Here is a 57,671-nt window from a genome sequence, read left to right as displayed (position 1 = left end):
GTGGGCTCGTTGCTGACGTGCTCGGAAATCCGACTGAAACCCTTCACTGAGACATACAGGAGTAAAACCATGGCTCTCAAGAGCAACGAGAAGCAGGTCGAATGCGGTGAGCTCACTGTAACTGTTCGCGAGCTGACCGTAAGCGAGGTTCGGGAATGGTTGCAGGCGATAAGCACCGAGAGCGAGGAAAACCATGAAACAGACCTCATCGATGGATTCCTTTTCAAGGAACTGACGCTCCGAGACCTCCGGCGAATGACCGATCTCTCCGATGACCAGGTTGAGGCATCGACCCCAAGCCAGCTCCGCGTTGTTCTCGAGGCATGCAAAGAGGTGAACCCGCATTTTTTCGAGTTGCGGACTCGGCTGATAGAGGTCGGGGAAAAGGCGGTGGCAATGGGGTTCACCGACTCGATCAGCTCTGTGTAGCTCTGATCCGCCAGGGTCACCACCAAGTGTGGGACTACCCGTGGTCTCTCTTCATGGCGGCACTGCGGCCGGCCGAGGATAACAATCATGGCTGATCAGACTATCGACATCGTCGTCAAGCTGAGTGCAGAGCAGTTCCGCCAGGGGCTGAGAACCATGCAGTCTCAGGTCGGCGGCGCCGCCAAGGCAATCAGCGCAGCAGGCAGCACCCAAGGGGCCGGGTTCACCCGCCACCTGAACGCCGCCGACGGCGCCGTGCGGAGCCTGACGAAGTCCGTCCTTCGGCTGGGGGCCGCCTACCTGTCGCTGCGCACTGCGTTGAGCTCAGTGACCGGCATCCTGCGGGTGGGCGGCGAGTTCGAGCGGCTGCGCACTCAGCTGGACGGGCTCATGGGCTCGGCGGCGGGCGGCGAGCGCGCGTTCGCCTGGGTGCGCGAGTTCACGGCGAACACTCCCTTCCAGTTGCAGGGCGTCACCGAGGCGTTCGTCAAGCTCAAGGCGTTCGGCCTCGACCCGATGGATGGGACGATGCAGGCGCTGACGGACCAGGCCGCCCGCGTTGGCGGGGGGCAGGAGAACCTGGAAGGTGTCATCATCGCAGTCGGCCAGGCCTGGGCGAAGCAGAAACTGCAGGGCGAGGAGATCCTGCAGCTGGTCGAACGCGGGGTACCCGTCTGGGATCTCCTGTCGAAGGCCACGGGGCGCACCACCCAGGAGCTGCAGAAGCTGAGCGAAGGCGGAGATCTCGGGCGGGACGCCATCCGACTGCTCATCGATGAGATGGGCAAGGCCACCGCGGGGTCCGCCCAGGCGCAGATGCAGACCTGGAATGGTCTGGTGTCGAACATGAAGGACACTTGGTCGGCCTTCCTGAACACCGTCGCACAGAGCGGTGCGCTGGACTACTTCAAGGGTCAGCTGCGCGAGCTGTTGGCCGCCACGCAGGAGATGGCCCGGACGGGCCAGCTCAAGGCGTGGGCGGAAGAAATAGGGCATTACATCATCGGCGCTGCAGAGGCCATCAAGGCAGCCGCCGGCGCACTCATCGGGCTCAAGGATGAGCTGATCGCAGTGGCGAAGCTGTGGGCCGGGTATAAGGCCATCGGCGTAGCGGTCGAGTTCGGCGCATGGGCCAAGGGCGCCGCGGCCGCGGCGGTCGGCGTGGGCAAGCTGTCCGCCGCGGTCGGCGTACTGAACGGGCTGCTGAAGGCTAGCGTGTTTGTCTTCGCAGCCGAGCAGCTGATCCGGCTTGGCCTCACCATCAAGGATTATTACTCGACGTTGGACGGCATTGAGGCGCGGAAGCAGAAGTACCTGCGCGCCCAGGAGGAGATTGCCGCCAGCCATGCAGAGCACGCCAATCTGGTGCGGGCGAGCAACGCAGAGCTGGAGAAGATGACTGCCGATGAGCTCCGCGACTACGCCAAGCGGGTGGCTGCCGCGCGCGACTACTACCGAGCAAAACGTGACATGCAGTCACGCCAGGAATACGACCCCAGCGACCCGGCCAAGGCCCCGTCACAGCTCGCCGTTTCCTACGCCAAGCAGGAGCGACTCTACCGTGAGCACCTGAACAACCTGCAGGGACTGCTGCGCGAGCGCACCGGGATGGAAGCGGACTTCAGCACAAAGCTGTCCGACGCCCGGAAGGCCGAGACCGCCGCCATCAAGAGCGAGCTGGCGAAACAAATTAAGGCCTACGAGGACGCCAACAGCAAGATCAAGAGCGCCCAGCAGCAGAGGAAGGATATCGAAAAGGAGTTCCAAGAGGCCCGCGACAGCATCGGCAAGTCAGAAAAAGCCCCCGAAGAGCTGACCACGCTGGACTTCGCCGGATTCATCACTGGCGCGCGGAACGCCCTCTCTGATGGCGACCTGGAGGGAGCCATCGCCAAGGCGCGCGAGGCGAAGGACCTGGTGATGCAGATGCAGCAGGGCGGGAACTACTCCGACCTGGTGCTGCGCGGGCTGATTGACCAGGCCGCCGCTGTCGCGAACGAGGCGGCGAAGGCACAGGAAGAGCAAGCGAAAGCTGAGGCCGGCGCCGCCCAGCAGCAGATCCAGCAGCTGCTCGCCGATGCCGAGTACCTTAAGCAGATCGAGATCGGCTTTGATGCGGAGGGCGCGCAGCAGTCTGCCGATGACCTCCGCGCGCAACTGCAGGCCAAACTGCAGGACAACCCATTGGTGCTTCCTGTCGTGACCATCTCCAACGAGAACGCCCAGTACGATAAGCGGGCCGGCGATCTACTCTCTGGGGCACCCGGGCGGGCGCGGGGAGGGCTCATCACCGGTCCGGGCACTGAGACATCAGACTCCATCCTCGCCCGCCTGAGCCGCAACGAGTGGGTCATCCAGGCGAAGGCCGTCCGGCACTATGGCAGCGACTTCATGCGGCGCCTGAACAGCCTGCAGCTGCCGCGCTTCGCGACCGGCGGTCCGGTCGTTCCAACGTTGCCGCGATTCGCCGCCGGCGGCGCAGTCGGTGGCGGAGACACCATCACACTCTCCCTGGGCGGCCAATCCTTCAGCCTATCCGGCGAGCCCGGCACGGCCGCGGGCCTCCGCCAGGCCGCCAGCTGGCAGGCGCGTAAAAGCGGGAAGCCGGTCTAGCCCCTTTGTCCATCTGCCTAGCTTTCAGCGTTCGGAGGAGACGAGATTCCGAGATCGCGATCCGTGAGAGGGGGCCTTACGCCCTCGATCACCTCGAGCATCAACCGCACCAAGGGCCCCTCCATCTCTGGAGCAACCCGCGCCAGCGTGAAGGCAATAGGACCGGCAACCCCTTCATACCTGTTGATGAGCTCACGAGTGATCATGCGGACAAGCCTACACCGTGATCCCGAAGGTTGAAGTGGTTGAATTGTCACCCAGCCCGTTACCCTGGGCATAAAAAAAGGGTCTACGGCAAGCCGTAAACCCTTGTTTTTATTGGTCGGGGCGAGAGGATTTGAACCTCCGACCACCTGAACCCCATTCAGGTGCGCTACCAGGCTGCGCTACGCCCCGTTCGGTAATTTCCGGCGCATCCTGCTGGTGCGCTGGAGGGCGGTATCATACCGGAAACGTCCCGGAATGGAAACGTTCCATACCGCCCATTACAGGTCAGCGGCGCAACCCCTCGAGCACCTCTTCCAGTTCCGTGCTCAACTGCCGGATCAGCTGCTTCACCTGGGAAGCCTCTTCCCGCGCCTCCTCTCCCGAGAGTCGCTGGCGGGCGCCGCCGATGGTGTAGCCCTGCTCGTAGAGCAGGCTGCGGATCTGGCGAATCATGAGCACATCCTGGCGCTGGTAGTAGCGCCGGTTGCCCCGGCGCTTCACCGGCTTCAGCTGCGGGAACTCCTGCTCCCAGTAGCGGAGCACGTGCGGCTTGACGCCGCACAGCTCGCTCACTTCACCGATGGTGAAGTAGCGCTTGCCCGGAAGGACAGGCAGCTCGTTGTTATTGCTCGTTTCCAGCATAGGCCTCGACCCTCGCCTTCAGTTTCTGGCCAGGCCGGAAAGTCACGACCCGACGGGCGCTGATGGGGATCTCCTCGCCGGTCTTGGGATTGCGCCCGGGGCGCTCGTTCTTGCTGCGCAGGTCGAAATTGCCGAAGCCCGAGAGCTTCACCTGTTCGCCTGCCTCCAGGGCGGTGCGGATCTCCTCGAAAAAGCTTTCCACCATCTCCTTGGCTTCACGTTTGTTGAGTCCCAGTTCCTCGAACAGCTTTTCAGCCAGATCGGCTTTCGTCAGCGCCATTATCACTCCCTAAGCGATGCATTAAGTTCGGTCTGCAACGCATTGACCACCCTTTTCAGGGCTTCGTTGATTTCAGCTTCATTAAGAGTGCGCGAAGGATCCCGGAAGGTCAAGCTGATGGCCAGACTTTTTCTACCGGGATCAATGCCTTCGCCACGATAAACGTCAAAAATCCTCACCTCTTCCTGAGATTCCCCCGCAGCCGCCCGAATACAGGCGACCAGTTGCTCCGCGGAAACCGTTTCGTCCAGCACCAGGGCCAGGTCGCGACGCACGGCGGGGAAGCGCGAGAGTTCGCGGAAGGCGGGCAGCCGCGCCCGCTCCAGCACCGCCAGGCGCAGCTCGAACAGGTAGACCGGGCCATCCAGGTCGAGGTCGCGCTCCACGGCGGGGTGCAGCAGACCCACCTGCCCCACCACCTCGTCACCGCGCAGGATCTCGGCCGCCTGTCCCGGATGCAGGGCCGGATGGGTCGAGCGCACGTAGCGGAAGGCCTCCGGCTCGCCGGTCAGGGCCAGCAGCGCCTCCACGTCGGCCTTGAGGTCGAAGAAGTCCACCTTGCGCCGCGGCAGGCTCCACTGCTCCGGGGCGGAAAGCCCGGCCGCCACGCCGCCGATCATGCGCTCCTGCTTCAGCTCGCCGTCCACGGGCACGAACCGCAGCCCGGTCTCGAACAGGCGCACCATCGGTTCCTGGCGGTTCTGGTTGTAGCGCAGCGCCTGTATGAGACCCGGCCACAGGCTGGTGCGCATGACCGCCAGGTCCGCGGAGATGGGATTGGCCAGCGCCAGGGGCTCCCGTCCCGGATCCAGCACCGCCTGCAGCTTCGGGTCGACGAAGCTGTAGGTCACCGCCTCCTGGTAACCGCGGGCGGTCAGCTCGCCCTGCATGCGCTCCAGCTCGATACGCGTCTCCGGCAGCTCGGGCATCAGCAGCTCGCCGGTGGGCCGGCGCACGGGCAGGCGGGCATAGCCGTGGATGCGGCCGATCTCCTCGATCAGGTCCACTTCCCGTTCCACGTCGAAACGGTAGGTGGGGACCTTGACCGTCCAGCCGGCGGCGGCGGCGCCCACCCGCATGCCCAGCCGCTCCAGGGTGTCACTCACCTCCGCGTCGGCTATGGTGGTGCCGAGGACCCGGGTGATGCGCTCCCGGCGCAGGCTCACCTCGCACCCGGCGGGCAGGTGGGCGTCGTCCCGCACCTCGACAACCGGCCCGGGCTCACCGCCGACGATATCCAGCAGCAGCCGGGTGGCGCGCTCCAGCGCCCGGGCCTGCAGCTGCGGATCCACCCCCCGCTCGAAGCGGTGGGAGGAGTCGGTGTGCAGGCCGTAGCGGCGGGCGCGTCCGGCCGTGGCCACCGGCTCGAAGTAGGCGCTCTCGAGGAAGACGTTCACCGTCTCCGCCTCCACGCCCGAACCCTCGCCGCCCATGACCCCGGCGATGGCCTGGGCATGGTCGCCGTCGGCGATCACCAGGGTCTCCGGTTCCAGCTCCAGCGCCTGGCCGTCGAGCAGCGTGATGGGCTCGCCGGGGCGCGCCATGCGCACCACGATGCCGCCCCGCAGGCGGTCGAGGTCGAAGGCGTGCATGGGCTGGCCCAGCTCCAGCAGCACGTAGTTGGTCACGTCCACCACCGGGCTGATGCTGCGCAACCCGCTGCGCCGCAACCGCTCCTGCAGCCACAGCGGCGAGCTCACGCCGGTGCGGATGTTGCGGATGACCCGCCCGGTGTAGCGCGGGCACTGGCTCCCCGCCTCGATCGCGACCGGGAAGGTGTCGGGGCAGGTCGCCGCCACCGGCTCCAGGGCCGGCGGCGTCACCGGCACGCGATTGAGTACGCCCACTTCGCGCGCCACGCCGGCCACGCTCAGGCAGTCGCCGCGGTTGGGGGTGAGGTCCACCTCGATGCAGTGATCGTCGAGTCCCAGCCAGGCGCGCAGATCCTTGCCCACGGGGGCGTCTGCGGGCAGGTCCCAGAGACCGCTGGCGTCCTCGTTCAGCCCCAGCTCGGCCGCTGAGCAGAGCATTCCGGCGGAGGGCTCGCCGCGCAGCTTGGCCTTCTTGATCCGGAAGCCGCCGGGCAGCTCCGCCCCCACCACGGCGGTGGGAGCGCGCATGCCGGTCCGCACGTTGGGGGCGCCGCAGACGATTCCGACCGGCGCCTCGCCGCCGACGTCCACCTGGCACACCCGCAGCTTGTCGGCGTTGGGGTGGGGCCTCACCTCCAGCACCTCGCCCACCACCACGCCGCTGAAGGCGGGCGCGGCGGGCTCCACGGCATCCACCTCGAGGCCGGCCATGGTGAGCTGCTCGGCCAGGGCCGGCGTGGCCACCGGCGGGTTGACCCATTCACGCAACCACTGTTCGCTGAGTCTCATGTCGCTTCAATCCATTCCGGCGGGAACGAGGACAGCGGCGTCGAAAGTACTCATAATACGCCTTAACTTCAACCTCTTTCCCTATGTTTATACTATTATTTCAGGCGAACTGACGCAGGAAGCGCAGGTCGTTCTCGAAGAACATGCGCAGGTCGTTCACGCCGTAGCGGAGCATGGCGAAGCGCTCCACGCCCAGCCCGAAGGCAAAGCCGGTGTACTGCTCGTTGTCCACCCCGACGAACTCGAACACCCGCGGATGGACCATGCCGCAACCGAGCACCTCCAGCCAGCCGCTCTGCTTGCACACCCGGCAGCCGGCGCCCGAGCAGTGCACGCACTGGATGTCCATCTCCGCCGAGGGTTCGGTGAAGGGGAAGTAGGAGGGCCGGAAGCGCACCTCCAGCTCGCGCTCGAAGAAGCGCATGGCGAAATCGTGGAGGATGCCCTTCAGGTCGGCGAAGCTGATGGACTCGTCCACCATCAGCCCCTCCACCTGGTGGAACATGGGGGTATGGGTCAGATCGGAGTCGCAGCGGTAGACCCGCCCCGGGGCGATGATGCGCAGGGGCGGCTTGCGCGACTCCATCACCCGCACCTGCACCGGCGAGGTGTGGGTGCGCAGCAGCCGGCCGTCGGGGAAGTAGAAGGTGTCGTGCATCGCCCGCGCGGGGTGGTGGGCCGGGATGTTGAGCGCCTCGAAGTTGTGGTAGTCATCCTCCACCTCGGGGCCCTCGGCCACCTCGAAACCCATCTCGGCGAAGATGCGCTCGATGCGCTGCAGGGTGCGGGTAACCGGGTGCAGGCCGCCGCGGGGCTGACCCCGGCCCGGCAGGGTGATGTCCACCGCCTCACCGGCCAGGCGGCGCTCGAGCCGCTCGGCCTCGAGGATGTCGCCGCGGGCCTTGATCAGACCCTGCAGGCGCTGCTTGGCCTCGTTGACCGCCTGTCCCGCGCGCGGACGCTCCTCGGGCGGCAACTGGCCCATGCCCTTGAGGTATTCGGTCAGGGCCCCCTTCTTGCCGAGGTAGCGGACGCGGACTCCGTCCAGTGCGGCCAGGTCGGCGGCGTCGGATACCGCCTGCTCCGCGTGCGCGAGGATTTCCGACAGCTCTTGCATTGGTTTGCTCCGCTTTCGCATGCCGGCCGGGGGCTGCGCCCGGCCGGTTTGAAACAAAGAAGGGGAAGGCACCTGCCTTCCCCTTCTCCGTTACAGGGCACCCGGATCACCGGGCGCCGGAAGGCTGTCAACCGGCCAGACTGGCCTTGGCCTTTTCGGCAATGGCGGCAAACGCCGCCTTTTCGAACACGGCCAGATCAGCCAGCACCTTGCGGTCGATCTCCACGGAGGCCAGCTTGAGGCCGTGGATCAGGCGGCTGTAGGACAGGCCGCACTCGCGGGCCGCGGCGTTGATGCGCGCGATCCACAGGGCGCGGAACTGGCGCTTGCGCTGACGGCGGTCGCGGTAGGCGTACTGACCGGCCTTGGTGACGGCCTGCTTGGCAACACGGTAGACGCGGCTGCGGGCACCGTAGTAACCCTTGGCCTGCTTGAGAACTTTCTTGTGGCGTGCACGTGCCTGCACGCCGCGCTTGACTCGGGGCATGGTCGCTTAAACCTCCGCTCGCTCAGCTGTAGGGCAACATGCGTTTGATCAGACCCACATCGGCCTCATGCACCATGGTGCTGTGGCGAAGGTGGCGCTTACGCTTGCTGCTCTTCTTGGTGAGGATGTGGCGCAGGTGCGACTGGCCGCGCTTGAAGCCGCCGGAGGCGGTCTTCTTGAAGCGCTTGGCCGCTCCGCGGTTGGACTTCATCTTGGGCATGACTACAACTCTCCGCATTCGAGTTTAGTAATGGTGACGCCGGCCCCATGGGCTGGCGTCATTTCTTTTTCGGGGCGATCACCATGACCATCTGCCGGCCTTCCATGCGCGGTCGCTGTTCCACCGCACCGAGCTCGATGAGGTCCTGCTCAACCCGGTTGAGCAGCTTGAGCCCGAGCTCCTGGTGGGCCATCTCCCGGCCACGGAAGCGCAGCGTGATCTTGGCCTTGTCCCCTTCGTTCAGGAAACGTACCAGGTTGCGAAGCTTCACCTGGTAATCCCCTTCTTCCGTCCCTGGACGGAACTTCACTTCCTTAATCTGGACCTGCTTCTGTTTCTTCTTGGCAACCTGTCGTTGCTTGTTCTTCTCGAACAAGAACTTGCCGTAATCCATGATGCGGCATACCGGAGGCTTGGCCGTCGGCGAGACCTCGACGAGGTCCAGCTCCGCCTCCTCCGCCATGCGCAGTGCCTCGCGAACGGGCAGCACGCCGAGCTGTTCACCTTCCGCGTCGATGACGCGGACCTCGGACGCCGTGATCTGGTCGTTTCGGCGTGTTTCCTTTTCTGCAGCGATCGGCTAATCCTCCAGTCCAGTTATACCCGGCGCGTCACTTCATCGGCGAGACGTTCGCTGAATGCCTCGAGTGAGAGGCTACCCAGGTCTTCGCCGGAACGTGTGCGCACTGCAACAGCCCGTTGCTCCATCTCGCGGTCGCCCACCACCAGCAGGTAGGGCACGCGTTGGAGCGTGTGTTCGCGGATTTTAAAGCCGATCTTCTCGTTTCTCAAGTCGGAAGCCACCCTGAATCCCTGTTTTTTCAGGAATTCTTCGACTTCCCGGGCATAATCGGCCTGTCTATCAGTAATATCCAGCACCACCGCCTGCACCGGGGCCAGCCAGGCGGGGAATTTCCCCTCGTAGTGTTCGATGAGAATTCCGAAGAAACGCTCGATGGATCCCAGCAGTGCGCGGTGGATCATGATCGGCCGGCGGCGCTGGCCGTCCTCGGCCACGTACTCGAGATCGAAGCGCTCGGGCAGGTTGAAATCGAGCTGCACGGTGGAGCACTGCCACTGGCGGCCGATGGTGTCCTCGATCTTGATATCGATCTTGGGTCCGTAGAAGGCGCCGCCGCCCTCGTCCACCGCATAGTCGAGCCCCTTGCGGGCGAGCGCGCCCTTCAGGCCGGCGGTGGCCTTGTCCCAGATCGCGTCCGAACCCACCGACTTGTCCGGGCGGGTGGAGAGGTTGACCTCGAACTGGGTGAAGCCGAAGTCGTTGAGCATCGACAGGGTGAGGTCGAGGATGGCCAGGATTTCGTCCTCGATCTGCTCCTCGCGGCAGAAGACGTGGGCGTCGTCCTGGGTGAAGCCGCGCACCCGCATCAGCCCGTGCAGCGCGCCGGACATCTCGTGCCGGTAGACGGTACCGAGCTCCGCCCAGCGGAACGGCAGCTCGCGGTAGGAGCGCAGCCGATCCTTGTAGATCAGGACGTGGAACGGGCAGTTCATGGGCTTGAGCTGGTAGAGCTGCTCGTCCTCCTCCATGGGCTTGTACATGGACTCGCGGTAGAAGTCCGTGTGCCCGGAGGTGTGCCAGAGGTCCTCCAGCGCGATGTGCGGGGTGAACAGCAGCTCGTAGCCCGAGCGCACATGGCGATCGCGCCAGTAGTCCTCGATGACCTTGCGGATGCGCGCGCCCTTGGGGTGCCAGAACACCAGGCCGCCGCCGGCGTCCTCCTGCAGGCTGAAGAGGTCCAGCTCGCGGCCGATGCGGCGGTGATCCCGCTTCTCGGCCTCCTCCAGCCGCCGGAGGTAGGCCTTGAGCGCCTTGCGGTCGCTCCAGGCGGTGCCGTAGATGCGCTGGAGCATCTCGTTGCGGGCATCCCCGCGCCAGTAGGCGCCGGCCACCTTGGTGAGCTTGAACGCCTTCAGCCGGCCGGTGCTGGGCACGTGGGGGCCGCGGCACAGGTCGACGAAGTCGCCCTGCCGGTAGAGGGAAAGCGCCTCCCCCGCCGGGATGTCGGCGATGATCCGCGCCTTGTACTCCTCCCCGATGCCGCGGAAGAAGTCGACGGCCTCGTCGCGGGGCATCACCGTGCGGGTGACGCTCAGGTCGGCCTCGGCCAGCTCCTGCATCCGCTTCTCGATGGCCTCGAGATCCTCGGGCGTGAAGCTGCGCCCGAAGGCGAAGTCATAGTAGAAGCCGTCCTCGATCACCGGCCCGATGGTCACCTGGGCGCCGGGGAACAGCTCCTTCACGGCCTGGGCCAGCAGGTGGGCGGTGGAGTGGCGGATAATCTCCAGCCCCTCGGGGTCGCGGTCGGTGACCAGGGCCACCTGGGCGTCGTTCTCCACCGGGGTCGAGAGATCCAGCAGGCGGCCGTCCACCTTGCCGGCCAGCGCGGCCTTGGCCAGGCCGGGACCGATGGACTGGGCGATTTCCAGGAGGGTGACCGGCTGGGGGTATTCGCGACGACTGCCGTCGGGGAGGGTAATCACGGGCATGTCGGTACTCCTTTTCAGTGGTGACCCATACGAGAGGCCACGTGCTAGTGTACTGCGCCACTCTTGGAGGTGCTTTCAGAGCCCCCCGAAAGTGCCAGGACAAGGCGCAGTGCGCAGGCAATGGTTGTTCCCTTGCCAAGCGCTGCAACGCCGTCATGGTGCTTTCGGGGGGCTCCCTGCGGGCGAGCCGCCGGCCGGCCATCTGCGGCGTTGCGCTTGCTTGAAAGGGGGCCTGCCATTCCTGCGCAAGCGCGCCTTGCATCTGACCGGCCGGCGACTCGCTGAATGGGCCTCCAAGAGCGGCGCAGTACACATAAGACGCCGTTACCATGCGGGCGCAGACGCCCCAAATAGAGAAGGCACCGCAGGCGCGGTGCCTTCGTATCTGGTAGGCGCGATTGGACTCGAACCAACGACCCCCACCATGTCAAGGTGGTGCTCTAACCAGCTGAGCTACGCGCCTGAAGAGCGGAGAAATATACAGAAGAGGCGCAGGCCGCGCAAGAGCCTTGGCACAGATCTTTTCCAGCGCCGCCGGCGCCGGGGCGGCAACGGGATGAATCGGCGCGCGCTTCGGGTACCATGGGCGCCGTTCCGGCAACGACACGGGAATGCCTGCCCATGAGATGGTTCTTCAGAATGTTCTTCCGGACGGTCCGGCTCATCCTCGGACCCTTCATGCTGCTGTGGGAGAAGCTCACCACGCCCCGCGGGGTGGTCCGCCCGGAGGCGGAGCAGCAGCGGGTGGAGGCCGAGGCGCGCGGCCTGGCCCTGTACCAGTTCCGTACCTGCCCCTTCTGCCTCAAGGTCCGCCGGGAGCTGCGGCGCCTGTCCCTGCCCGTCGAGCTGCGCGATGCCCAGCACGACCCGACCCACCGCCGGGCGCTCGGGGAAGGGGGCGGCCAGGTGAAGGTGCCCTGCCTGCGGATCACCGACGCCCAGGGCCGGGACACCTGGGTCTACGAGTCGGACGCCATCATCGACTACCTGCACCAGCGCTTCGGCCAGGTGGCCGAGTGAGGGCATCCGGCGCGGTGGCGCACCGGCGCCCTACCCCGCCGCCGCCAGATCCGTGACCCCCAGGGCCTGCTCCCGGATGTGGTGGATCCGGTCCCGCAGGCGGGCGGCCTCCTCGAACTCCAGGTTGCGGGCCCGCTCGTACATCTCCTGCTCCAGGCGCTTGAGGGTGCGGGCCAGCTCCTCCGGCCCCATGCGGCCGTACTCCGCCAGCTCCTCGGCCACCCGGGCGTACTCCCGCGGGGTGCCCACGCTGCCCGCGTGCACCTCCTCGATGATGTCCCGCACCGCCTTGCGGATGGTCTGGGGGGTGATGCCGTGGGCCTCGTTGTGGGCCACCTGCCGGGCGCGGCGGCGCTCGGTCTCGTCGATGGCCCGGCGCATGGAGCCGGTGATCCGGTCGGCGTAGAGAATGGCCTTGCCGTGCAGGTTGCGGGCCGCGCGGCCGATGGTCTGGATCAGCGACCGGTCCGAGCGCAGGAACCCCTCCTTGTCCGCATCGAGGATCGCCACCAGCGACACCTCGGGCATGTCCAGCCCCTCCCGCAGGAGGTTGATGCCCACCAGCACGTCGAACTTGCCCAGCCGCAGGTCGCGGATGATCTCCACCCGCTCCACCGTGTCGATGTCCGAGTGGAGGTAGCGCACCCGGATGTCGTGCTCGCCCAGGTAGTCGGTGAGGTCCTCGGCCATGCGCTTGGTCAGCGTGGTCACCAGCACCCGCTCGTCGGCGGCCACCCGCAGGCCGATCTCGGAGAGCAGGTCGTCCACCTGGGTGGTGGCGGGCCGCACCTCCACTTCCGGGTCCACCAGGCCCGTGGGCCGCACCACCTGCTCCACCACCTGGCCGGCATGGGCCTCCTCGTAGGGGCCGGGGGTGGCGGAAACAAAGATGGTCTGGGGCGCCAGGCGCTCGAACTCCTCGAACCGCAATGGCCGGTTGTCGAGCGCCGAGGGCAGCCGGAAGCCGTACTCCACCAGGTTCTCCTTGCGCGCCCGGTCGCCCCGGTACATGCCCCCGAGCTGGGGTATGGTCACGTGGGACTCGTCGATCACCAGCAGGGCCGCGTCGGGCAGGTAGTCGAACAGGCACGGCGGCGGGTCGCCGGGGTTGCGCCCGGTGAGATGGCGGGAGTAGTTCTCGATGCCGTTGCAGTAGCCCAGCTCCTGCATCATCTCCAGGTCGAAGCGGGTGCGCTGCTCCAGCCGCTGGGCCTCCACCAGCTTGCCGGCCTGGCGCAGCTGCTCGAGCCGCTCCGCCAGCTCCGCCTTGATGGCGTCGATGGCGTCGAGCACCGTCTGGCGGGTGGTGACATAGTGGGACTTGGGGTAGATGGTCAGCCGCTGCACCCGGCGCAGCACCTCGCCGGTGAGGGGGTCGAAGAAGCTCAGGCTCTCCACCTCGTCGTCGAACAGCTCGACGCGCACCGCCTCGGACTCCGACTCGGCCGGGTACACGTCGATCACATCCCCCCGCACCCGGTAGTTGGCCCGCCCCAGCTCCAGGTCGTTGCGGGTGTACTGCAGCTCCGCCAGCCGCCGCAGGATGTGGCGCTGATCCACCTGGTCCCCGGTCTTCAGGTGCAGCACCATGCCATGGTAGGCCGCCGGGTCGCCCAGGCCGTAGATGGCCGAGACGGTGGCGACGATTATGGTGTCTTCCCGCTCCAGCAGGGCCCGGGTGGCGGAGAGGCGCATCTGCTCGATCTGCTCGTTGATGGAGGCGTCCTTCTCGATATAGGTGTCGCTGGCGGGGACGTAGGCCTCGGGCTGGTAGTAGTCGTAGTAGGAGACGAAGTACTCCACCGCGTTGCGCGGGAAGAACTCCCGCATCTCCGCGTAGAGCTGGGCGGCCAGGGTCTTGTTGGGCGCCATGACCAGGGTGGGGCGCTGCAGCTGCTGGATGACGTTGGCGATGGTGAAGGTCTTGCCCGAGCCGGTCACGCCCAGCAGGGTCTGGTAGGCCAGCCCCTCCTCCAGCCCCTCCGCCAGGCGGACGATCGCCTCCGGCTGGTCGCCGGCGGGCCTGTAGTCGGAGGCGAGCTCGAACTTCTGTTCCATGGGGATTTTTCTGCCCTCTTGCATCCAGTATGATTGATTGTCTTGAAAAACCTGTTCGCGGATACCCCATTTCAAGGAGTCCCCACTTGGACGTGCAACTGTCGACCCGAGTTCAATCCATCAAGCCCTCCCCCACCCTGAGCATCACGGCCCGGGCCGCCGAGCTGCGCGCCGCGGGGAAGGACATCATCGGCCTGGGCGCCGGTGAGCCGGATTTCGACACCCCCGAGCACATCAAGGAGGCGGCCATCAAGGCCATCCGCGACGGCTTCACCAAGTATACCGCGGTGGACGGCACCGCCGGCCTCAAGCAGGCCGTCATCGCCAAGTTCGAGCGCGACAACGGCCTGAACTACGCGCCGAACCAGATCCTGGTCTCCAGCGGCGGCAAGCAGAGCTTCTACAACATGGCCCAGGCGCTGCTGAATCCCGGCGACCAGGCGATCATCCCCGCCCCTTACTGGGTCTCCTACCCGGACATGGTGCTGCTGGCCGGCGCCGAGCCCGTCATCATCCCGGCCGGTCTGGAGCAGGGCTTCAAGATCACCCCGGCGCAGCTGGAGGCGGCCATCACCCCCGCCACCCGCCTGTTCGTCATCAACAGCCCCTCCAACCCCACCGGCGCGGCCTACAGCCGCGGGGAGATGGCGGCGCTGGGCGAGGTGCTGCTGCGCCACCCCCAGGTACTGGTGGCCACCGACGACATGTACGAGCACATTCTCTGGACCGGCGCGCCGTTCGTGAACATTCTCAACGCCTGCCCCGAGCTCTACGACCGCACCATCGTCCTCAACGGCGTCTCCAAGGCCTACTCCATGACCGGCTGGCGCATCGGCTACGCCGGCGGGCCGGCCAAGCTGATCGGGGCGATGAAGAAGATCCAGTCCCAGAGCACCTCCAACCCCGCCTCCATCTCCCAGGCGGCGGCCCAGGCGGCGCTCGAGGGCGACCAGTCCTGCGTGGGCGTGATGGTCAAGGCCTTCAAGGAGCGGCACGATTTCGTGGTGGAGACCCTCAACGCCATCCCGGGCGTGCGCTGCCGCCCCTCCGACGGCACCTTCTACGCTTTCCCCAACGTGGAGGGGGTCATCGAGGGCCTGGACGGGGTGGAAGACGACCTGGAACTGGCCGAGCGGCTCATCACCGACGCCGGGGTCGCGATGGTGCCGGGAACGGCCTTCGGCGCCCCGGGCTGCATCCGCCTCTCCTTCGCCACCAGCATGGAGAAGCTGGACGCGGCGTTGGGCCGATTCCGGGACTTCGCGGCCCGCTGACGGCCGGCCTTCGGAGAGGTTGATCTCGGCGCGGAGTCTGATAATATACGCGGCCTCGACCGATTCCCCCGTAGATCAGTCGGTAGATCAGCGGACTGTTAATCCGTGTGTCGTTGGTTCGAGTCCAACCGGGGGAGCCAAATCCAAATCAGGTCCTGATCCAGGACCTCAGCACACAGCAGACACCCAAGATTGCCGGAGGTTGCGTCCACAACCTCCGGCTTCTTTTTTTGTAGGCGTCACTGCGCGCTTCGCGGTTTTCCGAGACAAGCAGACACCCGCTTACGTCACAAAAACAGCTACCATACCGCAGGTAATACTACAATCCCGGTATCCGCAATGCCAACAGGTGATTCCGTATCAGACTCCTGGAAGGTGGGATACCAAAGAGCGCATGCGGTCCACGTCGGGATGCACATATCCCATGGTGGTGCTGATGTTGGTATGGCCCAGCAGTTCCTGGAGGGTGCGGATGTCTCCCTGTGCAGCGAGCAGGGTCGCCATCGTATGGCGCAGCCGATGGGGCGTAATCCTCTCTCCCAACTCCTTCGACAGGCGATGGAAGAATCCACCCACCTGGTCCACCCGCATCCGTCGCCCCTTGTACTTGGGATAGAACAGGGTGACGTTGTAGATCTGATGGGCGGGTGAAGGCTTTCCCCCAATGCGTGCCTCGGTCCGCTCGTACAGCGTCATCAGATCTTCCAGCACTTCCGGTGCAAGCGGCACCATCCATTCGCGGTGTGTCTTGCAGGTCTCGGCGCGAATGCGCCAGACCCCGTTGACCATGTCAAAATCACCCCAGCGCAGTTCGACGATCTGCCGGCGGCGGACGCCGGTGTAGTAGAAGGCCCGGATCACCATCGCCCAGAACCAAGCCGGGCGTAACTTGCCCTCCTCCGGTTCAGCATCGGCTTGCGTGTTCAGCAGTTTCAGGGCCCGAATGAGGAGTTCCGAATCCACGGTCTTCTTGAGCCGGTGACCCGTGCGTGCCGGTGGAACCTCCTTGAACGGATTGGATGATGTCCAACCGCGATCGATCGCATAGTTCATGAGTGCCCGGAGATGGCGCCGGTACTTGTTCCAAGTCTCCGGGCGTGCACGTGCCAGAATGGCATTCCGCCACCCCAACACCACATCGCGCTCGATACCATTCAGCTCATAGATGCCGGTTTCCTTGACCCAGCGGCGTACCGCCTCTCGATAGGTGGTGACGGTTGCCGGCCTCAAGAGCCGATCTTCCAGGTAGACGTCGACGAGATCTTCAAGCGTGGTTTCCTTACGCTTCACTGCACACTTCCCCATGTAACGCTCCTTGTTGTTGTCGTCCGTGGACGCTTTTTGTGAGGAACCGCACAGTTTAGCGACATCCAGTAGAGCCTCCAGCGAGGATGGAAGGCCATTTTGACGTGGATCACCTTTCATCGGCGCCACCCCAGATCATCAGCAGAAGAGGGACCGAGAGCATCAGAGGTACTTCTTGAACCAGGCAGTGGCCACCCGGATCCCCAGGCCGAACAGCACCACGAAAGGCGGTATCTGCCAGCGGGGATCGAGCGCCACAGGTGGGACCAGGTAGCAGGCCCAGAGCAGGAACACGGCGCCCCAGAGGGCGAACTTGGCGCGGTGGTAAATGAAGCCGGATTCCCGTCCGCCACCGGTGCGACGCAGATACCAACCAATCAGCCCGTCCAGGAACCCGCCGAGGCCCGCCACGGCGAAGAGCGGCAGCGAGACGGCCAGCACCCCGAGCCGGAGCCCCAGCAGCTGCACGCTGTAGTAGGCCGTCTCGAAGAACATCCAGGTGCCCAGCACGAACCGGCGCCCCGCCTCGTTGGCCCCCTCCATCGGCGTCGGGTCCGCGGCCCGGCGCACCAGGTAGTCCAGGCCCGTCCAGACGAAGAGCACCTGGTAGGTGCCGGAGGCCACCGAGGCGATGACCTCGGCTGCGGGTCCCTCCACAAGGTCGGAAACCGTAGACCACTCGGCTGCCACCGCCGCCCGCAGAGGTGCTGTGCCGCGAGGCGCCTCCGGCCAGGGCCAGGCGACGTAGACCAAGTGCACCACCAGGGTCAGCACCATGAGCAGTCCGGTGAGGAGTGGCAGACGCCACCAGCCGGCGCGGCGGTCGTTCATGGCAAAGGCTCCACCGGGAGTTCCTCCATCCCGTTCCGGGCGCGCACCCAGGCGGCAATCGCCTCCATGTCCTTCGGCAGGAAGGGATCAGCCCCTGCCAGGGGGAGACGCAGCTTGTAGAGCCGCCCGCCCTCGATGAGGGCGAAGGCCTGCCCCTTGGGCAGGCTGACCAGGTCCGCGGGGGTCAGCATCTCCATCTCGGTCTCGGCCAGCCGGTCGGCGTTCTGGGAGACGAAGTCCACCGGGCTGTCGGGATCGTTGTTGTCGGTGGTGCGGGACTCCGCCACCTTGGTGAAGACCCGCACCATGGGCAGCTGGTCGGTGAGCAGCCGCGCGGTCTCCTCGTTGCGCACCCTCAGCATGACCAGGTTGTTGAAGTTGCCGAAGACCTGGCCCGCCTTGGCACGGTCCCCGATGCCGGCCTCCACGTCGGAGGCCGTCTGGGTGTAGGCGGTCACCTGGATGCCGGCGCCGCCGGCCTTGTTGACCATGGGGATGAACTCGTCACCGACGATCTCGTTGAACTCGTCCAGGTGCAGGTTGATGGTGGGCCGGCGCCCCGGGTCGCCGGGCAGGCCGTAGGCGTGGCCGTGCTTGTAGAGCCGCCCGGCGATGGAGGTGAGGTCCGCCAGCATGGCGTTGCCCACCGCGTGGGCCACCTCCACGTCGGAGAGGGCGTCCAGCCCCACGTAGACGATGCCACCCTCGCGGATGACCTTGTTCCAGTCGAGGATCGGCCGCTGCTCCTCGAGGTCGTCGTAGTCGGGCGCGATGAGCTCCCCCACCCGGCCGGAGGTGAGCTTCTCGATGAGAGGCAGGAGGCTCGCGGTCAGCTTGTCGAAGTAGGTTTTGTCGTACTCGAAGGTGCTCTTCAAGCCGTCGCAGACCGGGTCGTAGAGGTTGCGCTCCTTGTAGAAGGCCACCAGGGCGGCCGCATAGCGGTCGCGGCTCTTCAGCGCCGGCGGAAGGCGCTTGGGGAAGTTCTCGTCAGCCACCAGGCGGTCCACCGTCGGGCGCCAGTCCTCGGGGCCCTGGCGGTCCAGCCAGAGGGTGAAGTAATCCACCAGCAGCGGCTCGATGTGGGTGACGTAGCGTCCCAGGGTCTTCAGATCCGGCTTGCGCCCCAGCCCCACCACCGCCTGGGCCACCACGTTGGAGAAGCGCCAGGCGAACTCCTTGAATGCCGCCGAGTTGCCCTCGCTCGGTAGCGGCGCCGTGGTGCGGGTGGCCACCTCGGTGATGCGGGCGAACTCCCCGATGGGGTTGTAGCGCTCGCTGAGCTCGGCGAAGCCCAGGTGGAAGATGTGGAACCGCTCCAGCTTGCCGGCCCGCAGCGCCTCAGCGTACATCCGCCGCAGCAGGTCCAGGTCCCCCTTCGGGTCCATCATGATGACCACCTCGCCCCGCCGGATGTCCTGGCTCACCACCAGCTCGGCGAAGCGGGTCTTGCCCACCCGGGTGGTGCCGAGCACCAAGGTATGACCGGGCCGCTCCCCCAGGGGGAGCCAGACGTCCTCCTCGTCCTCGAGGCCAACACCGTGCAGGGCCGGGTCCCCGCCCACTGGTGGCAGGGGCCGGAGGGGATTCATTCGGGAGTCCAGGGCGGTGAGGCGGGCGAAGCCCCGGAGCCAGCGTCGCCGCTCCGCCGCTGCCTCGAGGGCGCGGGCCCACCGGTAGAGGGGACCGGGCTCGAGATACCGGCGGGCCTCCGGGTTGCGCACCTCCACCAGTCGCTGGCTGTGGCGCTGGTCCCAGCGGAAACCGCGGCCGAGGAATAGCCGGCTGGGAGAACAGGGAATCCGGCCGCCATCCAGCACGTAGCGCGGCAGCCGCCTCAGCTGCCGGCGGTAGGCTACCAGGCGCACCCCCTGTACACCCCGCCAGAGCCCCGTCACCACAAAGACGCCAGCCACCCCAGTAGCCACCCCCGGCATGAGGGGCGCGATGATTCCCGGCTGCCAGGCCAGGATCAGCCCCAGCCCCGTCAGGGTGGTGGCCGGCACGAACTCCACCACCGGGCGCAGCCGGTTGTCGAAGGGCCTACCCACCCTGGCCATCCTCCGGCATGACGAGGGAGACCACCGGATTGGGCGGTGGCAGCCGGACGCCGAGCACCCGCTCGGGGTCGGGAATCAGGATGGCTCTAATAAGGGAGCGTTTGCGCTCCTTCTCCACCCGGCAGGTCCAGATGTTAGTCCCGTCCGGCAGCTTGCGGTGATGCTTGAGCTTCTGGAGCCGTTTCTGGGCGCGGTCCCAGTGGACCGGGTCGAAGTCGCGGAAGATGCCAGGGGAGACCAGCGCCAGCCCCTCGGGCAGCACGTGGAGGCGGGCCTTCGGGGTGTTGATCTCCACCCTTCCAGAGGCGATGGCCTCCCGGAGCCAAGCCAGGAACCGCTGGCCGACATCGTTTGTATCGAAGGTTGGCGAGGGAGGCGCGGCCTGCCTGGCTGGTTGTGACGTCGTCTGTCCGCCCCGAGGAGCCTCTGCGGATGCGGCAGCTGGGCTGCGGGTCTCCTCGCGTAGGGGGGAGTCCACCCCCTCCGGGGGCTGGTCGAAGGGCAGCGGGAGGTCCTCAATGGGATCGGGATCCAGCCCAGAGAAGACCGGATCCACGGAAGCGTCGCCCACCGGCTCGGTCAGGCCCGCGCCCGGACTGCCTGACGCCACGTCTGGCGATTGTGCCCCGGGGTCAGGCTCCCCTGCCCCATCGCTCTCATTTGCACCGGACCCGGCCTGCTCCGATGATGCAACCCCGCCCTCATCAAGGGGGATGACCATGCCGTCCAGAGGGGCGGGCCGCCGGTCGGCATCGGGCCACAGGCGATCAGCCTCGAAGCGAAGACAGGTCAGCCGCTGACTCCAGTCGCCAACGCGGACCTCGCAGGTCCAGACCGCCCGGTCGCCGTTCGGCACCAGCAGCCCATGCTGCTGCAGTTCGTCCATCAAGCGGTCGTTGCGAGAGGGCACGCCCGGCTGCCCCTCCCGGAGCATCTGCTCCCGCAAGGCGTCCAGCACCCGTTTGGACACCAGCCACAGTGTGTCATCGGCCAGAAAGCCCGCGGCACCGGGACGGTTGAGGGATAGCGCCTCCTCGGCCAGAAGATGGCGCAATGCGGTCAGCAACCGCTCGGCCAACGGCCGGGCCCGGGCCGTCGGCATCCGCGTGCCCATCCCGCCGGAGAGGTCCCGTGCCACAGAAAGACCATCAGCCTTTAAGACGAGCACCCCGAGTGGGCCCGCCTCCTCGTACTCCCCCTGGATGGCCGCGAGCCAGGCATCCATCACCTCTGGCTCTGAAGTCAGCCAGTTGAGCCCTTCCACGGGCACCACATGCCGTGCCAGGAGCGGTGCGATACGCCCATGGCGCCGGTAGACGCGACCGCGGTTGAATTCGACACGATAGCTGAACCCTGGGGGCATGGGACCCGCAAGAGGCGCCCAGAGCCCCTGAGCCCGCCCCGCAGCGTCGAACAGGGCCACCCGCAGGTCAGACATCGGCTTGCCGATATCATGCATGAGCGCCGCCGTGACGCAGGCGTAGGTCCACACGTCCTGCAGTCGGGCCAACTCTTCGGCAGGTGCTCCGGAGGGCAGCAACGAGCTGCGGCGCAGCCTCAGCACCTCATGAGCCACCTCGAGGCCATGCCGGAGAAGGCCACCTGGTCCGGCATGGTGGTGTGCCTCGGAAGCAGGGAGCTGCTGGACCCAGGCGGCGAAAGACTCCACGAGAGGGCGATAGAGCGTGTCCCAGTGGGTATCCGGGACGCCGACGAGCGAGCGGATGGCTTCCGATAGCGTCCTCAGGGGCGCCAGGAGAGAGTCGGCATTGAGCACGACCAGCCACTCGCCCGTGGAGCGTGTCTTACGAAGAGGGGATTGCTGGAAGAGCCGCGCCAACATGGGCCTCGACTCTAGAGAGGGATGGTCGGCTGGGCTGACGAAATCCTTCCGTGATGGCGACAGGATTTAGGGCCACTAACTGCGTTCTATCTCACAGGATATTCTGCACCGCGGACTGCACTTAGAACCGAAATGCCTTGCCTTTTCGGGTCACATGATCAAACGAAAACACATGTTCTTTCGGGGCGTGCTCGCAGCGGCCCACGATCCGCCCCCAAAACTCGAGGCCCCCGGATCGCGTTGAGACAGCCCCGCCGCACAACGGGCAGGTGGCCGTATACCGAACTGCCTTAATGGCCTTCTGGGGATGGCGGGGAGGATACTGCAATTCTAGCAACCTATCATCGTTGATCGACTGCATCCACCAAGGCGCTAGGACAATTCGGGCACTGGCGACATTTAGAATCGGACCAATCGTGATATGGGTTACCCAGTACGTCCCCCCCAGAATGATCAGCGACCTCAGCACCACAGACATTTCCAGAGTCGCCATGTTGATAGAGAAACCCATCAGGAACACTGCGGCAGACAAGACGAGGAATAGAACAGGAATGCCTACCAAAGTAAGCATGACCCACTTGCGCCAGCCGGTCATCTCGTAGCCCTTCACAAACAGGCGAGCTGACAGACCAGCATCCTCGATGTCCTCACATATGTATCTTATTGATCTGTCATGGAATGGTGCAGATACATCAACTCCGGCCCAGGATTCAGGCTCTGAAACAGAGTCAATCGGCATCCAGTGGATCCGATAGCGAGAGGGCCGCCCAGAACCGCCACCCTCTGCCTTGTCTAGATGTGGAGCAAAGCCAAATCCACAATCCCCAAAGTGCTGAATTATCCCTTCTTTCTTGACTTCCCAAGTTGCCAGCAACTTGTTCCAGTACCGTCGGACGTCATCGGACATACGGTCCGTGTCATTATCACTAGACCACGCCCTACCCCGTAGCTGGGCGACGCTATGAACTATCTCTGGAGAGGTAAAGCCTTCCTCCGCATCTCCTGGGTTCTCCAATGACAGCCGGCAAATGGCCCGAAGCAGCACCACATCGAGGCGATCGTGCTCACGCCAACAGAGCGCTACTTCATCCATCTTTTCAAATAGTTGCGCGGCATCAAACCCCGATCGAACCCGGTTTGGAGCCTGTTCTGATGGCGCTCGCTGGGAAAAATGGCTCACCGGGTCACTCATTTCTAACGGAGGCTACTCAAATGGAAAGGCAAAGTCTGCTTCAATTGTTCGCCATCGACAAGTCTGGTCAAGTGCGCTTTGTGGACGAAGTCCCTCGAGGACACGCTTGTGAATGCTTTTGTCCGAGTTGTGGAGAGCCCGTACTTGCTCGCCAGGGTGAGGTGAGACAGTGGCACTTCGCCCATGTTTCTGGAACGGAGTGCGAGCGAGCGGCAGAAACCGCTCTCCATCTGGCGGCGAAACATCTTCTTCTGGAAGCCACTGGGATGAACGTGCCTGAAGATCGCGTCAATCAGACTATGACGCTTCCTGACGGCCGAGCCGGTACTGGAGAAGCGATACAACAGGCTGGGTGGATTGACTTCTTGCACGTCGACCTGGAGGCAACTCTGGGGCCAGTACGACCTGATGTCGTGGCCACCATAGGGGAAACAATGTTGCTGGTAGAGATTGCCGTGACACATTTTGTCGACGAGAAGAAGAGAACGCTCTTGAGCAAACTGGGTTTGCCCGCTATTGAGGTCAACCTAGCAGCCATTCAAGGTGACAAATGGGACCGGGAGTTTCTTCGGCAGGTCGTGGTCGAAGGCACTGATCACAAGACGTGGATCCATCCGCTCGACCGAAACCGACTGAACAGTGAAGCACAGAAGAAGGCACTTGAAGCGGCCTATGCGAGGCCCATCCCAGCTCCGCCAGCAGCATCCACGAAGCCGCCACGGATACGGTTCTGGGTCGGACGCCGTATGGTTGACGTGATTGAGCGACCGTTCGGTCTATCCGTGTGGTCTCCGTATGACCCTGTACTCAACGAGCGCATCAAATCCATCATACGGGCCCTTGGGGGCCGATGGCAGCCGAGATTCAAAAGTTGGCTGGTCCCAGTGGAGGCAAGATCCTATCTCCTAGATGAGTTGGGCCGCCTGTCTGGGCAGTCCCCGGAAACACACTAGAACGCGGTGTGAACAATAGAATTCCACTCTCTTGGCAGATGAAGGGATACACTGGATAGCCGTGCAGAAGGCCACCTGCCCCTACGTCAACCATTGCTTGCAGGCGGCGGGTGGCCAGTGAAACGAAAGCTAAATTCCCGGGAGCTCGGTGCCCCGATTCATGATCTCCACATACCCTGCATAGCTGAACAAGCGGTTCCGCCTCTGGGCGGTGAGCTCCCGCACGATACCGAGCCGCTCCAGGTGCGCCAGCGCCTTGTTGACCGTGGCCGCAGTGAGACCGGTCTTGTCCACCAGCCAGCCGGAGGTGGCTATCGGGTGCTCCATCAGAGCCCGATGAACCTTCAGCGTGGAGGCGGCAGCACGTCCAAGGCCGCTGATGCGGTCTCGATCCCGGCCGGACAAGTCGAGTAGCTGTTGTGCCGTCTCCACCGCCTGGGTGGCGGTCACGATAACCGCCTCGGCAAAGAAATCGAGCCAAGCCTCCCAGTTACCGGTCATCCGCACGGTGTTGAGCAGCTCGTAGTAGTACTGCCGGTGCGTCTTGAAGTAGAGGCTGAGATATAACATCGGCTCCCGCAGGACCTTCTGTTCGCATAGCAGCAAGGTGATCAGAAGGCGGCCAAGACGACCGTTACCATCAAGGAAGGGGTCGATCGTCTCGAACTGGACATGAGCCAAAGCCGCCTTCAACAGAATCGGCGTTGCCTCTGGCTCGTCGTGCAGGAACAACTCGAGCTGGCCCATACACTCCAGCACCACCTCGGGCGGGGGTGGCACAAAGGCCGCGTTGCCAGGGCGGGTTCCGCCTATCCAGTTCTGACTCCGACGGAACTCCCCTGGGGCCTGGTGACTGCCTCGCCCCTTGTTCAACAGCACACCATGGATCTCCCTGAACAACCGCAATGACAGGGGAAGTCCCTGGTCCAACAAATGCAATCCATGATTGAGTGCAGCAACGTAGTTGCTGACCTCCCGCACATCATCCAGTGGCGCACCGGGCTCCTGGTCCAGCTCGAACAGCAGGAGATCTGAAAGCGACGACTGCGTCCCCTCGATCATGGACGAAAGCACAGCTTCCTTGCGGACATACATGTAGAGAAACAGGGATGTGTCAGGCAGGAGGGTCGAGACACTGTCCAACCGCCCTAGAGCGAGTAGGGCCTGGTCGAACTTGCTGCGCAGGTCCGGCGTCCAGTCGATAGGGGGTTGTGGAGGCAAAGGCGCCGGCACAAAGGCCCGCACCTTTTCCCCCGCCACCGGGATGGTTACATAACGTCCCTGGAGCTTACGCTTCACCTGACCTGCCTCGTCCCTAAAATAGGGAGCGCCATTATTTTAACTTAATGCCTCATATTAAAATAACGTCAGCTGCAGCAAACAGCAAGAGAATTGTTCAGGCTAGAATTATCAAGGGTCGGCTGTGACACGGTGATATTCTCCCGGCCGTAGCACGGTGCAAGCCGCCGGAGCGCAATGCGAGGTTTCCGCCCGCGGGCGGATGGGAGGCCTCGCCAGCCGGCCCACTGTTCTTCTATCCCTGAGCCTGGCTCCAGCGGCAAGCAGCAGCCACCCAGTCATTGGCGAAGAATTGACCTTCGTGGTGGCGTTTACCCTCAACACATGATGTATTACGCTTGCACATGGTAATACTGAGGAGCGCGGTCCATGAGCGCCACACTGACCAGCAAGTGCCAGGTCACCATTCCCAAGAAGATTCGCGAGACCCTGGGGCTTGGTCCCGGCAGCCAGGTGGATTTCGACGTAGATGAGCAGGGCCGGATCATCATCCGCAAGTCGGGGCGAACAACGCCGCGTCGCCCGCCGGACCGGGATCGCTTCGAGCGTGCCCGAGGGCGGGCGACAGTAAAGTGGCGGACGGACGAGCTGATGCGCCTGCTGCGCGGGGATGACTGATTGCTCATCGTCGACACGAACGTGCTCATCGACGTGCTCGAGGACGATCCCGAGTGGGCGGACTGGTCGCTGCAGCGCCTACGCGAGCTGGCCAGGATCCACGAACTGGCCATCAACCCGGTCATCTACGCGGAGCTGTCGGTCGCCTTCGAATCCATCGAGGATCTGGAGAGCGTGGTGTCGGAGCTGCAGCTGAGGCTCCTGGAGATACCCCGCCCCGCCCTGTTTCTCGCGGGCAAGGCCTTCATGCGCTATCGCCGCGAGGGGGGCACGAAGACCAGCGTCTTGGCCGATTTCTTCATCGGTGCCCATGCGGCCGTGGCGGATTGTCAGATTCTGAGCCGTGACGCCCGACGCTACCGCTACCACTTCCCCACCGTGCAGGTTATCGAGCCGGACCCGCCAGCATGACCCTGGGCACTTACGGTTCCCCATGGACCGCTAGCCCCGGTGACCGAAGCCTCATCTTCAGGGAACAAATGAAATATATCATCTATTTGATTTTGACTCGAATGCCACCTCTTCCACACCGAGGGATAGAGAGTAATGGCCGAACTGACGATCCAACTGAGTGACCTCATGGCTAAGACCAAGGAACCTATCCACCAACCACCCTCGCCCTTTCCATCCAAACCCGATGCCCTGCATCAGGAAGGTCCCTGGTTGTGGATTCCACTATCCAAGAAATGGCGCGATATCACCAACAAACCCGAGGAAATCGTCCGCCAGAAATTCATTCGCACGTTAGTCGAACACTACGGCTACTCACTCGACCAGATGGAACAGGAAGTGCGCACCCAGCATGGCCACCGCAGCCCACGCGCCGACATCGTAATCTGGAAATCGCCAGATATGGTACACAAGGAACCTCCGGGGCTCGTTGTTGAATGCAAGGCCGAAACAATCGAGATTCAGGAAAAGGATTACTACCAGGCTGCATCCTACACCCTAGCCTCAGGCTGCGAGATCTTCATCGCTACCAATGCACGCCACACAGCAGTTTTCAAGCTCGTCAGTCGCACGCCGGGAGATTTTGTCGCCATCAACGAAATCCCTAAGGCCACAGACTGGGGTGACGACAAGCGCCTGAAGAAAGTCCTCGACAGTCTGCGCGCCTTCAATCGTAAGGAATTCCAAGACCTGTTGTTCGTCTGCCACAGCATCCTGCGCGACGTGCACAAGATGGACCCGGGCCGCGCTTTCGACACCATATCGAAAATACTCTTCATCAAGATGTATGTGGAGCGCTCCGGCCTGCACGGCACCTTCACCACCGAATACCTAGACCGGCGCGCCACCTCCCGCATGCCCAACGATCCACTGGTCCATGACGGCCTGTTCGAACTGACCAAGGATTACTATAAGGCTGACGATCTGTTCTCGGCCACGGACAGGCTAGACATCTCCGAAGAGACATTCCGCCGCATCGTCAAACAATTGGAACGCTTCGATCTCTCCAAGACCGGCGATGACATCAAGGGCCTTGCCTTTGAAAAATTCCTCGGAACCACCTTCCGGGGTGAATTGGGCCAGTTCTTCACCCCACGCCCCGTCGTGGACTTCATGGTCGACCTACTCGATCCCAAGGAAGGCGAGCTCATCTGCGACCCAGCCGCAGGCTCGGGCGGCTTCCTGATACGCGCCTTTGAACATGTACGCGCCCAGATCGTGGCTGACATACAGCGGCAGAAGGATGAGGAACGCGCCCGCATTGAAGCTCTGGGCCTACCCGAGGAGGAAGAAGAGCAGCGAATCGAGGAAGCCTTCGCGCGTCAGAACCAAGATCTGCTCCCAAGCGGGGACGACAACAAACCCATAGACACCCGAGTGGGCCGACTGGCCTGGCGATGCATCTACGGCACCGACGCCGAACCACGGGCCGCCCGCACCGCCAAGATGAATATGATCATGCATGGCGATGGCCATGGCGGCATCCACTATCACGACGGCCTGCTCGATATCAACGGCATCTTCAATGGTCGCTTCGATCTGGTGCTCACAAATCCGCCGTTCGGATCCAACGTCGGCAACGACCAGAAAGTGGGAGGCAGTGACGAAACCCGCGTACCCACCGACGAAATCTACATGAAACGCTGCCGCGAACGAGGCTACGGCCTAGCCTGGGAGGAAAGCCACAGCCGCCTGCTGCAAGCAGCAAAGGCCAAAACGCCCATCCTCGATCTGTTCGAGATCGGCAAGGCTAAGAACAACCGTCCCACCGAGCTGATCTTTGTCGAGCGCTGTCTGAACCTACTCAAGCCCGGCAGCCGCATGGGCATCGTTCTCCCTGATGGGAACCTCAACAACCCCTCGCTCTCCTGGCTGCGCCGTTGGGTCGAAGGCCGCGCCAAGCTAATGGCCGTGGTAAGCCTGCCGGAAGAGACCTTCCGCTCCAGCAATGCCACGGTCAAAGCGTCGCTTGTATTCCTGCGCAAATTCACCGAAGAGGACACCACGCGCTGGGAAGCAGCATGGGCACAGGCTCACACCGAACTAGATGCCAATTTCGATGCCCAACGCTTTGATGCGCATACCAGCTACGCCCCACGCGTCGTCACCGGAGACGACACCGCCGCCGAAAAGTTGCTGACCAAACTGGCCGCTCTTGGCCTGACCCGCGAACTGCCCGTCTGGACAAAGGGGGAACCACCCGCCTATCCCCGCACTTGCAAACCGACCGTGCAGGGCCGTCCCGTTTGGCAGGGTGAAGTGGCTCAAAAGAACAAAAAATTGGCCACCGAACTCAAGCGCAAAGCCAATGCCGCCCTGAAAGGGGTGGACAAACATATCGCCAGCCTCCTCTCCGAACTCAAGTCTAAATACCGCGCCATCGACGAGGCCCACACAGCTGCGCTGTGGGCACGGGTACGCGAACAGTTCGATTATCCCGTCTTTGTCGCTGCGCCCAGGGCCGTAGGAATCACCTCCACCGGTGAGACTGGCGAAGGGGTGCCCAACGATCTCCCCGAACTGCTCAAGTCCTTCAGCGACTTCGAGACTTGGCTTGAAAACGGCGCAAAGCCGGAGGAGCTGCCAAATTTTCCGGTGCCCTCCGCTGCGTGATCCGGCGGTGGAGGGAGATAGAACGCTGGTTCGAGAACGGGACTGTGGAAGTGCGGCTTAGCGGCTTTCCGCTGCTGCCGCTGAGTGAACTGCTCACTCCGAGACATGAGATAGTTCAGGCCGAAGGCACGCTAGGAGACTCGCAGCCTATCACTGTCAAGTTCTCCGGCGAGGTACTGCCACGGAAGCGTACCGAGCCATTCAAGGGGGCGATGTTTGCTGCCTATCCGGGCGACCTTGTATTTTCCAAGATCGATGCCCGCAATGGGGCCGTGGGACTAATCCCGGGCACCATTGCAAAGGCGGTGGTGACCAGCGAGTACCCGGTGTTCACCATCAATGCCGACAAACTGCGCCCGGAGTACCTTAACTACCTGTTGCGTGCCGAACATTTTAATGCCGAGCTGCAACACAAGGCGTCGGGCACCAGCGGCCGCAAACGTGTCACCCCCGACGGGTTCCTGAGTCTTGAGGTGCCCGTTCCCACGTTGGACGAACAAGACATACTCATCGACAGTTACGTCGCCGCCCTGAACCGCGCCGTGAGGATTGAGCAGGAGGCCGATGCCATCGAACGGGCGTGCTGGCAGGCGTTCGAACAGACGCTGGGCGTAGCCCCGCCTCAACCTCTCCCAGATCGGCCGGTCTTTGTGGCACGGTTCAAAGATGTAGAGCGATGGAGCCACGAGGGTATCCTGCGGTCCTCGATTGGTAATCCTGATCAACAACACTCGTGGACATTTGCTCGCCTTGGCGATCTGGTGGCCGATCTTCAGAATGGCTGGAGCCCAAAATGCCATAGCCACCCTGCTCATGAGGGCAAGTGGGGGGTTCTCAAGCTCGGCGCGGTGTCTTTTGGAACCTTCAACCCAGCCGAAAATAAGGAGCTACCTGCCAGCTTGAAACCTCGACCTGAATACGAGGTCAAGGCTGAGGACGTTTTGATCAGTCGCGCGAACGTGGCGCGCTACGTCGGCGCTTGCGCCTACGTCGAATCTACACCACCACACCTGATGCTCTGCGACAAGATTTTTCGGGTCCGCTTCCAGCCTGACAGCCAATTGCTGCCTCGCTTCTTGGCAGAAGTGATGAAGTTGCGGTCAGTGCGCGAGCACATAGAATCTCGGCTTACCGGCACATCTCCAACGATGAAAAATATCTCGAAACCTGCGCTCTTGGACATCCGTTTCCCGTTGCCTGACGTGAACACGCAGCAGCGCTTAGTAAACGAGATCTCAGCCTCAAGGGCGAGCGCATGCGACAAACGCACAGAAGCCGCCACCCTACGTCAATCCGCTTGGAACGCCTTCGAGACTGCTCTGTTCGAAGAGCCTAGACTGGGCACGCCCCCTCACCGGCCTCTGAATAAGCATGAGTGACACCAGTCACGAGCCTTCGAACTCTGCGCTACGAATCCATCTGACCCGCATGGATGGGCCCGTAGGACAGCCTCCGGCGCTGTCTTTAGGCTTATCGGAAAGCGGCGACATCCACTGACGTCAAGCGACGCAAGAAGTTGCCCCCCCTGGCGCTTGGCCTTGAGACGGTAGCTGTCGCCGCGGATGGTGAGCACGTGGCTGTGGTGCAGGAGGCGGTCGAGGATGGCGGTGGCCACCACCGGGTCGCCAAAGACTTCGCCCCACTCGCTCACGGCGCGGTTGCTGGTCACCAGCAGGCTGCCGCGCTCGTAGCGGCGGGAGACGAGCTGGAAGAACAGGTGCGCGGCCCCCGGCTCCAAGGGGAGGTAGCCGAGCTCATCGACAATCAGGAGCTTGGGCTTGGCGAAGTGGCGCAGCCGCTCCTCCAGTTCGCCCTGGGCGTGGGCTCGCACCAGCTGGGTGATGAGGGCGGTGGCGGTGGTGAACAGCACCGAGTAGCCTCCGCGCACGGCCTCGCGCCCCAAGGCGACGGCCAGATGGGTCTTGCCCACCCCGGGCGGACCGAGCAGCAGCAGGGCATCGCCGTTGGCGATCCAGCGCCCGCAGGCGAGTTCGCGCAGCTGCTGGGGGTCCACCCGGGGTGGGCTGCTGTCAGGTCGAACGCCTCCAACGCGCACAGGTTGGGGAAGCGGGCCCTTTTTGGGCAAGCCCCTTCCCGTTACACCCCCTTCTCTTCCGCTGGACCATCACCCCCTTTCCCTTCCTGCTTACCCTTTCGTCTGGGTCGACATTTTGATGTGAGTCAGCTGTCACACAACATGCGGAGGCTCCGTTCACGTGACATAGGTTATGATACGACCTATGTGACGTAGCTGAAGTGCACCGCAGACAAGGATGCGCGGTTGTCACGTAATCGGCTGTTTATGTGACGAGATATCGATGGAGGGAGCCATGTTCATCAGCTACATGCGGGTGTCAAAGGCCGACGAAATCCGGTGCTACACCTGCAGCACGATGTGCTCTTGGAGGCAGGAGTTAGGCGGGACCACCTCTACGAAGACCTCGCCCCGAGCCCGAGTGGGGATCGCCCGGGGCCTGCCGCGTGCATCAAAGCGCTAATGAAACATTGATCAAATCCCTGCTCCGGCAAAGATATGATCAGTGTTTCATTTTCAGCGGCGCCTGCTTCGCCCCGGCCATGGCAGTTCTCCTGTCAGCTCAGCCAGGCCGCCATCGTCTTCGACACGTACGCCGAAGCGGTTTACCTCCACCTCTGGCAAATCTTCACTGTCGAACCATAGCAAGGAGATAGTGGTATCGGTGCGCAGGTAATGCCTTGAAAGCTCCCAGAGGTCTAGGCCCTTTTCCCAGTTGTCGAACCAGACGTCCTGTGAAACTTCCCCCGTCTCAGTGGCGCTAATCCCTGAAGAGCGGATTCGGTGAGCCACTGAGCCTACTGGAATTACCGACCGGGGAGATATCCAGGCTCCTGCTTGCCGCAAGGCCGTGGAGCGTGCGGCATACCGCACCGCACCGCGCTCCATAGTGACGAAGGCGCACGGCATATCGCTGAGGCTGGCGAACCTTGACGCCGCTGCGGGGAATGATGTGCCGAACAAGTCGGCCATGTGTTGGATGAGCTCCAGGGAGGGCTCTTCTTTGGGAACAGCGGAGAGCCATTGCTGATAGGGCATCAGCAGTTCAGCGGCAAACGTATCGCAGGCGATCTCGTTCGGATGTCGCTTTGCATAGGACCATGACGGCACCTCGTCGTGACTTGATTCCAAGCCGAGCACGATATGAGCTATTTCGTGGCAAACAGTGAAGCGCTGACGCTCTTCGGTTTCCAGCGAATTCACAGTGATGATGTGCTTCCCGTTCGGCTTGGTAACGGTATAGCCAGACTCCCCCTTGCCAAGCTCATCCTTCTTGACCTTGGCGTTAGCCGCGGTCACATATTGAGACAGGTCTTCTCGGATGCTCGAGACATCGACTCTCGCGACAAACACGCGTGCTCTCTGCCTGATATCCGCCTCTTCCATGTTCAGTCGTCGTCGTCGTCGTCGAAGGCCTTTTTGATTCGGGCGATGAGCGTCGCGGGGTCAGGCCTTGCATTTCCCCGATGCCTGACTCCAGCTGCGGCCGAAAATACATCGATGCTGATCGAGGGATCTTGTAGCACGAATTCAACAAGGCTGGGATCAGCGCCAGCATGGTCAGCCAACCACATCACGAGTGCTGTATCCCTTTCTCCCGGCTTGAGAACCTTCAGCAGCTTCTCAACCAAGTCTTTGGATGGGTTTGTCTTCTCGCCTGTTTCGAGGCGGTGGATATAAGCATGATCGACTGACGATAGCTGGCCGATCTCACGTAGGGAAAGGGTTCTGCGTTCGCGTAGCGTCTTGAGGGCGACGCCTAGGCCTGTCTGCGGCATGAGTTCTGATCCTTGCGGTTGCGGGAAGAAGGGCCAAGCCCTCTGTCGCCTCTCCCCAGCCGGTTGATGTTCAAAGGCGCACGCCGCGCCCAGTTGCACCGGCGCACGTGCTCTGATACATTGTTGTCCAGACAGACAACAGATGTAGGTTTTACGCCTGCCCCTGGTTGGATTGGCCTAGCCTGCCTGTTGTCTGTGCGAGCAACGCATTGTGCTACAGTAGGTGGCCATTAACAACCCAGCTGGAGTGGCTGGGACTTCGATAGTTCCAATGTAGGAGAGCCATCATGGCAGGCAAGAATCAGCACGTTGTTCCGCATCAGGACGGTTGGGCCGTCAAGGGAGCCGGCAATCAGCGGGCGACCTCCGTGCACGACACGCAGCAACAGGCCATTGACGCAGCGAGGGATATCGCACGCAACCAGCAGTCCGAACTCGTCATCCATCGTCCGGATGGCCGTATCCGTGACAAGGACAGCCACGGCAACGACCCATTCCCGCCAAAGGGCTGAAGCACCATGACGGGCATCCCTACCTACCATGTGCTCGCCCTGTCAGGGGGTGGCTATCGCGGCCTGTACACCGCCACGGTTCTCGCCGAACTCGAAACCGTGCTGGGCCGTCCTATCGCTTCGCACTTTGATCTGATTTGCGGCGCATCAGCAGGAGGGATGCTGGCTTTGGGACTTGCTGCGGAAATTCCGGCCCACGAACTCAAGGCACTATTTGAAGAACAGGGCAGCCGCATATTTGGTTGCCGCAGCCTGCCGAGGCGGCTTCTGGGGTTCTGGCTGACCGCAAAGCATGACTCAACAGGGCTGCGAGAGGTACTGACCGAGCGCTTCCAAGGGACCACGATCGGCGACCTGAGGCATCGTGTTCTCGTGCCAGCAGTCAACTACTCCACAGGTCGCGGGCAATTCTTCAAGACACCGCACCATCCGTCCTTTGAACTGGATCACCGCATGAAGATCGTCGATGTGGCGTTGGCGACCGCAGCCGCGCCCGTCTACTTTCCTCTGGCGCGCAACGACCGGGGTGTCTTCGCGGACGGCGGGCTGGTGGGAAACGCCCCGGGCCTGTTCGGGTTGCACGAAGTCAAGACGTTCCTGGCGCCGAAACAGGATGCACTGGTTCGGGTCCTCGCCATCGGAACGATGACCATCGGTGCGACCGTTCGCGGCGGCGCCAGCCTCGACCGTGGATTCGGCAAGTGGCGCGGGGGACTCTTCGACCTCGTGATCTCCGCCCAGGAGTCGTCGGTGGACTACATGCTGCGGCAGGCGTTGGGCAACAACTACTTCCAAATCGACGACAAGGCGACGCCGGATCAAAGCAAGGACGTGAAGGCGCTGGATCGGGTTTCCATTGGCGCCACGAATACGCTGAAGGATCGCGGAAACCACGCGGCGCAGCGTGCGCTCGGTGATCCTCTTTTCCATCCGTTTCGAGCGCACCAGGCCGGCGCACCCATCTTCTATCACGGCCCCAACAAGAATGTTCCGGAGGCCACATGCTGAACTTGAGCCCGCTCTTCTTCACCACCCTTGATGACGAATCCTGCATGCACGACGAGCTAGATCTGGCGCCTGACCAACGCGTCTGGATCGCCAGCGCACGCACTGACGTCAGGGACTGCCTGCGCACAGGCATCCCCCGCGTGCTTAGGGCAAGCGGATATACGGAAGACGTGCCGCAGCCGCGCTTCTTCACACAAGGGTCGTGGGCATACAAGACGCTGAACTCCCCAGCACAACGCCCTCAGCAGGCTGATGTCGATGATGGCTGCTATCTGCCAATGAGTTTCGTCTCGCAGACGAGGCGTCCCAGCACTGCGGCGACGGTGTTCTTTGCCGCTGCGGAAAAAGCGTTGAAGCCGCTGGTCGAGGAAAAGCGGTGGAAGCTTGTCACCGACAAACCGACGTGTATCCGCATCGTCATTGCTGCGTATGCCCACATTGACATCCCGCTGTACGCGATCCCCGATCAAGAATTTGTCAATTTGGCGGAGGCCTCGATAAGGCGCTATGGGTATGACTCTCTGATGGACGCTGTGATCAAAGCGGAGCGGGATTCTTGGACGGCATTGCCTCGCGAGAAGGTTCTCCTAGCCCACCGGGAATGCAACTGGTTGCCATCCGACCCCAGGCCCGTGAAGGAATGGTTCCTAGGCGAGGTGGAAGCCAAGGGGGAGCAGTTCCGGCGTGTGGTTCGTTATCTGAAAGCCTTCCGCGATTGGAGGTGGTCCAGCGGAGGACCTGCATCGATCCTGTTGATGGCTGCCGCGGCCCCGCTCTTTGAGAAACGCGATAGGCGTGACGACCTCGCACTGCTGGATGTCGTCGCGGCACTACCAACCCGCTTGCGCGGAGGAGTGAGCAACCCCGTGGACGATTCCGAATCACTCACGGGGCGACTTGGCCAAGCGGGTGTCGAAGATGCAGCCAAGGCATTCGAAGAGTTTGAGAAGGTGCTTCGCGGAGCAACCGGCGCCGGCAGTACTTCACAGGCCTGCATCTGGATGCGAGGCGTGTTCGGCCCTCGCTTTCCGAACGAACCGGATCGGGTCAAGGTGGTGTCCGTTGCCGCCACCATTGCTGCGGCTCCCGCCACTGCTGGTCCTAGCGAACTTATCGGTCGAACGAAAGCTGGATGAGACGCACCGTAACAGCCGCAGACGTAATCGAGGCCTTCCAGCAGCAAGGCTTCGAGTTTGTTGGCAAGACCGATGACGGCTGGTTCAGGCTGCACGGGCGGTTGACCCCGCCCCAAACGGACAAGGGTTGTCCGTGCGAAGTCGTGCTCGATCCCACGTTCTTCGACTTCCCTCGCATTCGGCTGCTGGAACTCCCTCCTGATCTGCCCGCAGCTGTTCCTCATCTCGGCTCAGATGGGGAGCTTTGCTATCTCGCCAAGGGCACCGTCGTTTTGGACATCTACGATCCTGTCGGACAGTCACTGGCGTGCCTGCAACGTGCGGCCGTCGTGTTCGGGCAGATCATGCAAGGGAAGATGATTGAAGACCTCGCGGAAGAGTTCTTCGCCTATTGGCACGGTTGGTATTGTTTCGTGGACATGCAAGGCAAGGACTTAGGGCGACAGAACTGCATAGTCGCCCAGGCCAATGGATGCCCCTTGTGGTTCATCACCGACAACGAAGCTCGAACAACTGAGAAGCTGAAGTCGCTCGGCTACCAAGTCACTGACAGGACAGTGCTGACTTACCGGGTAAAGACTAGTGCTCAACCCCGCCCTTTGACCAGCCATTGGCCTCCTGAGACAGTCGGGGATATCTTGGCGTGGCAAGGCACCCTTGACCCGCGGTGCCGGCGTAAGATTCACGAGCGTATCAAGGAAGGGGAAAGGGAAAAAGCCAACGGAGTTCTGATCGTCATCGAATCTCCACTAATAACGTATGGTTTTGTGGCTCTCTATGACCGTCAGCGTCAGGCCAAAAAAAGTAAGCTCGCAAATCGCAGGGATTCGAGCTATGGGTTGAAGGCGATGCCCATCTCGGTGGTCAGGATTGATGATCCGTACCTTGCCCAGCGCAATATGCCTAGTTCAAAGACACTTGCAGGTAAGAATCTGGCCCTCGTGGGATGCGGCACGATCGGCGGATATCTGTCGGACATGCTGGTCAAGGCTGGGGCGGGGACATGCGGAGGAAGACTCACGTTGGTGGATTTCGACTGCCTTCTCCCGCAAAACATCGGGCGTCATCGCCTGGGGTTCCCGGACCTGCTGTCGAACAAAGCCGAGGCTATGGCGAAGGAGCTCAATCGCTTGGCACCAAGCGCCGAGATTCGTGCGCTGCCCGTGGATGTCAGGCAGGCCCAATTGGGAGAGCTGGACCTGCTCATAGATGCCACCGGAGAAGAATCCCTCGGGCATTGGCTGTGCGGCCACTATCCGCCTCCGATGCCCATGCTTTCGGTCTGGATCGAGGGGCCAGGAGCGGCTGTTCGTGCACTCCTGAGGACAAACGCATCGGGCGCGTGCTATCGATGTCTTTGGCACAGCAACAGAAGAGGCGGGCTTCGTTCTACCATTGATCCTCTTCCTACCATTTTGGCAGGTCATGGTTGCGAGGGCTTGTATGTGCCATTCCCCGCTGCGGTGTCGGTGAGCGCTGCCAGCCTGGGCGCTGAGATGGCCCTTGACTGGGTCAACGGCGTCTATTCCCCGGCGTTGCGAACTAGGTTAATCGACCGCGCCCAGCGGCTTGCCACACCCGATTGCGATCCGTTGCAGGATCGGGAATGTCCCTTGTGCAATTCATGAGTTCTTGGGCAGCCGACGATAAGAGAACGCTGCTGCATTTCTCGAAGCCCACGTTGGTGACTTTCTGTCAGCATGTTCAAGTCAGTGATTCCGACTGCGAAGCTGGCGGGCTTCTTCTCGGTTCGGTTCACGGAGCCCATATGCTCATTATGCAAGCGACGGTTCCCACGGCATGGGACAAACGGTTTCGCTATCTGTTCGAGCGGATGCCGTTTGGCCACGAAGCCATCGCACTGTCTCGATGGACGGCGAGTCAAGGAACCATCCGCTATTTGGGCGAATGGCATACCCATCCGGAAGACCATCCCCATCCTTCTAGTCTCGATAGATCGGAATGGAACCGTCTGTCGGCCAAACGTCAGGATAGGCGTCCAACACTCGCTGTCATTGTTGGGCGAAATGCCCTGTATATTGAGTTGGTGCCAAGTTTAGGCCAAGGACTAGTATTTTCACCTCTGGAATAGCGACACAACAAACCAATATCGTCCCAGCGTGCCGCCATCAGGCTCGCAGGCAACGCAGTCGCTGGGCATCCGGCACCTTCAATCGCTGACATCGATGGTTCATTTGGATCGGCTAGTTTGAGCCAGCTCATTTGAATCGGGATTGACCCTTTCGCACCCCACGCTCCATACTGGGCTTAGATAGGTATACCCAAAAGAACCCACATAAGGAGCACCATGAAGATCGCCCGCATCTATATGCGTGTGAGTTCGGCCGCCCAGGACCTCACCCGGCAGGAGGCCCTCATCGAGGAGGCCAAGACTGCGGGTTACTACGTGGCCGGCCTCTACCGGGAAAAGGCCTCCGGCGCTCGCGCAGACCGCCCGGAGCTGCTGCGGATGATTGCCGACCTGCAGCCGGGTGAGGTGGTCGTAGCCGAGAAGATGGACCGGATCAGCCGACTGCCTCTGGCCGAGGCCGAGCAGCTTGTCGAAACCATCAAGGCCAAGGGAGCCCGCCTGGCGGTGCCGGGTGTGGTGGACCTTTCGGAGCTGGTGGAGAACGCCACGGGCGTGGCGCGGGTGGTGCTCGAGTCGGTCCAGACTATGTTGCTGCGGCTGGCCCTGCAGATGGCCCGTGACGACTACGAGGACCGGCGCCGCCGGCAGCGCCAGGGAATCGACCTGGCAAAGGCCTCCGGCAAGTACACCGGCCGCCGGCCGGACACCGCCAAACACTCGCACATTGTCTCGCTACGCAGTGGCGGCGCCTCCATCGCCGCGACAGCCAAGGCTGCTCGGTGCAGCGAGAGTCAGGTGAAGCGGGTCTGGGCTCAGCATCTGCGCAAAAAGACAGCCCAGGCGGGATAGAATCCCAGCGCCCGCGACCGAGACCATGGCCGCCCAAGCGGACCTTGTGAGCACCAGAGATGAGCACACCGGACGACGAGCAATGCCGGGACGGATTCGCGGACTACGACGAGGCGTTCATCTGACCTGCCCCCACGATTAACCTCCCGCCTGATTGGCCCTTGACGGTTCGCAACCCTCACCTGTGATCGCTGCCTGGGAGAGCGATAGAGAAGTGCGAGCCCAACTTTCCTGGCGAGAATCTGTCACTCGATGCCGGGATCATCGGCGCCAGACATAACAGAGTACTGCCCTATCAATACCGGGCTTAGACAACAACCCGCCTAGTTCCAGTCATTCTTCCCACTTCAGCACGAGGCGCCCATCGACACGCCCCGGCTGCTCATGGCGCTCCATCGTAATCGAGATCGGCCGGACTCCGTAGCGCCTCTCCAGCGATGCCAGCAGTTCCAGCAGGTCGTTGAAGGGGGCCTTGCGCAGCCACACCCGGACCGTGTCATCCCCCTCGGGCTCGATGCGCTGCAGCGCCTCCCGCAGCGGACTCCCGCGCAGGGCGCCGTCCACCGCCGCGAGAAGCGAAACGCCGGCCGGCCGTTCGGGCTGCATCGTTGTCCCCTGCAGCCGTTTCGCTTCGGCCGCCGCCTGGCGCATCCAGGCAAGCTCCCCGCGCTTGGCCTCCACCTGAAGGCTGAGAGTGCGCACGCCCCCGTCGAGAGGCTCCCAGACCAGCGCGTAGAGGATGAAGCCGGCCACCACGGCCGCGGCGAGGAGCACGCCCGCCTGCTCGCGCGGGGCCAGCGCGGCCCACCACGCACGGATCATGCCCCCCTCCCGATGCGCAGACGGGCCTGCACCCGCTCCCCCTGGGCGCTCGCGGAGACCACCTCGGCCCGCAGTCCCGCGGCGGCCAGCCGCTGCCTGAGCGTGTCCACGGCCTGCAGCGCCGGCAGCTCGAGCAGCAGGTCCATCCGGCCGTCGTCGAAGGCCACCCGCTGCAGCCGGTAGCCTGAGCGGTCTCCCAGCGCATCCGCCGTGAGCTGCAGCAGGCCGAGGAAGCCGCCCTCCGGACGGGCGCCGCGAAGCCTCTCCAGCCGCTGGCTCATCTGGGTGCGGGCGTCCACCACCCGGGTGGCGTCGCTGAAGGTCTCCAGGTAGAGGGCGTCGATCTGCGCCTGCAGGGCCGCCCGCTCGGCGCGCAGCTGATGGAGCGCCGTTGCCTTGCCCGCCACCAGGAGGACGAGCCACAGGGCGGCCAGGGCCGCGGGCAGCCGCCACGGCCGCAGCCGGCGCCCGATCCGCTCCTGGCGCCCGAACGGCCCCTGGAGCAGGTCGAGCGGCGCCTTCGGTGCGCTGGCGCCCGGAGCCAGGAGCGGCAGCAGCTCCCCGGGCCCGAAGCGTTCGACCGGAATCCCCAGCGCCTCGAGCTCGGCCGCGAGCGCTGGCACCGCCGTCCCGCCCAGGACTATCCGCTCGGGCGCCGCGGCGGTCTCCTGGTGGAGTTCGGTCCGCAGCATGTGGACCAGGTTCGGGGTATCCACCACGTAACCGCTCTCGGGACCGGTCCGCACCAGTGTCCGCCCTCCCTCGCTCCACAGCGACCAGGCTCCCGGCTCCAGGGGCAGCGCCAGGCAGTCCGGCAGCAGGCGCTCGACGCGCAGACCGGCGGCGGCGAAGCGGGACAGCCACGCCTCCATCAGTTCCCGCCCGACGACCGCGGCGGGGAGGCTTCCGTCCGCCCCGGGCCGGCCGGGGGCGCAGTGGAGCGACTCCACGTCGTCGGCGAGCCGCTCCTCCAGGGCGTAGGGCAGCGCCGCCTCGCGCTGGCGCCGGGTGCGGGCGGCGAGCCGCACCCGGGTCACCCAGACCCGTTCGCCGGGAACCAGGACGGCCAGCCGCCGCCCCTGGGCCGCCGCGGCCAGCGCCTCGGGTGCGCCCCGGGCCACCGCCCCGTCGATGGCGCCCGCGGCGGACACCTCCACCCACTCCAGCCGTTCCGGGTCCGAATCCGGACACCGCGCCACCACCCACTTTCCGGCCATGCTATTCCGCTCCCATGCTCCGCCGCACCGTCCTGACCCGCTTCCCGGTCTCGTCCCGCTCGAGCAGGGCCTGGTGGCGGGTGAACGCGCCGCCGATGCGCACCTCCGCCGTGAGGAGGAAGTGGCGGCTCGCCACGGACAGCCCCGCCTCGTCCACCGTGCGCCCCGCCAGCGCCGCCTCGGCGAGGAACTCCGCCACGGTTTCGAAACCCGCCTCGCCCCGCGCCGCCACCAGGGCCTCGGCGTCCCCCGCCTCGATGCCCTCGGCGAGGCTCCGCAGCAGCTCCGGCGTGGCGCTGTTGACGTTGATCGCCGCGCGCCCGGGCAGGGCCGCCACGTGGGGCGCGAGCCGTTGGTAGGCCGCCCCGTCGATGCCCGCCACCAGGCGCAGCTCGCTGATGCTGGCCATCGGCCCGTTGGCGGCCCGGTAGGCCGGATCCCGGCCCAGGTAGACCTCGTCCTCCGCCCCGCCGGGAAAGCCCGGCACCCGGTCGGCGTCGAGCCAGTCCACGACCGCCGCCGCCACCCCCGGGTCGATATCGAGAATCCGCAGCAGCCGGGTGAAGCGCGCCACCGCCAGCGGGTCGGGCACCCCGGCCCCGGTCAGCAGGCCGTTGAGGTTGAACCGCCCGCCCAGGTCCTCGATGCGTCCGGCCACGCTCCCGCCCTCCACCGCCACCGGCGGCAGCGCCACCGCCCAGTCATCCCCGGGGACATCGGTCCGGTTCTGCCGCGCATCCCGGAGCAGCACCTGGCGTGCCCACGCCTCGGCGCCCAGCGCCGTGAGGTAGGCCTGGTCCGCCTGCAGGGTGTTGCCCGCCATCCGCGTGTTCAGCAGCTGGGTGGAGGCCATCCCCACCGCCGCCACCGTGGCCACCGCCACCAGGATGAGGGCGGTCACCAGGGCCACGCCCGCCTGTCCCGCGGCGAGGATCCCGCGCCCACGGACCCCGCCGGCCCCGGTCACGGCGCCTCCTCCGGGCCCGCCCCGGGCAGCCGGAAAAGGCGGGTGAAGCGCCCCCACGTCTCCAGCACCAGGGTGAGGCGCACCGCGCGGGGCAGCGCGGACGGATCCGGACCGCCGTCCCGGTCCCGGGGCGGCGGCCAGCGCCGCACCCAGTTCCCGTCCGCATCGAGGCACTCCACCTCCACCCCGCTCACCCCGGCCACCAGCTCCGTGGCCACCGGCTCGCTGTCCTGGGCGCGATCGAGCACCCGCCAGGCGAGGTGCCGGAGCCGCCCGTCGCGGAGCTCGAGCCCGACCCGCCGCAGGGTGCTGCGCGGCCGCCCGGCGGGATTGGTCCAGCCTCCGCGGGTCAGCTCCAGCAGCAGGGCGCCCTCGGCGCCGAGCCGGAAGGCGGGCAGAATGTCGCCGTAGGCGTCGCGCACCGGCCGCGGCGCCGCCTGCTCCAGATCCCGCTGCAGCAGGGCGAAGCTCTTGCGCAGGGCGTCCAGCCGCCGCGCCTGGTCCTCGGTCCGGTCCCGGACCTGGAGCACCTGGTAGACGCCCGCGTAGGCCACGGTGGCCAGCACCGCGAAGACCGCCAGCGCCACCAGCAGCTCCAGGAGCGTGAAGCCGGCGACCGGCCGGGCGCGGCTCATTGCGTCCCTCCCGGCCGGCCGAGATAGGCCGTCAGGCTGCCCACCGGCTCCGCCCCGCCATCCGGCCCCACCGCCACCTCGAGCCGGCGCACGGTGGGGTCGGGCGTGTCGCTCACCCGCATCCGCCAGCGCCACAGCGCCCCGCCCATGGGGCTCACCCCCTCCTGCTCGCCCGGCGCGGGCCACGCCGCCGCCAGCTCGGCCTCCGCCACCACGTTCAGGGCCACCCAGTGGGCCAGGGTGCGATCGCGCAGGTGGACGGCCGCCGCCGCCTGGTCCCCGGCCGCCTTCACCAGCGCCGCCATGGCCACGGCGATGACCGCCAGCGCCACCAGCACCTCCAGCAGGGTGAAGCCCCGCCCCCGCGGCCCGGGCAACCGCCGCCGACTCACGCTCCTGTGTCCTCCGCCGCCAGGGACACCCGGCCGAGGGCGTCCCCGCTCACCCGCCAGCCGCCTGCGGAGGCATCCAGGCGCAGGCTGAAGGGGGTCTGCTCGCCGCTGCCGTAGAGCTCGATGCGGGCCTGCTCCTCCCCGCTCCCGCCCCCCTCCACCGAGAGCGCCACCGCCAGCCCCTCGGGCCAGGCACGGGGCCGGAGCAGCCGGTCGCCCCCGATCGCCTCCCACCCGTTCTCGCCGAAGCGCTCGAACCGGTAGCCCTCGCGGTCGACGCGCACCGCCAGGGGCGCGGGGCCCACCACCGCCTCCTGCCGCGCGAGCTCCAGCAGCGCGGCGAACCGCTCCGCCTCCGCCCGCGCATCCACCGCGCCGCCCGGCAGGCCGAGGCCCGGAACCACCAGGCCCGCCAGCACCCCCACGATCAGCAGCACCACCAGCAGCTCCAGCAGGGTGAAGCCCGCCGGGTGAGGGCGCGGAGCGGTGGCGCCGCCCCGCCCGGGACGCGGGCTACTCCAGGGTCCAGTTGGCGATGTCGGCATTCTCGCCCTCCCCGCCCGGCTGGCCGTCGGCGCCCAGGGTATAGAGGTCGAAGTCCCCGTGGCTGCCGGGATTGAGGTAGAGGTAGGGGTTGCCCCAGGGATCGCTGGGCAGGCGCCGGACATACCCCCCAGCCTTCCAGTTGCGCGGCTCCGGCGTGCCGCCCGGGCGCTCCACCAGCGCCTCCAGCCCCTGGTCGGTGGTGGGGTAGACGTAGTTGTCCAGCTTGTAGAGGCCGAGCGCACTCTCCAGCGCCCGGATGTCCTGGCGGGCCTTCACCTGCCGGGCCTCGGCCGGCCGGTCCATGATCCGCGGCACCACCAGGGCGGCCAGGATGCCCAGGATCACCACCACCACCATCACCTCGATGAGGGTGAAGCCGGCCGCCCGGCGCCGCGTCGCGTCTCGCCTTCCGTTCATCATGTTCGACAGGTTCCAGTCCGGGGGGCGCTGGCCGGGAATCGGCACGGGTCGCCGGCTCAGCGCACCAGTTGGTTGAGCTCGAAGATGGGCAGCAGGATGGCCACCACGATGGCCAGCACCACCCCGCCCATGGCCAGGATCAACAACGGCTCCAGCAGCCCCAGCAGCGCCGCGACGAGGGTGTCGCTCTCCCGCTCCTGGTACTGCGCCGCCCGCTCCAGCAGGGCGTCGAGCTGCCCCCCGCCCTCGCCGCTGGCCACCAGGTGGATGAGCATGGGCGGGAACAGCCGGCTGCGGCCGAGGGCGCGGTGGATGCTCTCGCCCTCGCGCACCCGGGCCGCCGCCTCCGCCACCGCCGCGCGCAGGGGCGCCCGCCCCATCACCGGGCCCGCCACCGCCAGGGCCTCCACCGCGCTCACCCCGCTGCGGGTGAGGATGCTCAGGGTGCGGGCGAAGCGCCCGGCGTTCAGCCCCCGCACCAGCCGGCCCACGAAGGGCAGGCGCAGGATCACCCCGTCCCAGCGGCGGCGCAGGGCCGGACGCCGCAGCAGGAAGAGCGCCAGCCCCCAGAGGGCGAGCAGCCCGCCGCCGAGCAGGGCGCCGTGGGCCTGCAGGAACCCGCTCGCCGCGATGAGCGCCCGGGTCAGCCAGGGCAGTTGCTGGTGGATGTGCTCGAACACCTGCACCACCTCCGGCACTACATAGGTGAGCAGCCCCGCCACGATGAGCACCGCCACCCCGGTGAGCAGCGCCGGGTAGACCAGCGCCAGCGTCACCTTCTGGCGCTGCTGCTGGCGCAGCTCCAGGTAGTCCGCCAGCCCCTCCAGCACCCCGTCCAGGCGCCCGGCCTGCTCGCCGGCCTCCACCGTCACCCGGTAGAGCTCGGGGAAGACGTGGGGAAAGGCGCCCAGGCCCGCCGCCAGGCTGTGGCCCTCCAGCACCCGGGCCCGCACCCCCAGGACCACGCGCCGGACCCGCGGCCGCCCGCTCTGCTCGGCCACCGCCGTCAGCGCCTCGGCCAGCGGCGTCCCGGCGCGCACCAGGGTGGCGAGCTGGCGGGTGAGCAGCGCCACCTCGGTGGCGCCGAGCCCGCGCCGCAGCAGGCCGGCCCGGCCGGCGCGCAGGCGCACCTCGCGGCGCTCCACCGCCTCCACCGCCAGCGGCGTCAGCCCCTGCTCCCGCAGCCGCTGGCGCACCTGGCGCGGGGTCTCCCCCTCCAGGGTGCCGCGCCGCTGCCGCCCGCGCCCGTCCAGCGCCGTGTACTCGAAGGCCCCCATCGGCGCTAGCTCCTCCCGGCGCTCATGGGCCGCTGCGGGAGACCCGCAGCACCTCCTCCACGCTGGTCTCCCCCGCCAGCACCCGCCGCCAGCCGTCGGCCTCGATGGCGGGCCCGCGGCTGCGGGCATGGGCCTCCAGCCGGTGCTCCCCCGCCCCGTCGTGGATCAGGGTCCGGAGGGCCGCGTCCACCTCCACCAGCTCGTAGATGCCGGTGCGCCCCAGGTAGCCGCTGCCCCGGCAACGGGGGCAGCCGCCGGGCGCGAAGAGCGTGGGCGGCCGGGCCGGGTCGAGCCCCATCCGTTCGCACTCGGCGCGGCCGGCGGCGTAGGGAGCGCGGCATTCGGGACAGAGCAGCCGCACCAGCCGCTGGGCCAGCACGCCGACGAGGCTCGAGGCGAGCAGGAACGGCTCCACCCCCATGTCCCGCAGCCGGGTGACCGCGCCCACCGCGGTGTTGGTGTGGAGGGTGGAGAAGACCAGGTGGCCGGTGAGGCTCGCCTGCACGGCGATCCCGGCGGTCTCCAGATCGCGGATCTCCCCCACCATCACCACGTCCGGGTCCTGGCGCAGGATGGCCCGCAGCCCCCGCGCGAAGGTCATCTCCACCTTGGGGTTCACCTGGGTCTGGCCGATGCCGTCCAGGTCGTACTCGATGGGGTCCTCCACGGTGAGGATGTTGCGTCGCCGGTCGTTGAGGCGGGCCAGCGCCGCGTAGAGGGTGGTGGTCTTGCCCGATCCGGTGGGGCCGGTGACCAGGAGGATGCCGTGGGGCAGCCCGATGAGGCGGCTCATCGCCTCCAGGGTCCCGGGCGCCATGCCCAGGTGCAGCAGGTCGAGGCGCCCCGCCTGCTTGTCGAGCAGGCGCAGCACCACCCGCTCGCCGCGGCTGGAGGGGATGGTGGAGACGCGCACGTCCACCGGCCGGCCGCCGATGCGCAGCGAGATGCGCCCGTCCTGGGGCAGGCGCTTCTCGGCGATGTCGAGCCGCGCCATCACCTTCACCCGCGAGGCCACCAGCGGGGCCAGCGCCGGCGGCGGGCTGAGCACCTCCCGCAGCACCCCGTCCACCCGGAAGCGCACCACCAGCCGGTTTTCGAAGGGCTCGATGTGGATGTCCGAGGCGTTCTCCCGCACCGCCTCGGTGAGCAGCGCGTTGAGCAGCCGGATGATGGGCGCGTCGTCCTCGCTCTCGAGCAGGTCGGCCGGCTCCGGCAGGGACTGGGCGACGGCCTGCAGGTCGAGCGACTCGCCGTAGGCCTCCATCTCCTCCAGCCCGCCGCCGGCGCCCTGCTGGTAGAGCGCCGCCAGCCGCTCCTCGAACACCTCGGGCGCCACCGTCTCCAGCCGGATCGGGCGCCCGAGATGGCGGCGCAGCTCGATCAGCGCGCCGGCGGCCGCGTCGGGGCGGCAGAGCACCCGGACGCCCGTCCCCTCCGGCGCCGGCCCGTCCGCCACCAGCACCCCGTAGCGGCGGGCGAAGCCGTAGGGGAGCGCCGGCATCGCCCCGGCGCCCCCGCTCCGGCCGCTCCCGGGCTCCAGGCTCACGAGTTGGGCCCGACCGGGAACTGGTAGGTGGGGCGGCTCAGGAGGTCCCGCTCCTCGGGCAGCACCGGGATCGCCTCCCGGGGCAGCATGGGCACCCCCTCCTCGCGCAGCTGCAGCTGCCGGGCGCGGATGTGGTTGTACTTGCCCCCGGAGATGCGGCTCTCCATCGCCCCGTCGCGCAGGATGACCGGGTGCAGGAAAACCATCAGGTTCTTCTTCACCAGCGTGGTCTTGTCGTAGCGGAACAGCCCGCCCAGCAGCGGGATGTCCCCCAGCCCCGGCACCTTCTGGCGGCTGCCCTGCAGGCTCTCGTCCATCAGCCCGCCCAGCACCAGCAGCCGGCCGTCCTCCACCATCACGCTGGTGCGGATGGCGCGCTTGTTGGTGATGACGTCCGCCGCCCCGATGCTGCTGGCCGCCAGGCTGGAGACCTCCTGCTCGATCTCCAGGCGGATGCTGTCGCCCTCGTTGATCTGCGGCTTGATGCGCAGGGTCAGCCCCACGTCCTTGCGCTCGATGGTCTGGAACGGGTTGGTGGGCGTGCTGCCGGAGTCGCCGATGCTGGTGTAGGAGCCGGTGAGGAAGGGCACGTTCTGGCCCACCACGATCTCCGCCTCTTCGTTGTCCAGGGTGACCAGGCTCGGGGTGGAGAGGATGTTGGTGGCCGCGTCACCCGAGAGCGCCCGGATGAGGGCGGCGAAGTTGAGCGAGCCGCTGTTGAAGCGGCCGAAGCCGAGGGCGAGGCCGTCGCCCAGGCTGGGCACGTTGCCCGCCTCGATGCTGGCGCCGAGCTGGACGATGCCCGAGCCCGAGCCGCCGAAGTTGATCACCCCCACCGGCCCCTCGCCCCCCGGGGTGCCGTCCAGGATCCACTGGATGCCCAGCTCCTTGGCCGTGTCGGTGGAGACCTCGGCGATGACCGCCTCCACCAGCACCTGGGCCCGGCGGACGTCGAGCTGGCGGATGATCCCCTGCAGGGCGGCCAGCACCTCCTGGGGCGCGGTGATGACCAGGGCGTTGGTGTTCGCGTCCGCCTCGATGCTCACCCGGCTCCGGCCGGGCGGCCCCGCCGGCGCCGCGCCCGCCTCCTTGACCAGGCTTCCGGACACGCTCTTGAGCAGCGGCGCCAGCTCCTCCGCCTTGGCGTAGTGGAGGTAGACCACCCGCGTGTTGCCGGACTCCTCCACCGGCGTGTCCAGGTGGGTGACCAGGGTGCGGATCCGCAGCCGGGAGGCCGGATCGCCACTCAGCAGGATGCTGTTGGTGCGCTCGTCGGCGGCGAACACCAGCCGATCGCCCGCCGGCTCCGCCGGCCCGGCCGGGGTCTTGAGGCTGTTGAGGAGGCGGATCACCTCGGCGGCCGGGGCGTGGGCGAGGCGGATCACCTCGTAGCCGGTCTCGCTCTCGATGTCGATGCGGTCGATGATCTTCACCAGCCGCCCGATGTTGCCGGCGGTGTCGGAGACGATGATCACGTTCCCGGGGGCGTAGGCGGCCAGGTGCCCCTGCTGGGGGACCAGCGGGCGCAGCAGCGGCACCAGCTGGTCGGCCGAGACGTGCTGCACGGAAACCACCCGGGTGACCACCTCGTCGCCGGCGCCCGGCGCCGCATCGCTGGCCACCGGCGTGTCGATCTGCTTGCCCTCCGCCACCGGCACGATCTTGGTGACCTCCTCGCCGGGAATGGCCGCATAGCCGTGGACCTGGAGCACGGAGAGAAAGACCCGGTAGACCGCGTCGGCATCCATCTCGTGGGAGGAGACCACCGTCACCTTCCCCTTCACCCGGGGGTCCAGGACGAAGTTCCGGCCGGTCAGCTCCGACACCGTCCCGATGAAGGACTGGATGTCCGCATCCACGAGGTTGAGGGTCACCCCGCCCGCCTCCGCCCGCGCCGGCGGCTGGCCGAGCGGCAGCAGGAGCAGCAGCAGGGCCAGCAGCGGATGGAGCCGGCGACAGACTCCCGCTTTGTTCCGCACCGCTCCGCTCCCCTTCAATTCCGCGCCGCATCGCCGGCTCGCGTCCATCACCCCTCCAGCCCGTAGTCGAGCGTCATCGCCCGGCCGTCACGCACCAGGTCGACCCGCACCCTCGGGGCGCCGGCCAGCTCGGCGATGATTCGCTCCGCCGCGCCCGCCTCCCCAACCCGGATCCCGTTGACCGCCGTCACCAGGTCCCCGGTCTCCAGGCCGAGGCCGGTGAACAGCGTCCGGTCCAGTCCCGGCAGCAGCCGGTAGCCCTCCAGCCGCCCCTGGCGCTGCACCGGAATGAGCCGGATCAGCCTCGCGAACTGCCGAGGGTCCGCCTTGAAGCGCTCGCGGTAGCCCACGAGATCCACGCCGCCATCGGAGTCCCCGGCCGGTCCCGGCGCCTCCGTGGCCGGAATCAGCGACTCCCGCGGCAGGGAGAGCGCCTCGAACCGGCCGCCGCGGCGCAGCAGGACCCGCGCCGCCTCGACCCGGTGAAGGGTCGCGCCCTCGGCGACCGTCTCGCCGATGCGGAAATAGCGGGCCTCCCGGTCCGCCTCGATGATGGCCAGCGACGCCTCCGGCCGCTCCGCCACCCAGACCCCGCGCAGCTCCAGCGCCAGCCGCGTCTCGGGCGCCTGCACCGGCTCGGGCACCGGCTCGCTCGGGGGAACGCCGAAGAGATCGCGGGCGGACGCCAGGGTGGAGCCCACTCCACCGCCGGGGCCGGCCGTGAACTCCGGATTAATCGTTCCAGTCTCCTGGAACGGGGCTTCTGTCAGTTCAGGGCCGGGGGCCAGCCAGGGCCGGACCAGCCCGAACAGGGCATCGGCCGCCGCGGCCAGAAGCAGGAGACTCGCCGCCGCACGAACAAGAGGCAGCAGCCGCTGACCGCCGGGGATATTTCCATGAATGGAGGGGAGAACAGCCATCCTGGCAAACAGGACTCCGGAACGGTTGCCCGATCTGCAAACCGTCTTCGAGATCAAAAGTTTAGTGAAGATACCGCCGCGAACCGGCGGTTGTCCACCCCGGGCGTCGAATACAGCGCCGATGGCAACAGCGAGCACAAGGGCGTCGGCCAGGAAAACCGGGTAGCCTGAAATTCAACGGCCTCTGACAGGAGGCAGGTGGTGAATCGGTGTCGAGTGCGCGGGAAGCGTGTGGCGTCATCGCGCATCGAGCCGCTCGCGCAGCACCTGCGCCCGCGCCTCCAGCGCTTCCAGGCTCCGGGAGCCATCGGCACCCGAAGCGGCGTAGGCGTCGGGATCGGGCGGCGTGTAGCCCTTCTCCGCCAACATGCGGTCCGTCCGCTCGATGAGCGCATTGGCCTCCATAACAGTGTCATCCGCCGGACCCGGTGTCGCCGCCTCCGCTTCGGCGCGTTCGACGGCCCGGGCCAGGGACTGCGCCTCCGGCGGCAGGGTCTTGGGGCTGACCGGCCGGGGCCCGACAAGGCCGGCGGGCCTCGGCGAAGGATCGACAACAGGCGCTTCGGGGTTGGCGTCGCCCTCATCGGTCTTCGGCGCTGCAACGGATGTCATCCGCGCCTGTTCCCGGTCATCTGGAAACAACGTCGGCGCCTCCCGCGGCGTGACCAGGAAGTAGACCGCGGGCAGGACCAACGTGACCCCGAGGGCCAACAGGTAGGAAGGTTTCATATCCATGTAAGGTGTCGCTTGTCAATGAATTTCACAGGAAATCGCCCATTCCCGACCAGGAACAGATGCCCCACACGCCGGTACGCCCGATTCACATACTGGGTATATACCCCGTTGAGCTGACGCATGCCGCCCGAAAGGTTCGTCTCTGCGTCTCCACCACCACGTGATAGTGATTGCTCATCTGGCGCCACGCATGGCAGACCCAGTTGAACCGGCGACAGTCCGCCCCGAACACCGACAGCCACGCCGGGGTCCTGGAAATAGCCGATCATCCTGGGAAATCGCATGATACAGACCACCGGAAAGATCAATGCGCAACGGCCGCGGAATCCCTCACACGCAATCCTTGCTGCGTGATTGCAAGACTTGACCCCGTCAGTGCGTTACGCAACGAATCCTGCCGCGGCACCTCCCACAACCGCAGCCAGAATGCCACCATTAGTCACCAGACCAGCAGCCCATGGGCCGATAATCGCGGCCGCCGCTATCACGACAATCACCCTCCCCCACTTGGAGAAAAACTTCCCGATGGACTTGAACAGCCCACTGAGGAAATACCCGCTCGGATCCGTATATTTCAGCGGGTTGTTGAGCACATAGGCGTAGCGGTTGTAGCTCTGTGATGCGTAAGGGAACTGCACGTTCGCCTCAACTTGACCCTGTCAGCGCTCTATTCACAAGGCAAGCACTCTACGTAGAAAAACCTCATCAACCGAGTATCCTCTTTTGTTAAAACAATATCTGGCCCTTTAAATCCACATCGACAATAATTTAGCCTACTCAACTCTTCAGCCGCATAACGGCGCATTCCTGCTCGTATTTTTAGATAGACCGGGAGCCGCTCCTCCTTACTACCTCTAGCAGGCGGAGAATACGGATCTCCGTACACATCAAACCGAATACGTTTCGGGCTTACAAAATCGTCTGGCGTTATCTTTGTCGCCGGTTTTTCAATCTCTTCGTAGACACCTGAGTTCCCGCACGCCACCAACAAACTCAACAAGACCCATACTAACCCCATTGACAACACAGCGTTGCGCACTACCGACGCTCCAATAACTCTGGGTTGACGTAATCGCCATATAACGCGAAACCCGTAAAACCAGCCATAACTGGCATCGTAGCAAAACTCCATGCCTGAATTGCTGTTTCGTACGCTACGCGGGAACTTAGGTCTGCATAACCCCCACCCTCGATACGAAACCCGTAGTACCCACTTGAACTATCCCGATTGTATGACCAGGAATTGCCCCAATCATGTGGCTTCGAAACCTGACGAACAAAACCTCGGACCGCACCACAAACCGCGTGGCCTAGAAACTCACATGTTGGTTGTCCAGGATCGTACAAATGCGAACCAGAACCCTCTTCAGCCATACCGGCCCTCAAGAAACGCTGTAGGAATCTTGGTACTTTCGACCATTCACTTTCACTAATACCTGGCTGGATGACCCGCCCACCGTCGCTCGGATACCCAAGCTCATCAGAACGGCAACTTCCAGATTGCACACAAGCAGCCGCATAAAGCCTGTCTGTATGCCGCATAGTATATTGCCATCCCGTTCGTGCCACATCGACTGCCATAGAGAACAAGAAGGCTCGTTTCCAATCTCCCCCACGAACGTGGGCTATCGCACTACTCACGGCACCACGTGACAACATCCTTAAGCCAAAATCCGCATTTGCCAACGCAGCGTTTAATCCACCCATTATGCCGCCAGTAATTGCACCTTTGACGCCAGCCTCCAAACTGCCTCCAAGCACAACACCACTGACAAACCCCGCTGCCGCACCCGACATGATGCCTATCTGAGCTGCAGTAAACATAGGAGCACAACTCATAGGCCCCATAACCATCATATTGCCCAACCAAGCCGACATCGCACCGTAAGTCACAATGGCTAATGCTATTGCGACAATGGGCCTCCAATATTCCTTGACAAACTTTTTAACACTCTTCCAAAGCTTCTTAAGGAAGTACCCGCTCGGATCCGTATATTTCAACGGGTTGTTGAGCACATAGGAGTAGCGGTTGTAACTCTGGGAGGCATGGGGGAACTGCACGTTCGGGTCGGCGGAGAGGAACCGGCCCAGGACGGGGTCGTAGACCCGGCCGTTCATGTGGATGAGCCCCATCTCCTCCACGTGCTCGTGGCCGGTGAAGCCGCGGTTGGTGAAGCTCGCCAGCATCAGCCCGGCCGGGTTGAAGGGGTCGGTGGCCCGCCAGTCGCCGGCGCGGCGGGCGCCGAAGGGGGTGTAGCTCAGCCGCTCGACGATGTTTCCGCGCCCGTCGGTGATGGTGTCGATGGAGCCGAGGTTGTCCCGGTGCAGGTAGCGGGTCTCGTCGGGCAGCGGCGCGCCGTCCTCCTCCGCCTTGACCTGGATGGCCACCAGCTCGCCGCCGGCGTAGATGAAGTGCTTGTGCTTCACCTGGCCGTCGGCGAACAGCTCGCGCTCGTAGAGCTTGCCCACATAGAGGGTCCGGCTCGTGTTGCTGACCTTGAGGTAGCGGCTGCGGTCGGGGCCGTAGGCGAACAGGGTCTGGTAGTCGCCGCGCTGGAACGCCATGGGCTTGTCGAAGGAGGTCCAGCCGATGACCCGGCCGCCGCCCGAGGTCATGTTGCCGTTGGCGTCGTACTGGTAGCCGTCCGGGTCGCTGCCCGCGCTCACCAGGGCATGGGGCCCGATCTGGCCGGGAGCGGTGTTGCCCGCGCCGTAGGTGTAGTCGCCCACGTCGGACTTGTGGGTGATGTTGCCGAGGGCGTCGTATTGGTAGTCGACGGCGTGGTTGTAGGGAATGTCGCCGAAGCTCCCGCTCACCGTGGACTGGGTCAGGCGGTCGAGCCGGTCGTAGGCGAAGGTCTCGGAGAGGTCCTGCACCCGGTCGTGGCGGGCGGTGACGTTGTTCAGCGCGTCGTAGTCGTACTCGAGGTAGCGGATGGCCTGGGCGGTGCCGAAGCCGCTCATGATGGCCTGCAGCTGCCCCGTGCCCGAATCGTAGATCCGGTCGGTCACCAGCCCGTTGCCCGCGATCTCCGCGGTGAGCCGGCCGGCGGCGTCCCGGTCCTTGGCCCGCCAGTAGTAGATGTTGTCGCCGTCGGCCTGCATGGCGGCGTAGTGCGTGGCCACCTCCTGCAGGTTGGCGGCGAGCGTGGACGTGCGCTCGGCCTCCAGGGCCGCCGCTTCCGCCAGGTCCAGCAGCCGATCGGCCTCGGCCAGGTGCAGGGCCATTGTGGCCTGCGCATCCGACGCCGCCTGCTCGAGGGCTTCGGCCTGGGCGATGTCATCCGCGGCCTGGGCGCGCTCGTCCGCCGCCTGCTGCAGCTCCGCCTCGGCCTGCAGCAGCAGGTCGTCGGCCTCGGCCTGTTTGAGCGCAGCCTCATTCAGGTAATACGACCTAAAATATGGATCGCTCAATTCGGCGATTTCGATCAGCGCATCCGCTTCAGCGTAGAGCTGGTCCGCCTGGGCCTGCTTGTCCGCCGCCGAGGCCTCCAGGATCTCTGCGTGGGCGATGAGCTGGGCGGCCGCCTCGCGGAGCAGTTGGGCGGTCTCGAGGTCGGCATCGGACTGCTGCTCGAGATCCGCGGCGAGCGCCTGGTAGGCGGCCGCCTGCTGGCGATAGTCCTCGGCCAGGCCGTTGTAGTAGGTGGCCTGGGCCAGGAGATCGGCGATGGCGTCATCGAGGCTGGCGATGATCTCCGCCAGGTGGGCATAGTCGTAGTCGGTCACCTGCCCGCTCGGGCTGCGTACGGCCTCCAGGTAACCGAGCTCGTTGTAGACGTTCTCGACCACGAAACCCTGGGGACGGGTGACGCGGGCGACCCGCCCGGCGGCATCGTAGCCGGTCAGCACGGAGAAGCTCTCGCCCTCGGCGTAGGTGGTGGTCAGCGCGGGCCGGCCGAGGGCGTCGTAGCCGTAGGTCTCGCGGTAGCCGCCGGGGCCGCTCACCTCCGCCAGCTTGCCCACGCCGCCGGCGGCCGTGTCGTAGGTCCAGGTGGTGGCGCCCTCGGGCTCATCGCGCTGCACCATCCGGCCCAGGCGGTCGTAGACGATGGAGACTTCCTGGCCCTTGGCGTCCCGCTGCCAGACCAGCTCGCCCACGGCGTTGTAGCGGTACTCCCAGTGGCCCATATCCGGATCGTCCATGGCCACCTTGCGGCCGCGGATGTCGTAGGCCATGGTGGTGACGACGCCGCCGGCGTCGGTGCGGACCAGGTTGCCCGCGGCGTCATAGCCGTGTGTCAGCCAGGCGCCCTCCTCCTCCTGGACGTGGACGACCTTGCCGAGCGCATTGCGGGTGGTGGTCTTCTGGCGGCCGAGGGGATCGACGACCGTGGTGGAGAGGCCAGCATAGTGGGTTTCGGTGACCGAGGCACTGCCGCCGGGACCGGGCTGGGTGATGGCGGTCTCCCGCCCGAGTGCGTCGTAGGCGGTCTCCACCCAGTGGGCGGCCTCTCCCACGGCGTAGGGCAGGGAGGCCCGGGCCACCTGGCCGATCGCGTTGTAGACGGTGTCCTGGTAGACAGGGGTGCCGTCGAAGCCGCGGCCCTCCTTGCGGATCTCGCGCCCCAGGATGTCATAGTAGAGCGTGTTGGGCGCGTTGCCGGTGTTCAGGGTCGTGACCCGGTAGACCGCGCCGGCCATGCAGCCGGCGGCCGCGTCGCACCACTCGAACTGCTTCTCGGTCACGGTGCCGTCGGCCCGCTGCTCGAGCACCTGCCGCCCGAACTCGTCATAGGTCCAGGTGGTGGTGAGGCCGTTGGGGCCGGTGAGGCTCTGCACGCCGCCGAAGGCGGGATGATGGACGCGGGTCTCGCTGTGGCCGAGGGCGTTGGCCGTGGTCGTGGCGAACCGCCCCCGGGCGTCGTAGCCCGTGGTGGTGACGCGGCTCTCCAGGTCCGGCCCGCTGAGGGTGGCGCGCACCTTGTTGCCGAAGGCGTCGTATTCGTAGTCGGTCGCCTGCCAGGCGGTGGGGGAGTCGGGCTCGATCACCTCCCGGGTCAACAGCCCGGTGACCGGCGCGTACTCGAAGGCGGAGGTCCGCACTTGGACGTCGCCGTCCGTGCCGCGGTGGGTGACGACCGCCCGCCGCAGCCGCCCCAGGTGCCACAGCGCCGGATCGTTGTCATAGGTATTGACCGTCTCCTTGACGAAGACCTCTCCGCCCCCTTCGGTGGTCACCACGACCTGGGTGGGGTTCCCGAACCCGTCGTAGGCCGACTGGGTGGTCACCTGGGTGGTCAGTGCGCCGGTCAGCTCGTAGCTCCGCTCGACGGTGGTGGCGGCATAGGGAAACCGGACCGCGCCGTTGGCGCTCGGCAGGGCGTCGTAGGTGCTCTCAACCCGCTGCACCAGGGTGCCGTCGGCAAGCCGCTGTTCGGTCCAGCCGGCCAGGCCGGCATAGGGGAAATCCTGCCGATAGCCGGTGATTGTCTGGTGACCGGTCCGGGAGTCGGTGGACTCCACGCGCTCGAAGCCGAGGAACCCGCGCCCCTGGAGATGAACCCGCGCCCCGGCGTAGCGGTATTCGAGCCGGTAGGTTCCCCCGGCGCCGTCGGAGCTCTCCACGGCGCTCACCACCGGGAGGGGGGCCTGGAAGTCCTGCTGGGGGAAGACCGCGCCCGCGCCCTTGGTATAGATCCCCTTGTCGGTCAGGGAGCTGTAGGTGAGAGCGGTCTCCGCGCCCAGGGCATCCCGGACGCCGAGCAGGAGATCCGGGACCGGGCCCCGGTTGATGAAGGCGGTGTGGCGGCTGCCGTACTCGTAGCTGTGGGCCCGCAGCAGATCCGCCAGGCCATCGCCGTTAATATCGAGGATCTGGAGTCCGCGCGGGTAGCCGGCGTCCTTGACCGCGAAGACGTCGTCGGACTGGTTGTCGTAGGTGATGGTTCCGGGGAAGTTCCAGTCATCATCCCGCACGAAGCCCCGCCCGGTGTTGATGTAGGCGGCCCGCACCACCAGGGTGCCGTCGCGGTAGGCGGCCAGGAGATCCGCCAGGCCGTCCCCGTTCAGGTCGGCAAGCCGCAGACCGCGGTCCTTGGTCTTGTGCTGGAACTTGATCTGCTCGTCGGCGATATGCCAGCCCGCGTCCTCCACGTACCCCGTGCCGGTATTGATGTAGGCCCGGCTCACGCGCACGCCCGTCTCCAACACCTGGATCTGGAGCAGGTCGGCCAGGCCATCGCCGTTCAGATCCACGCTCTCGGCGCCGTCCCAATCGGACTTGTAGGAGAAGGAGAACCCGGCATCGGCCGGCAGCCAGCCGTCATTGCGCTCGAAATGCTCTCCGGTGTTCAGGAAGCCGAGCCGGGTGCTGCCCCCGTCCCAGCGGCGCAGCTTGAGGATATCGGGAAGCTGGTCCCCGTTCAGGTCGACGAGCCGCGCGCCTTCGTCGGTATGAGAGGAATCGGCGAACTGCGCATCCTGCTGGTAAGGCACGGTCCAGTCGTCCTGCCTTACGAAGCCCGAGCCGGTGTTGACATACGATCTATATTTTTCTCCCGTATCACTCCACTTGAAGCCCGTCACAAGATCGGGCCGACCATCGCCATTCAAGTCAACGATCCGGGTGCCCGCGTCATCGGTATCCCAAACGAACTCTGCTTTCGCGTCAGGTATCTTCCAGGAGGCATCCTCAACAAAACCTTCACCGGTATTGAGGAACGCCATGTGGTAGTCCCATGACGAACTGTCATAGGCACGCAGCAGATCTGGCAATCCATCGCTATTGAGATCGACGATCTGCATTCCCGCATCTTTATAGCCATCATCCCGGACGAAATGGGCAGAGGGATAAGCAGCCAGGGACCAGGTATCATCTCGCGTGAAGCCATTGCCCGTGTTGATGAAGGCGGCATGGGAGCGCTCGTCCCCCTTGGCACGGGCGCGAAGGAAGTCGATCAGGCCGTCGCCGTTCAGATCGAGGGCCCTGAAGCCCACATCGGGATTTTCCTTGTAGCTGAAATTGAAATCCGGGTCGTCGATGCCCCAGGCGGGCTCCTCGATGAAGCCCTTCTGGCCCTCCTGCCAAGTGAACTCCAGCGCGGGCAGACAGCCACCCTCCATGCCGCATTCGCGGACGGACCGGATGCGCGAACGCCCGGTGATCGCGCTCTGCTCGTAGGAAAGCCGGTATTCCCGCGCCAGGACCCCATCCACCCGCATCTGCACCGACGCGAGACGAACGTTCTGCTCGCGGCGATAGCCAAGCGCATAGCCGAATGTCGTGTCGCTGCGCACTTCGTAGTCGAAGAGCACCTGGGCGTAGGGCGGCACGCCGGCCGGATCGTTTCCGGTGTAGTCGATCCGGAGTGGATGATGCTCACCGCTCGACGCGTCGTTGTGATATGTGAAGGAGAAATAGTTGCCGACCGTGTCGCTGATACGGCTCACCGACCAGGTCAGCACGTCACCGGTTGGATCAACGGCTACAACGCTGTCGGCACTGTTGCCGTAGTCCATGATCTGGCCGGATTTCGTCCAGACGCGGAACCAGGCCGGCCCGCCACCCGCCTGTCCGTAGGAGACCACCTTCACCTGGCTGTCAATCTCGGTCCGGTACTCGGCGCCGTCCAGGCCATATTCGCCGGCGACGGCGATCAGCCGCTGCCCGTCCAGACAGAAACGGTCCCGTTCCAGGTCCACCCCGTCGGTGAAGCTATCCTGGGCGATGGTGGCCGCGCAGCGGTGGATGGTGGACAGCCCTCCCAGGGACCAGCCGACGCCGAGCAGCCCGTTCCCGGAACGGCCGCTGTAGCTGAGGGAGAGCTCGGGCTGCATGCCGGCCGTGCCCGGCGGGACCTGGAGCGGAATGGAGTAGGTGGCGGTTCCCTGCTCGTCCACCGCGAAGGCGCCCTGCGTCGCGCCGACAGCCTCAGCATGGGCGGCCGTACCCACAAAGGCCGGCGTCAGTGGCAGGAGAGCTAAGAGGGCACGTGCCAGAAGGACACGTGGAGTATGGGGCGAATTACCGAGGGAAGAGAGGGAAAGGCCGGCTACGCAGCGTGAAGAATCGACCCAACGGCAAAGTATATGACGCATCATGCGCTCGTCCCTGAGAAAAATAACCAGTTGTTACATACAAATGGTCACCACGCCATCCATGTGCATGCAACGTGCCCCGTGTCCGCAGCCTGTTTACCAGCTTCAATATGACATTGTCAAATGCAGTACAAACTCAGTATCGACAGATTCTTGAACGGATAGTTCAGGTCTCAGAACACCAGGGGCATCGAGGCCGACTCAGGTCATTTATACGCTTGATATTTGTCATTTACCCAACAGGGACACACAACAGAACTATCTTTAGACCCTGAATTCAACTCGTAAGTGCAACTCAGTTTGGCGGTGAGAGGACAAGCCACGGTAGCATCATGGCCCCCTCTAACCGCCAAGAAAGAGGAGCA

At 65.1% G+C, this 57,671-nt stretch carries 48 protein-coding genes and 3 tRNA genes (1 of these 51 running past the window's edge); 17 read left to right on the top strand and 34 right to left on the bottom strand.

Going from position 1 to position 57,671, the window contains the following annotated elements:
- From DFQ59_RS04800 to DFQ59_RS04790, 3 genes are all read left to right on the top strand, one after another.
- Positions 1–50, top strand: the 3' portion of a protein-coding gene (locus DFQ59_RS04800) for a hypothetical protein (protein WP_114278558.1). Its footprint begins 253 nt before the window's first position; 50 of the gene's 303 nt are visible here — the last part of the coding sequence; the start codon falls outside the window, past its left edge; the stop codon is at positions 48–50.
- A gap of 19 nt (positions 51–69) precedes the next feature.
- A complete protein-coding gene (locus tag DFQ59_RS04795) occupies positions 70–429 on the top strand; it encodes a hypothetical protein (RefSeq protein WP_114278557.1) in 360 nt (119 codons plus the stop codon).
- Between the two features lie 87 nt (positions 430–516).
- A complete protein-coding gene (locus tag DFQ59_RS04790; RefSeq protein WP_114278556.1) occupies positions 517–3,042 on the top strand; it encodes a tape measure protein in 2,526 nt (841 codons plus the stop codon).
- 319 nt (positions 3,043–3,361) lie between these two features.
- Here DFQ59_RS04790 and DFQ59_RS04780 read toward each other — a convergent pair.
- The 10 genes from DFQ59_RS04780 to DFQ59_RS04730 form a co-directional block, all read right to left on the bottom strand.
- Positions 3,362–3,438, bottom strand: a tRNA-Pro gene (locus tag DFQ59_RS04780).
- Positions 3,439–3,534: 96 nt separating this feature from the next.
- Positions 3,535–3,891: a MerR family transcriptional regulator gene (locus DFQ59_RS04775; RefSeq protein WP_114278554.1), complete on the bottom strand. Its 357-nt coding sequence runs from the start codon at positions 3,889–3,891 to the stop codon at positions 3,535–3,537.
- Positions 3,872–4,171, bottom strand: a complete 300-nt coding sequence (gene ihfA, locus DFQ59_RS04770) for an integration host factor subunit alpha (protein WP_114278553.1) — start codon at positions 4,169–4,171, stop codon at positions 3,872–3,874. Before ihfA ends, DFQ59_RS04775 begins: the two co-directional genes overlap by 20 nt.
- Before the next feature lie 2 nt (positions 4,172–4,173).
- Positions 4,174–6,552 (bottom strand): phenylalanine--tRNA ligase subunit beta, encoded by a 2,379-nt coding sequence (gene pheT, locus DFQ59_RS04765; RefSeq protein ID WP_114278552.1) that lies wholly within the window; start codon positions 6,550–6,552, stop codon positions 4,174–4,176.
- Positions 6,553–6,652: 100 nt separating this feature from the next.
- Positions 6,653–7,669: a phenylalanine--tRNA ligase subunit alpha gene (pheS, locus tag DFQ59_RS04760; protein ID WP_114278551.1), complete on the bottom strand. Its 1,017-nt coding sequence runs from the start codon at positions 7,667–7,669 to the stop codon at positions 6,653–6,655.
- A gap of 127 nt (positions 7,670–7,796) precedes the next feature.
- On the bottom strand, positions 7,797–8,156 hold the full coding sequence (gene rplT / locus DFQ59_RS04755) for a 50S ribosomal protein L20 (RefSeq protein WP_114278550.1): 360 nt from the start codon (positions 8,154–8,156) through the stop codon (positions 7,797–7,799).
- Between the two features lie 22 nt (positions 8,157–8,178).
- Positions 8,179–8,376 (bottom strand): 50S ribosomal protein L35, encoded by a 198-nt coding sequence (gene rpmI / locus DFQ59_RS04750; RefSeq protein ID WP_114278549.1) that lies wholly within the window; start codon positions 8,374–8,376, stop codon positions 8,179–8,181.
- 58 nt (positions 8,377–8,434) lie between these two features.
- The gene (infC, locus tag DFQ59_RS04745) at positions 8,435–8,953 is read right to left on the bottom strand and encodes a translation initiation factor IF-3 (protein WP_114278548.1); all 519 of its coding nucleotides are present in this window, start codon (positions 8,951–8,953) and stop codon (positions 8,435–8,437) included.
- 20 nt (positions 8,954–8,973) lie between these two features.
- Positions 8,974–10,887, bottom strand: coding sequence for a threonine--tRNA ligase (gene thrS / locus DFQ59_RS04740; protein ID WP_114278547.1), 1,914 nt, complete (start codon positions 10,885–10,887; stop codon positions 8,974–8,976).
- Positions 10,888–11,273: 386 nt separating this feature from the next.
- A tRNA-Val gene (locus tag DFQ59_RS04730) sits at positions 11,274–11,350 on the bottom strand.
- Between the two features lie 176 nt (positions 11,351–11,526).
- On the opposite strand from DFQ59_RS04730, the gene DFQ59_RS04725 reads away from it, so the two are divergent.
- Positions 11,527–11,907 carry a glutaredoxin family protein gene (locus DFQ59_RS04725; protein WP_425450995.1) on the top strand — a complete coding sequence of 127 codons (381 nt, stop codon included), beginning with the start codon at positions 11,527–11,529 and terminating at the stop codon, positions 11,905–11,907.
- Positions 11,908–11,937: 30 nt separating this feature from the next.
- Here DFQ59_RS04725 and uvrB read toward each other — a convergent pair whose 3' ends face one another.
- Positions 11,938–13,965 (bottom strand): excinuclease ABC subunit UvrB, encoded by a 2,028-nt coding sequence (uvrB, locus tag DFQ59_RS04720; protein WP_114278544.1) that lies wholly within the window; start codon positions 13,963–13,965, stop codon positions 11,938–11,940.
- Positions 13,966–14,051: 86 nt separating this feature from the next.
- Here uvrB and DFQ59_RS04715 point away from each other — a divergent pair, with 86 nt between their 5' ends.
- Both DFQ59_RS04715 and DFQ59_RS04710 read left to right on the top strand, forming a co-directional pair.
- A complete protein-coding gene (locus tag DFQ59_RS04715; protein ID WP_114278543.1) occupies positions 14,052–15,239 on the top strand; it encodes a pyridoxal phosphate-dependent aminotransferase in 1,188 nt (395 codons plus the stop codon).
- Positions 15,240–15,303: 64 nt separating this feature from the next.
- Positions 15,304–15,379 (top strand) — tRNA-Asn (locus DFQ59_RS04710).
- A gap of 220 nt (positions 15,380–15,599) precedes the next feature.
- Here DFQ59_RS04710 and DFQ59_RS04705 read toward each other — a convergent pair.
- From DFQ59_RS04705 to DFQ59_RS19450, 5 genes are all read right to left on the bottom strand, one after another.
- Complete coding sequence (locus tag DFQ59_RS04705; RefSeq protein ID WP_114278542.1) at positions 15,600–16,664, bottom strand: tyrosine-type recombinase/integrase; 1,065 nt, start codon at positions 16,662–16,664, stop codon at positions 15,600–15,602.
- A 42-nt stretch (positions 16,665–16,706) separates the two neighbouring features.
- Positions 16,707–17,375, bottom strand: coding sequence for an IncC plasmid conjugative DNA transfer DtrJ family protein (locus DFQ59_RS04700; protein ID WP_114278541.1), 669 nt, complete (start codon positions 17,373–17,375; stop codon positions 16,707–16,709).
- On the bottom strand, positions 17,372–19,423 hold the full coding sequence (gene traD, locus DFQ59_RS04695; RefSeq protein ID WP_245937194.1) for a type IV conjugative transfer system coupling protein TraD: 2,052 nt from the start codon (positions 19,421–19,423) through the stop codon (positions 17,372–17,374). Before traD ends, DFQ59_RS04700 begins: the two co-directional genes overlap by 4 nt.
- Complete coding sequence (gene mobH, locus DFQ59_RS04690; RefSeq protein WP_114278539.1) at positions 19,416–21,275, bottom strand: MobH family relaxase; 1,860 nt, start codon at positions 21,273–21,275, stop codon at positions 19,416–19,418. Before mobH ends, traD begins: the two co-directional genes overlap by 8 nt.
- A 121-nt stretch (positions 21,276–21,396) precedes the next feature.
- On the bottom strand, positions 21,397–22,467 hold the full coding sequence (locus DFQ59_RS19450) for a hypothetical protein (RefSeq protein ID WP_211314790.1): 1,071 nt from the start codon (positions 22,465–22,467) through the stop codon (positions 21,397–21,399).
- Between the two features lie 20 nt (positions 22,468–22,487).
- Between DFQ59_RS19450 and DFQ59_RS04680 the strand changes: the two genes are divergently transcribed.
- Positions 22,488–23,420: a competence protein CoiA family protein gene (locus tag DFQ59_RS04680; protein ID WP_170142035.1), complete on the top strand. Its 933-nt coding sequence runs from the start codon at positions 22,488–22,490 to the stop codon at positions 23,418–23,420.
- A gap of 129 nt (positions 23,421–23,549) precedes the next feature.
- Here DFQ59_RS04680 and DFQ59_RS04675 read toward each other — a convergent pair whose 3' ends face one another.
- Positions 23,550–24,719, bottom strand: coding sequence for a Fic family protein (locus tag DFQ59_RS04675; protein ID WP_114278536.1), 1,170 nt, complete (start codon positions 24,717–24,719; stop codon positions 23,550–23,552).
- A gap of 369 nt (positions 24,720–25,088) precedes the next feature.
- On the opposite strand from DFQ59_RS04675, the gene DFQ59_RS04670 reads away from it, so the two are divergent.
- The 4 genes from DFQ59_RS04670 (at position 25,089) to DFQ59_RS19445 (ending at position 29,779) form a co-directional block, all read left to right on the top strand.
- Positions 25,089–25,337 (top strand): AbrB/MazE/SpoVT family DNA-binding domain-containing protein, encoded by a 249-nt coding sequence (locus tag DFQ59_RS04670; RefSeq protein WP_114278535.1) that lies wholly within the window; start codon positions 25,089–25,091, stop codon positions 25,335–25,337.
- A complete protein-coding gene (locus DFQ59_RS04665; RefSeq protein WP_114278534.1) occupies positions 25,338–25,748 on the top strand; it encodes a type II toxin-antitoxin system VapC family toxin in 411 nt (136 codons plus the stop codon).
- A gap of 135 nt (positions 25,749–25,883) precedes the next feature.
- A complete protein-coding gene (locus DFQ59_RS04660) occupies positions 25,884–28,400 on the top strand; it encodes an N-6 DNA methylase (RefSeq protein ID WP_211314789.1) in 2,517 nt (838 codons plus the stop codon).
- A 44-nt stretch (positions 28,401–28,444) separates the two neighbouring features.
- A complete protein-coding gene (locus tag DFQ59_RS19445; protein ID WP_147275170.1) occupies positions 28,445–29,779 on the top strand; it encodes a restriction endonuclease subunit S in 1,335 nt (444 codons plus the stop codon).
- On the opposite strand, the gene istB is transcribed toward DFQ59_RS19445, so the two are convergent.
- The 3 genes from istB to DFQ59_RS04640 all read right to left on the bottom strand — a co-directional run bounded on the left by istB (position 29,752) and on the right by DFQ59_RS04640 (position 32,213).
- Positions 29,752–30,414, bottom strand: coding sequence for an IS21-like element helper ATPase IstB (istB, locus tag DFQ59_RS04650; protein ID WP_114278532.1), 663 nt, complete (start codon positions 30,412–30,414; stop codon positions 29,752–29,754). The genes DFQ59_RS19445 and istB overlap by 28 nt on opposite strands.
- 537 nt (positions 30,415–30,951) lie before the next feature.
- A complete protein-coding gene (locus tag DFQ59_RS04645; RefSeq protein WP_114278531.1) occupies positions 30,952–31,821 on the bottom strand; it encodes an ImmA/IrrE family metallo-endopeptidase in 870 nt (289 codons plus the stop codon).
- 2 nt (positions 31,822–31,823) lie between these two features.
- On the bottom strand, positions 31,824–32,213 hold the full coding sequence (locus DFQ59_RS04640) for a helix-turn-helix domain-containing protein (protein ID WP_114278530.1): 390 nt from the start codon (positions 32,211–32,213) through the stop codon (positions 31,824–31,826).
- A gap of 287 nt (positions 32,214–32,500) precedes the next feature.
- Here DFQ59_RS04640 and DFQ59_RS04635 point away from each other — a divergent pair, with 287 nt between their 5' ends.
- The 6 genes from DFQ59_RS04635 (at position 32,501) to DFQ59_RS04610 (ending at position 37,810) form a co-directional block, all read left to right on the top strand.
- A complete protein-coding gene (locus tag DFQ59_RS04635) occupies positions 32,501–32,725 on the top strand; it encodes a DUF2188 domain-containing protein (RefSeq protein ID WP_094268472.1) in 225 nt (74 codons plus the stop codon).
- A 6-nt stretch (positions 32,726–32,731) separates the two neighbouring features.
- Entirely contained in the window at positions 32,732–33,733 is a 1,002-nt protein-coding gene (locus DFQ59_RS04630; RefSeq protein ID WP_114278529.1) for a CBASS cGAMP-activated phospholipase, read from the top strand.
- Positions 33,727–34,869 (top strand): CBASS cGAMP synthase, encoded by a 1,143-nt coding sequence (locus DFQ59_RS04625; protein ID WP_114278528.1) that lies wholly within the window; start codon positions 33,727–33,729, stop codon positions 34,867–34,869. Before DFQ59_RS04630 ends, DFQ59_RS04625 begins: the two co-directional genes overlap by 7 nt.
- Positions 34,866–36,497 (top strand): ThiF family adenylyltransferase, encoded by a 1,632-nt coding sequence (locus tag DFQ59_RS04620; RefSeq protein ID WP_114278527.1) that lies wholly within the window; start codon positions 34,866–34,868, stop codon positions 36,495–36,497. Before DFQ59_RS04625 ends, DFQ59_RS04620 begins: the two co-directional genes overlap by 4 nt.
- On the top strand, positions 36,476–36,961 hold the full coding sequence (locus DFQ59_RS04615; RefSeq protein ID WP_245937193.1) for a Mov34/MPN/PAD-1 family protein: 486 nt from the start codon (positions 36,476–36,478) through the stop codon (positions 36,959–36,961). The genes DFQ59_RS04620 and DFQ59_RS04615 overlap by 22 nt, the downstream gene beginning before the upstream one ends.
- Positions 36,962–37,177: 216 nt before the next feature.
- On the top strand, positions 37,178–37,810 hold the full coding sequence (locus DFQ59_RS04610; protein WP_114278526.1) for a recombinase family protein: 633 nt from the start codon (positions 37,178–37,180) through the stop codon (positions 37,808–37,810).
- Between the two features lie 333 nt (positions 37,811–38,143).
- Here the strand turns inward: DFQ59_RS04610 and gspM are convergent, their stop codons facing one another.
- The 14 genes from gspM to DFQ59_RS04535 form a co-directional block, all read right to left on the bottom strand.
- Positions 38,144–38,632 carry a type II secretion system protein GspM gene (gene gspM, locus DFQ59_RS04605; RefSeq protein ID WP_114278525.1) on the bottom strand — a complete coding sequence of 163 codons (489 nt, stop codon included), beginning with the start codon at positions 38,630–38,632 and terminating at the stop codon, positions 38,144–38,146.
- Positions 38,629–39,849, bottom strand: a complete 1,221-nt coding sequence (gene gspL, locus DFQ59_RS04600) for a type II secretion system protein GspL (protein ID WP_114278524.1) — start codon at positions 39,847–39,849, stop codon at positions 38,629–38,631. Before gspL ends, gspM begins: the two co-directional genes overlap by 4 nt.
- A 1-nt stretch (position 39,850) precedes the next feature.
- The gene (gene gspK, locus DFQ59_RS04595) at positions 39,851–40,816 is read right to left on the bottom strand and encodes a type II secretion system minor pseudopilin GspK (RefSeq protein ID WP_114278523.1); all 966 of its coding nucleotides are present in this window, start codon (positions 40,814–40,816) and stop codon (positions 39,851–39,853) included.
- The gene (gene gspJ / locus DFQ59_RS04590) at positions 40,813–41,451 is read right to left on the bottom strand and encodes a type II secretion system minor pseudopilin GspJ (RefSeq protein ID WP_114278522.1); all 639 of its coding nucleotides are present in this window, start codon (positions 41,449–41,451) and stop codon (positions 40,813–40,815) included. Before gspJ ends, gspK begins: the two co-directional genes overlap by 4 nt.
- Positions 41,448–41,843 (bottom strand): type II secretion system minor pseudopilin GspI, encoded by a 396-nt coding sequence (gene gspI / locus DFQ59_RS19750; protein WP_170142034.1) that lies wholly within the window; start codon positions 41,841–41,843, stop codon positions 41,448–41,450. The genes gspJ and gspI overlap by 4 nt, the downstream gene beginning before the upstream one ends.
- On the bottom strand, positions 41,840–42,388 hold the full coding sequence (locus DFQ59_RS04580; protein WP_114278520.1) for a GspH/FimT family pseudopilin: 549 nt from the start codon (positions 42,386–42,388) through the stop codon (positions 41,840–41,842). Before DFQ59_RS04580 ends, gspI begins: the two co-directional genes overlap by 4 nt.
- Positions 42,357–42,806, bottom strand: a complete 450-nt coding sequence (gspG, locus tag DFQ59_RS04575) for a type II secretion system major pseudopilin GspG (RefSeq protein WP_114279177.1) — start codon at positions 42,804–42,806, stop codon at positions 42,357–42,359. The genes DFQ59_RS04580 and gspG overlap by 32 nt, the downstream gene beginning before the upstream one ends.
- Before the next feature lie 59 nt (positions 42,807–42,865).
- Entirely contained in the window at positions 42,866–44,086 is a 1,221-nt protein-coding gene (gene gspF, locus DFQ59_RS04570) for a type II secretion system inner membrane protein GspF (RefSeq protein WP_114278519.1), read from the bottom strand.
- A 22-nt stretch (positions 44,087–44,108) separates the two neighbouring features.
- Positions 44,109–45,587 carry a type II secretion system ATPase GspE gene (gene gspE / locus DFQ59_RS04565; protein ID WP_114278518.1) on the bottom strand — a complete coding sequence of 493 codons (1,479 nt, stop codon included), beginning with the start codon at positions 45,585–45,587 and terminating at the stop codon, positions 44,109–44,111.
- A gap of 41 nt (positions 45,588–45,628) precedes the next feature.
- Positions 45,629–47,611, bottom strand: coding sequence for a type II secretion system secretin GspD (gene gspD / locus DFQ59_RS04560; protein WP_170142033.1), 1,983 nt, complete (start codon positions 47,609–47,611; stop codon positions 45,629–45,631).
- Positions 47,612–47,658: 47 nt separating this feature from the next.
- Positions 47,659–48,531 carry a type II secretion system protein N gene (locus DFQ59_RS04555; protein ID WP_114278516.1) on the bottom strand — a complete coding sequence of 291 codons (873 nt, stop codon included), beginning with the start codon at positions 48,529–48,531 and terminating at the stop codon, positions 47,659–47,661.
- Positions 48,532–48,768: 237 nt separating this feature from the next.
- Complete coding sequence (locus DFQ59_RS04550; RefSeq protein WP_147275169.1) at positions 48,769–49,266, bottom strand: hypothetical protein; 498 nt, start codon at positions 49,264–49,266, stop codon at positions 48,769–48,771.
- 380 nt (positions 49,267–49,646) lie between these two features.
- On the bottom strand, positions 49,647–49,904 hold the full coding sequence (locus tag DFQ59_RS04540) for an RHS repeat-associated core domain-containing protein (protein WP_114278514.1): 258 nt from the start codon (positions 49,902–49,904) through the stop codon (positions 49,647–49,649).
- Positions 49,905–50,304: 400 nt separating this feature from the next.
- Positions 50,305–57,108, bottom strand: a complete 6,804-nt coding sequence (locus tag DFQ59_RS04535) for an RHS repeat-associated core domain-containing protein (protein ID WP_170142032.1) — start codon at positions 57,106–57,108, stop codon at positions 50,305–50,307.
- Positions 57,109–57,671: the final 563 nt, after the last annotated feature.

It is taken from the genome of Thioalbus denitrificans (genome assembly GCF_003337735.1).
In the GTDB taxonomy this organism is placed as follows: domain Bacteria; phylum Pseudomonadota; class Gammaproteobacteria; order DSM-26407; family DSM-26407; genus Thioalbus; species Thioalbus denitrificans.
The sequence above is the reverse complement of the archived record's forward strand: the minus strand, read 5'-3'. Positions and strand labels throughout refer to the sequence as shown.

Coding starts and splice junctions, on each gene's coding strand:
- gspE (WP_114278518.1), bottom strand. CDS start 45,587: ATGCCGGCGCTCCCCTACGGCTTCGCCCGCCGCTACGGGGTGCTGGTG.
- DFQ59_RS04610 (WP_114278526.1), top strand. CDS start 37,178: ATGAAGATCGCCCGCATCTATATGCGTGTGAGTTCGGCCGCCCAGGAC.
- uvrB (WP_114278544.1), bottom strand. CDS start 13,965: ATGGAACAGAAGTTCGAGCTCGCCTCCGACTACAGGCCCGCCGGCGAC.
- thrS (WP_114278547.1), bottom strand. CDS start 10,887: ATGCCCGTGATTACCCTCCCCGACGGCAGTCGTCGCGAATACCCCCAG.
- gspL (WP_114278524.1), bottom strand. CDS start 39,849: ATGGCCGGAAAGTGGGTGGTGGCGCGGTGTCCGGATTCGGACCCGGAA.
- DFQ59_RS04620 (WP_114278527.1), top strand. CDS start 34,866: ATGAGACGCACCGTAACAGCCGCAGACGTAATCGAGGCCTTCCAGCAG.
- rpmI (WP_114278549.1), bottom strand. CDS start 8,376: ATGCCCAAGATGAAGTCCAACCGCGGAGCGGCCAAGCGCTTCAAGAAG.
- gspM (WP_114278525.1), bottom strand. CDS start 38,632: ATGATCCGTGCGTGGTGGGCCGCGCTGGCCCCGCGCGAGCAGGCGGGC.
- gspG (WP_114279177.1), bottom strand. CDS start 42,806: ATGAACGGAAGGCGAGACGCGACGCGGCGCCGGGCGGCCGGCTTCACC.
- DFQ59_RS04555 (WP_114278516.1), bottom strand. CDS start 48,531: ATGGCTGTTCTCCCCTCCATTCATGGAAATATCCCCGGCGGTCAGCGG.
- pheT (WP_114278552.1), bottom strand. CDS start 6,552: ATGAGACTCAGCGAACAGTGGTTGCGTGAATGGGTCAACCCGCCGGTG.
- DFQ59_RS04635 (WP_094268472.1), top strand. CDS start 32,501: ATGGCAGGCAAGAATCAGCACGTTGTTCCGCATCAGGACGGTTGGGCC.
- DFQ59_RS04580 (WP_114278520.1), bottom strand. CDS start 42,388: ATGCCGACATCGCCAACTGGACCCTGGAGTAGCCCGCGTCCCGGGCGG.
- pheS (WP_114278551.1), bottom strand. CDS start 7,669: ATGCAAGAGCTGTCGGAAATCCTCGCGCACGCGGAGCAGGCGGTATCC.
- DFQ59_RS04630 (WP_114278529.1), top strand. CDS start 32,732: ATGACGGGCATCCCTACCTACCATGTGCTCGCCCTGTCAGGGGGTGGC.
- DFQ59_RS19450 (WP_211314790.1), bottom strand. CDS start 22,467: ATGAGTGACCCGGTGAGCCATTTTTCCCAGCGAGCGCCATCAGAACAG.
- DFQ59_RS04705 (WP_114278542.1), bottom strand. CDS start 16,664: ATGAAAGGTGATCCACGTCAAAATGGCCTTCCATCCTCGCTGGAGGCT.
- DFQ59_RS04790 (WP_114278556.1), top strand. CDS start 517: ATGGCTGATCAGACTATCGACATCGTCGTCAAGCTGAGTGCAGAGCAG.
- DFQ59_RS04670 (WP_114278535.1), top strand. CDS start 25,089: ATGAGCGCCACACTGACCAGCAAGTGCCAGGTCACCATTCCCAAGAAG.
- DFQ59_RS04680 (WP_170142035.1), top strand. CDS start 22,488: ATGGAAAGGCAAAGTCTGCTTCAATTGTTCGCCATCGACAAGTCTGGT.
- DFQ59_RS04795 (WP_114278557.1), top strand. CDS start 70: ATGGCTCTCAAGAGCAACGAGAAGCAGGTCGAATGCGGTGAGCTCACT.
- DFQ59_RS04550 (WP_147275169.1), bottom strand. CDS start 49,266: ATGGATATGAAACCTTCCTACCTGTTGGCCCTCGGGGTCACGTTGGTC.
- DFQ59_RS04645 (WP_114278531.1), bottom strand. CDS start 31,821: ATGGAAGAGGCGGATATCAGGCAGAGAGCACGCGTGTTTGTCGCGAGA.
- mobH (WP_114278539.1), bottom strand. CDS start 21,275: ATGTTGGCGCGGCTCTTCCAGCAATCCCCTCTTCGTAAGACACGCTCC.
- DFQ59_RS04700 (WP_114278541.1), bottom strand. CDS start 17,375: ATGAACGACCGCCGCGCCGGCTGGTGGCGTCTGCCACTCCTCACCGGA.
- rplT (WP_114278550.1), bottom strand. CDS start 8,156: ATGCCCCGAGTCAAGCGCGGCGTGCAGGCACGTGCACGCCACAAGAAA.
- DFQ59_RS04660 (WP_211314789.1), top strand. CDS start 25,884: ATGGCCGAACTGACGATCCAACTGAGTGACCTCATGGCTAAGACCAAG.
- DFQ59_RS04615 (WP_245937193.1), top strand. CDS start 36,476: ATGTCCCTTGTGCAATTCATGAGTTCTTGGGCAGCCGACGATAAGAGA.
- DFQ59_RS04640 (WP_114278530.1), bottom strand. CDS start 32,213: ATGCCGCAGACAGGCCTAGGCGTCGCCCTCAAGACGCTACGCGAACGC.
- DFQ59_RS04725 (WP_425450995.1), top strand. CDS start 11,527: ATGTTCTTCCGGACGGTCCGGCTCATCCTCGGACCCTTCATGCTGCTG.
- DFQ59_RS04775 (WP_114278554.1), bottom strand. CDS start 3,891: ATGCTGGAAACGAGCAATAACAACGAGCTGCCTGTCCTTCCGGGCAAG.
- ihfA (WP_114278553.1), bottom strand. CDS start 4,171: ATGGCGCTGACGAAAGCCGATCTGGCTGAAAAGCTGTTCGAGGAACTG.
- DFQ59_RS04625 (WP_114278528.1), top strand. CDS start 33,727: ATGCTGAACTTGAGCCCGCTCTTCTTCACCACCCTTGATGACGAATCC.
- gspJ (WP_114278522.1), bottom strand. CDS start 41,451: ATGAGCCGCGCCCGGCCGGTCGCCGGCTTCACGCTCCTGGAGCTGCTG.
- gspF (WP_114278519.1), bottom strand. CDS start 44,086: ATGGGGGCCTTCGAGTACACGGCGCTGGACGGGCGCGGGCGGCAGCGG.